The sequence below is a fragment of the Sphingobacterium sp. xlx-130 genome, assembly GCF_011007405.1.
Classification (GTDB): Bacteria; Bacteroidota; Bacteroidia; order Sphingobacteriales; family Sphingobacteriaceae; genus Sphingobacterium; species Sphingobacterium luzhongxinii.
Genome location: NZ_WFKN01000009.1, coordinates 57,672 through 115,342 on the forward strand (window position 1 = coordinate 57,672; position 57,671 = coordinate 115,342).

46 protein-coding genes and 1 tRNA gene (2 of these 47 cut by a window edge) are annotated in these 57,671 nt (G+C 38.5%); 18 read left to right on the forward strand and 29 right to left on the reverse strand.

The features are described from left to right. The 15 genes from G7B18_RS15445 to G7B18_RS15515 form a co-directional block, all read right to left on the reverse strand. Positions 1 to 570, reverse strand: partial view of an endonuclease/exonuclease/phosphatase family protein gene (locus tag G7B18_RS15445; protein WP_164108495.1) — the 5' portion only. It extends 327 nt beyond the left edge of the window; the window shows 570 of its 897 coding nt (coding positions 1-570); the start codon lies at positions 568 to 570; the stop codon falls past the left edge of the window. Positions 571 to 583: 13 nt separating this feature from the next. After that, the gene (locus G7B18_RS15450) at positions 584 to 2,062 is read right to left on the reverse strand and encodes a RagB/SusD family nutrient uptake outer membrane protein (RefSeq protein WP_164108494.1); all 1,479 of its coding nucleotides are present in this window, start codon (positions 2,060 to 2,062) and stop codon (positions 584 to 586) included. A 17-nt stretch (positions 2,063 to 2,079) separates the two neighbouring features. After that, on the reverse strand, positions 2,080 to 5,424 hold the full coding sequence (locus tag G7B18_RS15455) for a SusC/RagA family TonB-linked outer membrane protein (RefSeq protein WP_164123382.1): 3,345 nt from the start codon (positions 5,422 to 5,424) through the stop codon (positions 2,080 to 2,082). Positions 5,425 to 5,611: 187 nt separating this feature from the next. After that, entirely contained in the window at positions 5,612 to 6,805 is a 1,194-nt protein-coding gene (locus G7B18_RS15460) for a FecR family protein (RefSeq protein ID WP_164108492.1), read from the reverse strand. 86 nt (positions 6,806 to 6,891) lie between these two features. Continuing rightward, positions 6,892 to 7,449: an RNA polymerase sigma factor gene (locus G7B18_RS15465; RefSeq protein ID WP_164108491.1), complete on the reverse strand. Its 558-nt coding sequence runs from the start codon at positions 7,447 to 7,449 to the stop codon at positions 6,892 to 6,894. Positions 7,450 to 7,551: 102 nt separating this feature from the next. Beyond that, complete coding sequence (locus G7B18_RS15470) at positions 7,552 to 8,562, reverse strand: hypothetical protein (RefSeq protein ID WP_164108490.1); 1,011 nt, start codon at positions 8,560 to 8,562, stop codon at positions 7,552 to 7,554. 307 nt (positions 8,563 to 8,869) lie between these two features. After that, positions 8,870 to 9,358 carry a hypothetical protein gene (locus G7B18_RS15475; RefSeq protein WP_164123384.1) on the reverse strand — a complete coding sequence of 163 codons (489 nt, stop codon included), beginning with the start codon at positions 9,356 to 9,358 and terminating at the stop codon, positions 8,870 to 8,872. A 747-nt stretch (positions 9,359 to 10,105) separates the two neighbouring features. Then, positions 10,106 to 10,555, reverse strand: a complete 450-nt coding sequence (locus G7B18_RS15480) for an efflux RND transporter permease subunit (RefSeq protein WP_410528455.1) — start codon at positions 10,553 to 10,555, stop codon at positions 10,106 to 10,108. Between the two features lie 30 nt (positions 10,556 to 10,585). Further along, positions 10,586 to 10,789 (reverse strand): hypothetical protein, encoded by a 204-nt coding sequence (locus G7B18_RS15485; RefSeq protein WP_164108488.1) that lies wholly within the window; start codon positions 10,787 to 10,789, stop codon positions 10,586 to 10,588. Between the two features lie 466 nt (positions 10,790 to 11,255). Then, a complete protein-coding gene (locus G7B18_RS15490; protein WP_164108487.1) occupies positions 11,256 to 11,612 on the reverse strand; it encodes a hypothetical protein in 357 nt (118 codons plus the stop codon). Between the two features lie 117 nt (positions 11,613 to 11,729). Then, on the reverse strand, positions 11,730 to 12,395 hold the full coding sequence (locus G7B18_RS15495; RefSeq protein ID WP_164108486.1) for a response regulator: 666 nt from the start codon (positions 12,393 to 12,395) through the stop codon (positions 11,730 to 11,732). Between the two features lie 11 nt (positions 12,396 to 12,406). Then, positions 12,407 to 14,104, reverse strand: a complete 1,698-nt coding sequence (locus tag G7B18_RS15500; protein ID WP_164123386.1) for a tetratricopeptide repeat-containing sensor histidine kinase — start codon at positions 14,102 to 14,104, stop codon at positions 12,407 to 12,409. An 88-nt stretch (positions 14,105 to 14,192) separates the two neighbouring features. After that, positions 14,193 to 14,837 (reverse strand): hypothetical protein, encoded by a 645-nt coding sequence (locus tag G7B18_RS15505; RefSeq protein WP_164123388.1) that lies wholly within the window; start codon positions 14,835 to 14,837, stop codon positions 14,193 to 14,195. Between the two features lie 129 nt (positions 14,838 to 14,966). Further along, positions 14,967 to 16,208, reverse strand: coding sequence for an ornithine--oxo-acid transaminase (gene rocD / locus G7B18_RS15510; RefSeq protein ID WP_164108483.1), 1,242 nt, complete (start codon positions 16,206 to 16,208; stop codon positions 14,967 to 14,969). Positions 16,209 to 16,391: 183 nt separating this feature from the next. Continuing rightward, complete coding sequence (locus G7B18_RS15515; RefSeq protein ID WP_164108482.1) at positions 16,392 to 16,700, reverse strand: hypothetical protein; 309 nt, start codon at positions 16,698 to 16,700, stop codon at positions 16,392 to 16,394. Between the two features lie 536 nt (positions 16,701 to 17,236). Between G7B18_RS15515 and mazG the strand changes: the two genes are divergently transcribed. From mazG to G7B18_RS15545, 6 genes are all read left to right on the forward strand, one after another. Then, on the forward strand, positions 17,237 to 18,046 hold the full coding sequence (gene mazG / locus G7B18_RS15520; protein ID WP_164108481.1) for a nucleoside triphosphate pyrophosphohydrolase: 810 nt from the start codon (positions 17,237 to 17,239) through the stop codon (positions 18,044 to 18,046). 61 nt (positions 18,047 to 18,107) lie between these two features. Further along, complete coding sequence (gene trpS, locus G7B18_RS15525; protein ID WP_164108480.1) at positions 18,108 to 19,106, forward strand: tryptophan--tRNA ligase; 999 nt, start codon at positions 18,108 to 18,110, stop codon at positions 19,104 to 19,106. 60 nt (positions 19,107 to 19,166) lie between these two features. Beyond that, on the forward strand, positions 19,167 to 19,781 hold the full coding sequence (locus G7B18_RS15530; protein WP_079642474.1) for a deoxynucleoside kinase: 615 nt from the start codon (positions 19,167 to 19,169) through the stop codon (positions 19,779 to 19,781). 328 nt (positions 19,782 to 20,109) lie between these two features. Further along, on the forward strand, positions 20,110 to 21,699 hold the full coding sequence (locus G7B18_RS15535) for an ATP-binding cassette domain-containing protein (RefSeq protein ID WP_164123389.1): 1,590 nt from the start codon (positions 20,110 to 20,112) through the stop codon (positions 21,697 to 21,699). A 104-nt stretch (positions 21,700 to 21,803) separates the two neighbouring features. After that, the gene (gene smc, locus G7B18_RS15540; RefSeq protein WP_164108478.1) at positions 21,804 to 25,346 is read left to right on the forward strand and encodes a chromosome segregation protein SMC; all 3,543 of its coding nucleotides are present in this window, start codon (positions 21,804 to 21,806) and stop codon (positions 25,344 to 25,346) included. Positions 25,347 to 25,466: 120 nt separating this feature from the next. Beyond that, entirely contained in the window at positions 25,467 to 25,760 is a 294-nt protein-coding gene (locus tag G7B18_RS15545; RefSeq protein ID WP_164108477.1) for a hypothetical protein, read from the forward strand. Between the two features lie 50 nt (positions 25,761 to 25,810). Here the strand turns inward: G7B18_RS15545 and G7B18_RS15550 are convergent, their stop codons facing one another. After that, positions 25,811 to 27,814 carry a M13 family metallopeptidase gene (locus G7B18_RS15550; RefSeq protein ID WP_164108476.1) on the reverse strand — a complete coding sequence of 668 codons (2,004 nt, stop codon included), beginning with the start codon at positions 27,812 to 27,814 and terminating at the stop codon, positions 25,811 to 25,813. A gap of 195 nt (positions 27,815 to 28,009) precedes the next feature. On the opposite strand from G7B18_RS15550, the gene G7B18_RS15555 reads away from it, so the two are divergent. After that, complete coding sequence (locus G7B18_RS15555) at positions 28,010 to 28,654, forward strand: hypothetical protein (protein ID WP_164123391.1); 645 nt, start codon at positions 28,010 to 28,012, stop codon at positions 28,652 to 28,654. A 47-nt stretch (positions 28,655 to 28,701) separates the two neighbouring features. Here the strand turns inward: G7B18_RS15555 and G7B18_RS15560 are convergent, their stop codons facing one another. After that, positions 28,702 to 31,569, reverse strand: coding sequence for a M16 family metallopeptidase (locus G7B18_RS15560; RefSeq protein WP_164123393.1), 2,868 nt, complete (start codon positions 31,567 to 31,569; stop codon positions 28,702 to 28,704). Positions 31,570 to 31,663: 94 nt separating this feature from the next. Here G7B18_RS15560 and xerD point away from each other — a divergent pair, with 94 nt between their 5' ends. From xerD to G7B18_RS15575, 3 genes are all read left to right on the forward strand, one after another. Next, positions 31,664 to 32,557, forward strand: coding sequence for a site-specific tyrosine recombinase XerD (gene xerD, locus G7B18_RS15565; RefSeq protein WP_164123395.1), 894 nt, complete (start codon positions 31,664 to 31,666; stop codon positions 32,555 to 32,557). A gap of 535 nt (positions 32,558 to 33,092) precedes the next feature. Next, positions 33,093 to 35,360: a TonB-dependent receptor gene (locus G7B18_RS15570; RefSeq protein ID WP_164123396.1), complete on the forward strand. Its 2,268-nt coding sequence runs from the start codon at positions 33,093 to 33,095 to the stop codon at positions 35,358 to 35,360. Between the two features lie 141 nt (positions 35,361 to 35,501). Then, entirely contained in the window at positions 35,502 to 36,125 is a 624-nt protein-coding gene (locus tag G7B18_RS15575) for a hypothetical protein (RefSeq protein ID WP_164108471.1), read from the forward strand. A 50-nt stretch (positions 36,126 to 36,175) separates the two neighbouring features. Here the strand turns inward: G7B18_RS15575 and G7B18_RS15580 are convergent. Further along, positions 36,176 to 36,247: transfer RNA gene (locus G7B18_RS15580), tRNA-Arg, on the reverse strand. A 529-nt stretch (positions 36,248 to 36,776) separates the two neighbouring features. Here G7B18_RS15580 and G7B18_RS15585 point away from each other — a divergent pair. Further along, the gene (locus G7B18_RS15585) at positions 36,777 to 37,367 is read left to right on the forward strand and encodes a riboflavin synthase (RefSeq protein ID WP_164108470.1); all 591 of its coding nucleotides are present in this window, start codon (positions 36,777 to 36,779) and stop codon (positions 37,365 to 37,367) included. A gap of 208 nt (positions 37,368 to 37,575) precedes the next feature. On the opposite strand, the gene G7B18_RS15590 is transcribed toward G7B18_RS15585, so the two are convergent. Next, entirely contained in the window at positions 37,576 to 39,366 is a 1,791-nt protein-coding gene (locus G7B18_RS15590) for a chloride channel protein (RefSeq protein ID WP_164108469.1), read from the reverse strand. 9 nt (positions 39,367 to 39,375) lie between these two features. Next, entirely contained in the window at positions 39,376 to 40,317 is a 942-nt protein-coding gene (locus tag G7B18_RS15595; RefSeq protein WP_164108468.1) for a hydrogen peroxide-inducible genes activator, read from the reverse strand. Between the two features lie 332 nt (positions 40,318 to 40,649). Between G7B18_RS15595 and G7B18_RS15600 the strand changes: the two genes are divergently transcribed. From G7B18_RS15600 to G7B18_RS15615, 4 genes are all read left to right on the forward strand, one after another. Beyond that, positions 40,650 to 42,815: a S46 family peptidase gene (locus G7B18_RS15600; protein WP_164108467.1), complete on the forward strand. Its 2,166-nt coding sequence runs from the start codon at positions 40,650 to 40,652 to the stop codon at positions 42,813 to 42,815. Positions 42,816 to 42,879: 64 nt separating this feature from the next. Further along, positions 42,880 to 43,572, forward strand: a complete 693-nt coding sequence (gene trxA, locus G7B18_RS15605; protein WP_164108466.1) for a thioredoxin — start codon at positions 42,880 to 42,882, stop codon at positions 43,570 to 43,572. A 1-nt stretch (position 43,573) separates the two neighbouring features. Continuing rightward, a complete protein-coding gene (locus G7B18_RS15610) occupies positions 43,574 to 43,951 on the forward strand; it encodes a DUF423 domain-containing protein (protein ID WP_164108465.1) in 378 nt (125 codons plus the stop codon). Between the two features lie 6 nt (positions 43,952 to 43,957). Next, the gene (locus G7B18_RS15615) at positions 43,958 to 45,196 is read left to right on the forward strand and encodes a chloride channel protein (RefSeq protein ID WP_164123398.1); all 1,239 of its coding nucleotides are present in this window, start codon (positions 43,958 to 43,960) and stop codon (positions 45,194 to 45,196) included. Positions 45,197 to 45,249: 53 nt separating this feature from the next. Here G7B18_RS15615 and G7B18_RS15620 read toward each other — a convergent pair whose 3' ends face one another. The 7 genes from G7B18_RS15620 to G7B18_RS15650 all read right to left on the reverse strand — a co-directional run bounded on the left by G7B18_RS15620 (position 45,250) and on the right by G7B18_RS15650 (position 51,977). After that, on the reverse strand, positions 45,250 to 45,507 hold the full coding sequence (locus tag G7B18_RS15620) for a hypothetical protein (RefSeq protein WP_164108463.1): 258 nt from the start codon (positions 45,505 to 45,507) through the stop codon (positions 45,250 to 45,252). Then, positions 45,507 to 46,739: a M64 family metallopeptidase gene (locus G7B18_RS15625; RefSeq protein ID WP_164123400.1), complete on the reverse strand. Its 1,233-nt coding sequence runs from the start codon at positions 46,737 to 46,739 to the stop codon at positions 45,507 to 45,509. The genes G7B18_RS15620 and G7B18_RS15625 overlap by 1 nt, the downstream gene beginning before the upstream one ends. Beyond that, complete coding sequence (locus tag G7B18_RS15630) at positions 46,730 to 47,020, reverse strand: hypothetical protein (RefSeq protein WP_164123401.1); 291 nt, start codon at positions 47,018 to 47,020, stop codon at positions 46,730 to 46,732. Before G7B18_RS15630 ends, G7B18_RS15625 begins: the two co-directional genes overlap by 10 nt. Before the next feature lie 11 nt (positions 47,021 to 47,031). Further along, on the reverse strand, positions 47,032 to 47,235 hold the full coding sequence (locus tag G7B18_RS15635; protein ID WP_164123402.1) for a M64 family metallopeptidase: 204 nt from the start codon (positions 47,233 to 47,235) through the stop codon (positions 47,032 to 47,034). 8 nt (positions 47,236 to 47,243) lie between these two features. Then, positions 47,244 to 48,506: an NADP-dependent isocitrate dehydrogenase gene (gene icd / locus G7B18_RS15640; protein WP_164123404.1), complete on the reverse strand. Its 1,263-nt coding sequence runs from the start codon at positions 48,504 to 48,506 to the stop codon at positions 47,244 to 47,246. 14 nt (positions 48,507 to 48,520) lie between these two features. Continuing rightward, positions 48,521 to 50,650: a cation:proton antiporter gene (locus G7B18_RS15645; protein ID WP_164108459.1), complete on the reverse strand. Its 2,130-nt coding sequence runs from the start codon at positions 50,648 to 50,650 to the stop codon at positions 48,521 to 48,523. Positions 50,651 to 50,759: 109 nt separating this feature from the next. Continuing rightward, entirely contained in the window at positions 50,760 to 51,977 is a 1,218-nt protein-coding gene (locus tag G7B18_RS15650; RefSeq protein WP_164123406.1) for an ABC transporter permease, read from the reverse strand. A gap of 95 nt (positions 51,978 to 52,072) precedes the next feature. On the opposite strand from G7B18_RS15650, the gene fmt reads away from it, so the two are divergent. Continuing rightward, positions 52,073 to 52,990 carry a methionyl-tRNA formyltransferase gene (gene fmt, locus G7B18_RS15655; RefSeq protein ID WP_164123408.1) on the forward strand — a complete coding sequence of 306 codons (918 nt, stop codon included), beginning with the start codon at positions 52,073 to 52,075 and terminating at the stop codon, positions 52,988 to 52,990. Here the strand turns inward: fmt and G7B18_RS15660 are convergent. After that, on the reverse strand, positions 52,987 to 53,214 hold the full coding sequence (locus G7B18_RS15660; protein ID WP_164108456.1) for a helix-turn-helix domain-containing protein: 228 nt from the start codon (positions 53,212 to 53,214) through the stop codon (positions 52,987 to 52,989). The two genes, fmt and G7B18_RS15660, sit on opposite strands and share 4 nt — an antisense overlap. A 251-nt stretch (positions 53,215 to 53,465) precedes the next feature. Between G7B18_RS15660 and G7B18_RS15665 the strand changes: the two genes are divergently transcribed. Further along, the gene (locus G7B18_RS15665; RefSeq protein WP_079642450.1) at positions 53,466 to 54,326 is read left to right on the forward strand and encodes an RNA polymerase sigma factor RpoD/SigA; all 861 of its coding nucleotides are present in this window, start codon (positions 53,466 to 53,468) and stop codon (positions 54,324 to 54,326) included. Between the two features lie 73 nt (positions 54,327 to 54,399). On the opposite strand, the gene G7B18_RS15670 is transcribed toward G7B18_RS15665, so the two are convergent. Continuing rightward, complete coding sequence (locus G7B18_RS15670) at positions 54,400 to 55,131, reverse strand: SIMPL domain-containing protein (RefSeq protein WP_164108455.1); 732 nt, start codon at positions 55,129 to 55,131, stop codon at positions 54,400 to 54,402. Between the two features lie 231 nt (positions 55,132 to 55,362). Here G7B18_RS15670 and G7B18_RS15675 point away from each other — a divergent pair, with 231 nt between their 5' ends. After that, a protein-coding gene (locus G7B18_RS15675) for a prolyl oligopeptidase family serine peptidase (RefSeq protein ID WP_240452877.1) crosses the window boundary here: on the forward strand, positions 55,363 to 57,671 show its 5' portion. It continues 472 nt past the right edge of the window; the window shows 2,309 of its 2,781 coding nt (coding positions 1-2,309); it begins with the start codon at positions 55,363 to 55,365; its stop codon lies off the right edge, out of view.

Sequence of the window (57,671 nt, forward strand, 5' to 3'; positions counted from 1 at the left end):
CCGAATCGTACTGTCCAACACAATCTTAGCTTCCTGCAAACGATAATCATTTCCCAGATTATCACCGACGGTCTTCCAATAAGCCTGCGGCCAAAAATGGGTAACGACAATATTTAAGTCTGTATTTTTAAGTCTTGCAAAAATAGCCCCGTGCGACACATTCATGGTGATTCGACGCCTCGATTCGATCGGATACTTCGACGTTAAAGCTACTGGGTAATTATCTGTAGATTTAGGATTCGTAATCACATAATTATGTCCATATCTCTTAGCTAATTTTTCCAGCTCCTTCTGATTGAAACCATTGACCTCTTGTAAAGCTAACACGTCGGGAGCTTGGGACTTGATCCATTCCACGAACTTATTATAATTGTTTGCTTTATCATTTTTCATTCCCTCCAGAATATTGTAACTGATTACTTTTAGCGTATCAGGCAAATTCAATTCTTCGGGGCCAGGCACCTCAATTATAGGCTCAACCTCTTCCTTATCTTTACAGGAGACCATCACTAGTAACAGGACCGAGAAGAAAAGTATCCCTAGAAAAGTGGGTAACCTAAACCTCTTCATCTTTATATGTATATTAACCTTTTCCATAAAATTCATAAGCTTTGTTATCCAAATTGTTTCCTGATTTCACGACTTCAATGTCAGGGATAGGATAGTATTCATGACAAGGCAACATATTATTTTTCAACGCAGCATAATCGGTGTAGTCATACGTAGCTTGATACCATATCCCCCATCGTACCAAATCATACTTGCGTTGATACTCACCAAGCAATTCCCGACCTCTCTCCTTTTGAATCTCTTCTCTCAACAGATCCCAGTTCTTAAATTCGTAGTTTGCTAGTCCAGCCCTATTACGCACCATATTTAGGTATTTGATAGCGTCTGTTTGATTTCTAAGCTCCATATAATTTTCGGCCTGCATCAATAATGCATCGGCATATCGAAATACACGCTGATTATTTCCGTCAGCAACATTATACATGTTATATGTCCAGAATTTAGTTCCTAACCAAGGTCTTGTAGCCGTGCTCTTAAATGCTACCCCTTTGTATTCCCAAGCCATATTAAGATTTGTTCTCAAATCCTCACCGCCCCGGCGCATCACACTTTGAAAAAAGAAATTATTGGGCCGAAGAGGTGACCAGGTTGTAGAAGTAGAACCGAGTTCAGGTATCTCTACACCATCATAAATAGCTCCCGTACTGCGTGTAGGCATACATATAGCTCCTGAGTTTGTCGTCACCTGTAACCCTGTTTCAGAATAAGTAAATTGCACCTCAAAAATGGACTCCAGAATATTCTTGTTTTTCAGGGCAATATCCGCCAACGGGTATTTGTTGAAGTCCCCATAAATAGCTTCGACCTTATCCATGGCATCTCGCGCCACATCCCATTTCTTATTCCATTGAGCGAGCTTGCCGATCAGCATCCATCCCATGGCAGCTCCAGAGCGATTCCCCGGTACATCATTGGTGCGTACCTGTGCAAGGTGCGGAACATATTCCTCTAGTTCGGCAATCAAATAATCTCGTGTCGCTACTGCCGGCATTCTGCCCATTTTGGAGATCCTATCCAACACCTCAGCATTTGCTACATCTTCCGTATAAAAAGGTACATCGCCAAATGTTGAGGTCAGGAACCAATAATAATAAGCACGCATCACCATCCCTTCGGCCAACAATCTATTTTTGGTCTCTTCGGGTAACGGCGAACGTTTAATCCCCGCTATAATCGAATTACAGTACATTACACCCTGATAACCTAGATTCCACATATTTTGTCCAAAACGAGGCAAAGCAGGCGATATATCCAATTGCGCATCGAGCGTACCCGATGCGATATACATCAGATCTGTGACACCTTCCGTCGCAATTAGATAAGTATATGAATAAATCGTTTTTAGAGGAATATAGGTAGAGTTGAGACCAGAAATACACTGTGCTTCTGTTAAGTAATAATTATCTGTATTCACAAAAGACGTAGGCTCCTCGTCTATAGAACACCCTGTCCAGAGTAAACTGCTAATAAAAAATATAAATAGACGTTTCATTTATAAACTTTTTTGATTTAATACCTTATTTGAATACTGCCCACGATAGTTCTGGGCTTCGGATAAGCTCCAATATCAACCCTTCTTAAAGTCGATGTATTGCTCGAGGATGAGACGTCCGGATCGAATCCATTGTATTTTTTCCAAACAAATAGATTCTCTCCTGCAAGCCCAAACTGTACATCTCTTAATTTGTTGTTGGTCAGTTTACCCAAATCCCATGTATACCCTATCGATACACTTTTAAGTCTCAAAAAACTAGCATCATAAACCATACGGCTTGAAGCTATATTATCGACCGAACCAGCCCGAGGTAAGTCAGAATTTGGGTTACGAACAGGGTGCCAGCTATCTAACATATAGGTATACTGGTTGGCAAAATTGCTTCCATTTCCCATCCATTGCTCGGAGATATTATAGATCTTGCCTCCCAACGAGTAATTTAGAAAGACTCCAAGCGTCCACTTATCGTACCTAAAGTTGTTTTGTAAACCTCCATGAACCAATGGATCGGCATTGCCGAGATAGATCAGGTCATTTTCGTTAAATACACCATCGTGATTAGAATCGATATAACGAGCTGAACCTAAGCGGTACTGCTGAGCTGAAGCCGAGACATAAGATTTTGTTATTTTATTTCTATCGATTTCTTCCTGCGACTTCCATGTACCTGCGTACTGGAATCCCCACAAGGCGTTCAATGGATAATCTTTCACATAACCATACATCATATAACTGTTATTACCGGATGCAGAATATGCACTTACATAACCATAGTGACCGATATCATCTACCTTCTGCTTATTATGCGAGATAGAAAATGTACTCGACCATGAGAACTTATCTTTTTGCATATTTCGTGTCTCTATACTAAACTCGAGTCCTCTATTAGAGGTTCTTCCGATATTTGCAAACCGAGTAGCGTATCCGGTGTGTCTCGGTGTCTGAACATCAAGCAATAGGTCTTTTGTATAAGACAGATACGCCTCGAACGTCATATTCACTCTATTGTTGAATAGCACAATATCTGTAGCCACGTTGTACATATCGGTTTTTTCCCAAGACAACTCTTCCGATGCTAGACGGGATGGGTAAAACGCAACAGGCTGGGAACCATTAAAAAGGTAACCACTAGTTGACGAGGAAAGGGCCGCCAAAGACCGATAAGAAGAGATACCATCATTCCCTGTACGTCCAGCACTCGCTCGTATTGAAAAGTCTTTGATCCATTCTGAATCTTTTAAAAAATCCTCATTGCTTACTGTCCATTTTAATGCTGCTGAAGGAAAGAACGCCCATTTTTCATTCTTTGCGAAGTTGGAAGCTCCATCTCTACGTCCTGTTACCGTGAGGTAGTATTTGCTCTTATAATTGTAGTTAGCCCGTGCTAAATAGGACATTGAAGTCTTACTTGTGTTCCCCGACCCACCGACATAATTTTCCTTATCTGGAATCGCATTCATATTGTTCCAAAGAATGGCATCGGATTGATATCCCTCTCCACGTAGCGTGAGGTTATCATCCGTAATCTTCTGACCCACAAAACCGGCTGTAAAATCAAAATGGTGAATATCATCCCATTTTTTCAGGTAGTTCAAAGTCGTCTGACTCATCAGATTGCTCTGTGTATACTCGCCTCTATACGCCATACCTCCCTCATTATCTGCCTTAGCCGGTAAGCTTCCTGGTTCATATTGAAAGCTGTGACGTCCATAGGAATAATAAGTCAACTGCGAATTCAATTTTAAGTTCTTTACAGGTTCTATTTCAATATATCCTGTATTGGTAATGCCATCATGCTTGATATTATTTATCACATCTGAATCAAGGATAGATCGGGGTGAATTGAACTTTTGTCCAGAATACCACAGATCATTAAAATTATCATAAACCTTGATCATCGGATTCAAATAAATTGCACCACTCCACCAATTCGTCCCCCCTATAGTTACCAGATTTTTATTTTCATCTCGCTTCGTATAACTATACTTCAATCCCACTTTCATCCATGGAAAAAGCTGATAATCGAGATTCAATCGTCCTGTAAAACGCCCCAAGCCACTCTCTTGGATAATACCTTGTGTATTATCATAAGCAATAGAAGCGTAGTAACTACTTTTATCCCTTCCACCAGATAGAGAAAGATTGTGGGTGTGATAGGGAGCAATACGTGTTATTTCGTCCACCCAATCCGTACCTTTCCCTAGTGAATAAGGGTCAGGATAAGGATAGGCCGACATAGGAGAATTGATCGTAATATCGCCGTAAGGATCAGCCGATGTAAACAAAGCATAGTCATTACGATACTGCGCATATTGCGAGGCATTCATAATATCTAACTTTCTGGGCAGCTGAGACAAGCCGACAGTACTTCGCAAGGTGATATTGTCCTTTCCAGACTTCCCTTGTTTTGTCGTGACAATAATAACGCCATTACTACCACGCGTACCATATATTGCCGTAGCAGACGCATCCTTTAACACAGATATGGATTCAATATCGGAGGTATTAATATCCGTCAGGCTGCTCACCGCATCCATTACACCATCGACAACAATAAGAGGCTCATTACTAGCTGTTATAGACCGGGTACCGCGTATACGGATTGATGTCGTTGCACCTGGTTCCCCTGTAGTTGCCGTAAATTCGGCCCCAGGTACACGCCCCTGTAACGCCAGATCGACAGAAAGTACAGGTGCATCTTTAACATCTTCCATTTTAATATTTACAACTGAGCCTGTTAAATCCTTTTTCTTAACTTGTCCATAACCAATGACGACAGCTTCTTCCATATCCGTGACTTTTTCCGTCAATACCACTTGAAGTGCCGCGATACTACTTACGTTGACCTCTTTTTTATCAAAGCCCAAAAGAGAAAACTCCAATACCGTGGGAAGGGTCACTTCTAGACTAAATGCTCCTGATTCATCAGTACGGGTTATTTTACCGGTAGATTTATCGCGTACAGTGACATTGGCCAATACCGCTCCTATACCCATTTTGGTGACACCTTTTAGAATCTGTCGTTGAATAATTGCCCCACTCGCGTTTACAATCTCTTTTTCATCCTGCTTTGGCAATAGCACTATACTCCGTTCTTTGCGCTTAAAATCCAACTCATAAGGTCCCAGTAATTGCCGTAGTAATTCTAGCGCTTCCATATCCACCAATTCAACATTGGCAATCGTACGATTAGGTAGGATTCCCTGCGCATAGAATACAGTGTACCCGCTACGTTTTTCAAAATCTTTCAATAGAGTGGCCAAGCGAACATTCTTCCCTTTTAGCGTAATTTTTTGCCCAAAGGTACTCGCACTAAGGTGCATGGAGGCTACTAAAATCAGAATCCATGTCAATTTCATATACAATGGAATTTTCAATTTAGGTAAGTTAAAGGCATAGCATGCCCCTAACCTTTTTTTTTCATACATTTGTTAATAGGTTGAGAGTAATAATACATTCAGTTTCAATCCAAAAATGCCTTTTGGCATATCTTGCAGGGACGGCTCCAACGTTCCTGCTTTTTTATATGCTAAGGCTTGCGTAGCATTATTTCATGACAGTTATCCTCCTTCCATGCACTTTAAATGTTACTAGGTCGGTCCACTCTATTAATTGTAACAATTGTTCAAATTTTTCAAATCTTGATATACTCCCCGAGTATCGAACTTGAGACATATCGCCTTCAAAATCCACCTCTACGTCATACCATCTCGCGATCTCATCCATCACTTCATAGATAGATACGTTGTCGAAAGCAAACTTTCCCGAACGCCAAGCAATGCTGTAATTAGGATCTACCACCTGCACGGTATTTGCACCCGTAGCTACCGAATGAAGAGCCTGTTGGGAAGGAGTAAGAATCTTCGCTTTGGCAATACCCGTATAATGCATAGCTATACGGCCTTCTATCAGTGTAGTTTTATAGGTAGAGCCGTATGTATTGACATTAAACTGGGTACCTAAAACCTCTATTTTCTGCGTGCCACTCGATACATAGAAAGGCACAGCAGTATGCTCACTTTTTTGCTTAGCCACTTCAAAGTAGGCCTCTCCTTCTAGCTCCACGGTCCTACTGTCTTTTGCAAATTTCAGCGGATACTTAAGTTTGGTGGCGGCATTTAACCAAACTTTAGAGCCATCTGGAAGCGTCAGGCTATATTCTCCACCTCTAGGAGTTACAATCGTATTATACAGTTCTTTCTGAGTGGCACCGTTGTCATCATAGGCATAGCTTACGCTTCCATCCGCACGCTTGAAGATATGTAATCCTTTATCCGCCAAAACGGTATCGGTGGTAATTTGGTCTAACTCTATAAAGCTACCGTCTTCAAATTGAATCCGCGCTTTGTTACTCCCTGGTAGAATTGTATCAGTAGGCTGTATAGATAGACGGTTTTCCATTTCGGTATCGTTTGTATACCACCAAAGCGCCCCTACCACGCCAAACAGGAGAAATGCTGCTGCCACAGCTATCTTATACCAGCTATTTCTAAAAAAGGATTTATGCGGGTAAAGTATCGGCTTAATACGTTGGTCATCTGTTATATTTTGAAAAACACGAGATTGAATAAAGTCATCCTCTACATAATGTGGCGGTTCAAATTTATCATCCCATGTTTCAGACAACATACAACGTCCTTCTTCTGTATCCAGGAAGTGACGTAATCGGGAGAGATTCTCCATATCGAGCGTTCCAGCACGATACTGCTTTAATAACGCATATAATTCTTTCTTATCCAATCGTTGTCAATTTATACTTATAAACGAAAGTCAAAAAGAAATGTACTAGTCCTAAATGTGTTTTTTTTAAAGAAAACTTATAATACCTAAAATAAGAAAAAATAGATTTTCTGTAGCTTGAGGCGTACTAGCTTTGTTGCAACCTGCAAATGGTTTTTGACTGTATGCCGTGAGATCCCCATACTTTCAGCGATATCTTGCTGGGGCTCGTCTTCCAACTTAAACCGGCGGTATATTTCCTGTTGCTGGGGTGGCAACGTCGCAATAATTTGTTGGAGAATACAATTTAGTTCCACAAAATTAATTTTCTGCTCTAAATGCAGAGAAATCGAAGACCATTCAAAAGATGCTTCCTGAACAGTCTTCGCTCCGCTTATTTTTTTTCTAAAAAAGGATATACACAGTCTCTTGGTAATAATGTATAAATAAGGATAAAGGTCGTTCGAAGTCCGAACTTTATCACGGTGCAGAAACAAAAGGGTAAATGCTTCCTGAGCAATATCTTCAGCATCCTCCTTTTCCGTCCCTTTGCTTAAGGCATAACGGAAGATAATCGGAAAATAGAAGTCAAAAGCTTTTTGAAAGGCCTTAGCATCTCCTAATATAAACTGCTCAAATTCAACACCTTCTAAAATACCGTTCATTACTTACATTATAATGTACCATCCGATGCCCTAATGGCTGCACAAACTAAATGATTTTGTATATCCTTCAAGTTATTTAATGATTAACAAATTGTTTCGTTATTACTTCTTGATCGTTTTATATTGGTCAGTAGTATATAAGTTGATGTTATCAATAAAAACTCTATTGGCAGCATCCTCTTGATGATCTCCTGTCTGAAACTGTAACTGTATTGTCGATGCTGCTGGCATAAGGCTCGGTTTTTTTACTACGAATGAAAACCGTCCGATTTCCCACATATTGCTCAATAGAAGTGCAGATTCGTAATCGTAATGGGCCAAAGTGACCATCTTGCTGGTTTTACCATCTTCAAACTCGGCTCCATTCAACTTTACCGTAAGCTTAGTTCTGTCCTTAACACCTTCTTTAGAAACGTATCCAACAGCGTCAAAGGTCAGTAATAACAGGCTGTCTTTCTCTAAGCCCGGAAATATCGGTGAATATAAACTACTACCTTGGTCGGCCGTACCCAACAGCAGATAACCGTTCATCCCTAAAGTAGATGTTGTATTTGAACTCGTCCAACCGACCTGCTTCTGTGCTGTACTCCATAGTGCCATAGGAACAGCTTTACTCAAATCTAGCGGTGAGCCTGAACCAAATTTCAACCAGGCAAAGCTTTCCTCAATACGCGTATTATACCCTTGGTTCAACCGAATAAATACCCCAGAATAAGCATCTCTGTTATTTATATTGAGTACACCGACACGTCTTTTATAGCTTTTTTCCATAGGCAACACGCCCAAGATAACACGAGATTTGTTTGTACCTGCGATAGCTTCCACCTTTTCCACCTTTAACCAGTTATTGGTCTCATTGGTTTCAAAAGAAAGTTGCAAAGCGCTGTTGCTCGCTACATATAAAGTGTCAAATCCTCCTTCGGCCTTCCAAATCAACTGTCCGGCTTTCTCTTCGAAGGTCTCTGTTTCGGACACCATTATTCCATCTATCAGCATTCCCTTTCCATCTTCCTTATTGCAGGACGAAAATGCGCATGTCATACCGATAAGAAAACACAATGGCGCAAAGCCTATATGTTTTACTTCAGGTTTTTTTAAAGTAATTAATTTCATATTTTTCGCTAATTTTCTGTCGAGTGGACCGCCCCAGTAGTCAGAAATTAGTAAAAACACAAAATTATCCTTTTTAATTGGATCACATGTTAAGTTAATATGAAGTTTTAAACTCCCTATAACTATCGTATTAAAACGTTGCTAAAAAAAGGTTTTGTCTAATTGCTTAATGTTCATCATGAACTAAATTAACATTAAATATCAAATCAAGCAAATTTTATACGCCCAAATCTGATATTGCTCCTGTTTATTAACTTTGTCGATTGTTCGAGATAATCGAAGTTAAGCAAAAAAAGGTTGATTATGCCTAGGGGCATACACTAATATTAAATCGAAGCTGAGCACACAATTCCAAGACCTGTTGCCTCATTCTTTGCCGCTTCTCCATACCGGATAGCACCAATTCCAAAAAACTATCGCATTCATACACCACATTTCGCAGCTGTTCATAATTGGATTTCCCTTCCAAAATATCTTCAAGACTAAACTTCTCATTCCCCTTGAATACCAATCCAGCAAAATGAGAAGAACTTGGAAATAACTTGCGTAATGTCATGTACAGGCCCAATAATAAATCCGAAGAATTGTCTAAGACTTGGTAACAACCATGTTCTTGTTGACTCAAATAAATCGATCGCTCTAGGTCACCGAAGCTTTCAGATTGTTGAGTCAACAGGTTGCATATTCCTTTCATCTTTATGATGGAATTGGTAATAGATCCTTCTCTCAAAAGGAATGTAATGTTTGAATCAAAGAATATGCTCATGGCCATCTGCTGTGTTTGTGTGTAAATCATGTCCAAATCATGCATCTACATGCTATACCATATTTTACGATTACAAAGGTAAGAACTCCCAAAGACTGCGTTTACGGGAACCCGTAAAGCAGACGCTTTTCTTTAAAATTTATTATTTCCACCCTCCTCCTACCGCTTTGTACACTTTGATGGGGCCAAAAACTGTGATTTTTTCAATTCAAACAAATTCAATTTAGATTCCAAAATGTCGCGCTGAGTAGTCAACACTTTAAGATATTCCGCTCTATTTCTAATAAAGAGCTCTTTGGAGACCACAATGGCATCGTTCAATATCTCCGCACCTGCTTTTCTTATTTTTCAACCTCCACCTGTAAGTTGGATATACCCGACATTTGATTGGCTACCTCTAAATAAGCATTAAGTACTACCTGCTCGTAATTGATACAAGGCTTGCAACTGACGAGCACGGGCCGTACCCCCAAGCAAATATTAATGGAATCAATCCTGCAATAAAAGCGAAGGATGTCATCAAAATAGGTTTCGATACTGAAAAGTAAAACAATCAAAAAGGTCAAGTACCCTTATTGACAATCTTTGCTAGAACAGATTGATAGAGCCGCAGCTGTTCCTCAAAAAAAATGATTGAATGCCAGGATAAAACGATCCAAGGGGGACATTTTTCGCTCTTTGCTGTGATTATTTATCAAAAGAAAGCACAGAGCACGGGGGTAATGTCAATGCTACAATACCGGATAGGATAATGGAAGTCGCCGCTGTTATCGAAAACTAGCGGTAAAATACGCCTACAGAGCACGACATAAACGCGACGAGAATAAATACCGAAACCATGAAGAAGGTAATGGCGATAATTGCTCCCGCAATTTCGCGAATCGCCTTTTTGGTGGTTTTGAGCAGAGATAAGTGTTCGGCCTCCATCTTCGCATGCACAGCTTCAACAACGACGATAGCATCATCAACAACAAAACCTATTGCCAGCACCAAAGCAAACAAAGTAATTAAGTTGATGGTGATGCCGAATACTTGCATCAGCACAAATGTACCGATCAATGATACAGGTACTGCTAGGGTTAGCGGAACTTTCATTTGTATTTTTCCGGTTTGTCCATTTTTCAGTATTCCTTCCGGATTAGGAAAGCGCGCACCAAAAGCAAAGCTTCCCCTTTCGTTATCAAATTCACTCTCGATCAACTCAATATTTCCTCTATAAGGGAACATTATTGGCTTGACTATTATCGGAAAGATTGGTTAACACAACAGCCCTTCGTCAATTAGGCTTCCTAGACGCAATTGAATACGATCTATTGTACCACTAAAAGGTGTATGAATCTCCGTAAATGAAGGATGTGCCCTTGCAATTGACAGTTCTGCCTTCGCCATTTTAACCTCATTATTGGCTAAGATATTCTTCGCCAATAGGGCTTCTGCATTTTGAAATTCGATCGCGGCCATATCAGCCTATGCTTTAGCCTTTTCAAACTCCGCTTAATACAAGGTTGGCACAATCTTAAAAAGTAATTGCCCTTGACTTACAAATTGTCCCTCATCCATATAAATTTGCTACAGAGCCCCCTTCTCTTGTGCTCATATCTCAATATTCTTTAGTGAACAGATCTGATATACATATTCTCGCACAAGAACCCCATAAGATCGCGCCTATTACAATAAACGCATTGATTTTCATCGTAATTTAATTTTTATTTTTTTTAAAAATAATCCGTCTTATTTTCGTCAAGTTCCACCTCGCACCCCACCCTCACGATATAGACTATTTGATTACCAGAAAAATACCTGTATATAAATCAGCCATAGCCCAACACATACCAGAGAATAGGGGGTGAACTTTTGAAAAATATCTTTAGGGGATAAAAAAACCGAAAGATACCAAGAGCGGCATTCTTCTCAGCGAAGGGGGATTCTAAATTAGTAATACAGGCTGTATTAGGTATCGATCTTGAGCTTGGACAGCCAAATGGTAAAACAATGGTAACATTCTTTTGAAGAAAAAGAAAAATTGAATCAACAGTCCGCCGTAAACAAGCAAGAAGAAAACGTGCAGTGAAGACAAATATTTCTTTACTACAGAAAATAAACCAACTTCACTTGTACCTTCAATAATAGATTGCTGCGTAAAGGGAGATTCTGTCTGTTGCTCGGCCTGTAACCTTTTAAAAGGTTTAAAGTGCGATGTCGTAACATGTACCGTTGGAGATGACTGAGCTATTGGACTGGAAAGTAGTAATAAAAGTGGACAGCAAACTATCCAAATTATCATAAGGCATCGAATTTACAGCTAGAAGGCAAATTCTAAATGCATTTAACATTTTTTTAACCAATTGAATTTCTATGGCATGAACAAGACTTTTAAGATCAATTCTTGCCCCCAGAAATGTTATATTACCCCGATGTCTTTACAGTAGGCAACGAGTTGTTCATTCTTAGAGAACCCGAGTAAATCCTTCATCATACCGAGTCGCTTCTCTACACTGCTTAAACCTGATGGCTTGATCCCCTTTTCCTGTAAATATTGGGGAATATTCTTCTGCAGTATTCCCTGAGACAAAAGAGAAACAACCTCGATATCAAGCACACTAAATTCATGCGTCTTTCGATCACGCATAACTTGCTTCACATCAGGAGATTGATATTTTCGATTATTAAAAATGCTTTGTAAAGCATCTCGCAAATGCTGTGCATCCCTTCTTGCTTTACGCACATAGGCATCAATATCGTAATTTTTAAAGAGTTCATCAATTACACTACTTCGATTTTCAGCAGAAAAAACCAAAACTTTAATCTGAGGTTGTACCAGCTTTACGGCTTTAATAAGATCGACCCCATTTGAAAGATGCTGGGCATTATAATCGTCTTCAAATGATAAATCGGTAATTAACAAATCATACGGTTCTCCATCACGGATCGCATTACGAATCCAAGTCAATGCATCATCACAATAATACACATATTTAGCTTCGGCAATTCCCAGTTCCTGTAGTGTCTTCTGTACCGAAATATTAGCTATTTCATGATCCTCGGCAATAAGTACCTTTTTAAACATACAATAGATATTTAAAGGACAGGAATCGAAATATGAACTTTCATTCCTCCCCCTTTCTCATTAACAAATGTGATTTTTCCGTCTATACTTTTCACACGATTGACGATACTATTTAATCCATTCCCCCACACAATATTTGAAGACAGACCAATGCCATTATCCGTATAATAGATATGAAGAAGATCTGTCGTTTGTTCAAAACGAACAACAACCCGGTCAGCTTCGCTGTGTTTGCGCATATTTACCATAAGCTCTTGAAGCACCTGATCAATCTCATTTTTAACATTAACCGACACAGCAGCCCATAGTTCCAAATCAATTCCAGCTAAAACGACCCTACGATTTTCGGTAGCAAAAGAACGCAACATATTCCCCAATGATTCACGATACAACTGCACGTCTGAACCGTCCGAAAGATAACCTTCGTAAGAGATGTCTCTCGACTTTTCATACATTCCTTCCAACCGATCCAATATACTTTCCCGATCTATATCATCGCGGTTTTCAATCTCAGCCATAACGCGATACAATCCGTTGGCAACCACATCATGAACCTTTCTAGAGGTCTTCAATTGATGTTCTTTAACACGATTATTATTTTCCAATAAAAGTCTTTGTTTGCGTCTATTGTACCATATATAACCAAATCCCCCCAAGATAGCAAATATTACGCCTCCCCCTATAGTCAATAGTCTTTGCATATTTATACGGTACAGTTTGTCATTAATATCCTTTTCAAGTTTAAGATTTGCGGACTTATCCTGCTCCACTTCGTAACGGATTAATGCAAACTGATTTTTTGACTTTGACCGTACCCTTTGCAAACTATCTCCTAGCTTTTTGTACCGATCAAAAAGTGACTTCGCATCGTCATCGGAACTAACAGCTATCAACTGATACAACGCTTTTAGCCGCTCATCAGGATTTTTGAGTCTGGTAGCTATGTCGCATCGCATTTTTGCATAGTGAAGCGCTGAATCTGGACTTTTATCTTCATAATACAAAGTAAGATGATTAAAACTAGAATTTATCCCCCACTGATCGTTCCTAGCCAAACGAATCCGTAATGCCCTATGAAGATCCGCTAAAGGATCGTACTTTTTATCCAACTTTCCACGTTCGACAGCATAGTTTGTTAATGATCGTGCATATTCATTATTATTCTTGTTTTTATTCTTCAATATTTGCTCATATATCTTCAACGCTTCGCGCCCTCTGCCCACATCTGACAATGTCTTTGCCTTATTATTAAAAAACACTTTGGTATCCAATGAATCGGTAGAATATTGAATAGCTTTATCATAAAAATTGAGTGCACTTTCTACGTCACCTAAAGCACTTGTTGCTCTAGCTAGGTTATTATAATTGGAACTTAAATAAGTTGCGTGGCTGAAGTCTGTACTATCCAGGTAGACATTTGCTTCTAAAGAAGATTCTTGCGAAGCATAATGATCTCCGACATCTCGAAGGATAAAAGCCATCTGAATTATAGATTTGGCTATATTGAAGCTGTCTTTTGCAGCTACCGATATACTTTTGATTTTTTCAAACGCTACAAAAGCACTGTCGGATCGTCCTCTTTCTAGATAGTCAAAAGCATCCCGATAATGCTTAGAAAGATCCAATGAAACCACAGGCTCCTGTTTAATCTCCCTATCCGAACAAGAACAAAGAATAAAAATAACCCAAAGTAGATACTTTTTTTTCAAGACCTCAAATTTTGTTTGAATCTACAAAAAAGAAGAGATCGGACAATATACGTGGTTCTTTATTTTACATAAAAAAAGTATTTGCCCACTACCTGTAAAAGTAATCATCAAGTAGATCATTAAATACCGACTCTTCACTTTTATATCTTCGAAGAATCCTTTCCCAGGAATTCTTCCCAAACTGAATCTCATTTCCAAAACTATCTTTGTAAATCCATCGATCAAAGATATCTTTTGATAAAGAAGCTTTCTCGCTTCCATCCGTGTATTCTAGACCACCGCTTAGATTCCGCGTAAATGAAGTTCTCGTATTCCCATACTCCTCCACAACATTTTCGTTACCAAAAATATCAGTTCCGCGCTCCAATTTATATCCCTTATTGTCTTCGATTTTTAGATTATCAAATATATCAATACTGAATTTTGCAGAATACGATGACTGACGCCTGTTCTCCCGTATCAAGCGAGCAAGCAGATCAGATTGTCGTTTCTTATCAGATAAAATGCCAGGGAACTCCCTTTCTAAGTATTTTTTTTCAAAATGGAGCTTGTTATTTTTGCTATCTGTAAACACCAGATCATCAAAAATATTACGTACAAGCTTGGCATTGTAGGATCTATCATTGGAAATAGACTCCAAATTACCAAAGATGTCCTCGCGGATTTGACGATGTTGAGCATCTACTGTATAGAATACAAAGAAAACAAAAAGCAAAGTAGGAAAAGCCTTCATAAGCTATTAAATTTAATCCTTTGACCGAATTGAGACCTATTGGTTTATTGTGTATCGCGTAAATAGTTATTATGCAAACAAAAAAGGTGATCCAAGATGACCACCTTTTAAAAGAATACCGATTTGCTATTAAATTGACTGCAAAACAGCTAGGCTTGTCGCAATGATACGAATCGCTTTTTGTAGTTCCTCCTCTGATATTACCAAAGGTGGGGCAAATCGAATTTTGTCACCATGAGTCGGCTTAGCTAACAAGCCGTTCTTTAACAACTCTACACAAAAATACTGCGCTGCATCAGGGTTACTATGTTCAATCACAATAGCATTTAATAATCCCTTTCCACGAACTTCTTTAACGTATTCATTGTTTAAGCTTCTTAACTCATTTCTAAATATCTTGCCCAACTTTTCGGAGCGTTCGGCAAGATTCTCTTCCTTAAGCACCTCCAACGCAGCAATAGCAACAGCACAAGCTAGAGGATTACCTCCATAAGTAGATCCGTGCTCACCTGCTTTAATACAAAGCATCACCTCATCATCAGCAAGTACCGCGGAGATAGGCAATACGCCTCCACTCAACGCCTTTCCTAAAATTAAGACATCAGGTCTCACACCTTCATGATCGCAGGCCAACATCTTTCCGGTACGGGACAGGCCCGTCTGTATCTCATCTGCTATAAACAACACATTATTAGCTTTACATGCCTTGTAGCAAGATGCCAAGTATCCTGAGTCTGGCACATATACACCAGCTTCGCCTTGTATAGGTTCTACTAAAAACGCTACCACATTAGGGTCTTGAACCGCCTTTTCTAATGCCTCAATATCATTGTAAGGAATCGTTACATATCCGCTTACAAATGGCCCGAAACCACCTTTTGCCGTTTCATCAGTACTGAAAGAAATGACATTTATCGTACGACCGTGAAAGTTTCCTTCCACTGTGATTATTTTAGCCTGCCCCTGATCAACACCTTTCACCTCATAACCCCATTTACGCGCTAGTTTTAACGCCGTCTCTACGGCTTCAACCCCTGTGTTCATGGGCAGTACTTTATCATAACCAAAATACCCTGTTATGTACTGGGTATACCCAGCCATCTTGTCACTATGAAATGCACGCGATGTAAGTGTCAATTCCTGAGCTTGATCTGTTAACGCTTTAATAATATGAGGATGACAATGACCTTGATTTACGGCAGAATAACCAGACAAAAAATCAAAATATGCTTTGCCTTCTACATCCCAAACTTTAGCACCGGCCCCCTTTGCTAATACAACAGGTAGCGGATGATAGTTATGCGCACCACATTTTTCTTCTATATCGATATAAGACGAAGACTTTTCTGGAATCTGATAATTGTAATACATAAGTTTATTCTTGTTTTAATTTGTGATTCTGCTCCAATAGGGACGAAATACAATTTAGAAATTTTATATTTTCTCAAAGCTAGAAAAATAATAACATACCCCGAAGACAATTTCCAAAATCAATAAAACCAAGATAAAATATAGAACCTTACAAAATTTTATTCGACTATATGTGGCAAAGATTTACTTCCCCCTATTTTTTGAACGCAGCTCCAAGTTCAAAATTATCTCTCTCTTCTTACTTTCTACCAGTGACAAATCACCCACTACAAAGACACCTTTATTATTATTAACGATATTTCTGATTCCATACACAGTAGATTCGTCACTAGGATCAGTAGCACCTTCATAGCGATAGAGATAATCAATTGTATACTCTTCGGCTGCTTTGAACAACTCTTCAAAAAGCACATTATAGTCAATAGTATATCCAAGATCTGTCAACTTCTCCAGTGCCACACTTGCAGACTCATAGTTAAAGATTGTTTCCATCAAAACCTCCTAATTTTTAAAATGATATTGTTTCTATTTAAAAAACAACTAATTCTGGAATCTGTTTAGTTTTTTTTGAAATGAAGGACAATACATATTAACTCCAAATTAACCTTCTAAAAAATCCACACCAACACAAAACATACTTACCTTAAAAAAGATATTGGAGTAGAATGCTTTAAAATGGCCCTATTGAGAGGCGTGTTTTTCAGGTGCTAAGAAGCACCTAATTCTACAAAACTTAACGAAGTCTTTTTTTTAAATGTACAGGTAGAGTTTACAAAAAGTCACCGAAAATTAGTAAAACATCAAAATATATTCGACCTAATATCCTCTAACAAGAAAAATCAAAAGCACTGATAAATATTTTTTCCACCATTGATTTTGCTTTGGCCAATAACAACGGTATATTTCTTCCTTCAATCACAATAAACTTTTATGAGTCCCTAACTGCGGCTCATAAAAGTTCTTGATGTCCTTAAAGAACAAACGCTTTCAGAAAAAATAGTACCTTTGAGCAACAAAATTTTGACAGTATGGCATATCTTATCCCTCCTTTAGCTAAAAATCCAGCTGATGCATTTTCTAGACTATTGACTGTAATGAATACCTTACGTGTAGACTGTCCTTGGGATAGAAAACAGACGATGGAAAGTCTGCGGCACCTCACGATCGAAGAGATGTATGAGCTTGCTGATGCCATATTGGATCAAGACCTTAATGAAGTTAAAAAGGAACTTGGAGACCTTATGATGCATCTGGTATTTTACGCTAAAATTGCAGAAGAACAACAGATTTTCGACATCACGGATGTACTAAATAATGTCTGTGACAAATTGATACATAGACACCCACATATTTATGGAGATACCAAGGTGTCAAATGATGAAGATGTAAAGAATAATTGGGAGCAGATCAAATTGAATGAAGGAAATCGCTCTGTATTATCTGGCGTACCGAAAACTCTCCCTGCTTTAGTAAAAGCCTATCGCATACAAGACAAGGTGCGTGGTGTAGGTTTCGATTGGGAAGATAAAGCGGAGGTATGGAATAAGGTGGAAGAGGAACTACAAGAATTTAAGCAAGAGTTTGATCTGCAGGTTAAAGAAAGTATTGATCAAGAAAAAGCAGAGGAAGAATTTGGTGATCTTCTATTTTCTTTGATTAACTATGCGCGACATATGGGAATAAATCCAGAAAATGCATTGGAGAAAACCAACAAAAAATTTATTCGCCGGTTTACCCATCTTGAAAATCGAGCAAATGAAAATGGTCTTCGACTTAGCGACATGCGCCTTGATGAAATGGATATCTATTGGAATGAAGCAAAGTCTTTGGGGCTGTAGCCTCCAAAATATAGGCTAGGTAAAACGAAATATTAGGAATAATTCCTTAGTTTTGCAGCATATGGAAACTGTCGTTAGCGGTATAAGAAGTACCGGAAAATTACACTTAGGAAACTACTACGGAGCATTGAGCAATTTTGTGAAAATGCAAAATGACTACAATTGCTTCTTTTTTATAGCTGATTTGCACTCACTTACGACTCATCCAGCTCCGCAAGATTTACAGTCTACAGTCCGCAATGTGGTCATCGAATACCTAGCAGCTGGGATTGATCCAGAAAAATCGACTATTTACGTACAATCTGATGTACCAGAAGTAGCCGAGCTCTATCTTTATATGAATATGAACGCCTATCTTGGAGAACTTGAAAGGTCTACTTCTTTTAAGGATAAAGTTCGTTCTAATCCAGACAATGTAAATGCGGGCCTATTGACATACCCTGTGTTGATGGCATGTGATATATTGCTTCATCACGCGACCAAAGTACCTGTAGGAAAAGACCAGGAACAACACTTGGAAATGACGAGAACATTTGGAAATCGCTTTAATCATCTTTATAAAGTAGATTACTTTAAAGAAGCTTTCGCTTTCTCTTATGCTCAAAAACTAGTAAAAGTACCTGGTTTAAGTGGACAGGGTAAAATGGGAAAATCAAACGGTGACGCAGATTGTATCTATCTATCTGATGCGCCTGAAGTGATCCGTAAAAAAATTATGCGTGCCGTTTCAGACTCTGGTCCGACTGAGCCTAATCAGGCAAAACCAGAATCCGTACAGAATCTTTTTGATTTAATGAAAGTGGTCTCTTCAGCAGATACATTATCTCATTTTGATGATTTATACAACAAATGTGAGATCCGTTATGGAGACTTTAAAAAGCAACTAGCCGAAGATATGGTAATCGCTACTGAACCTGTGCGTTCTCGGATCGAGGAAATATACAAGGATGAAGAGTACATTCAGAAAGCACTGAAGTTAGGTGCCGAGAAAGCCTCTGCCAGTGCACAAAAAACCCTTCGCGAAGTACGTGAAATTATTGGTATCAAGAAGCTCTTTTAAGAAGTTGCGACTAGGGGAAATACGTTTTTAAATTTTGACTTTTTAATTTTTATTTGAGCTATGCATATTGCAATTGTAGGAAATATCGGAGCCGGAAAAACGACATTAACAAAGCTATTGGCTCATCATCTCAACTTTGAGCCTCAGTTTGAGACTGTAGACGATAATCCTTATCTCGAAGATTTCTATAGTGATATGAAGCGTTGGGCTTTTAACTTACAGATTTTCTTCTTGAATAGTCGCTTTCGTCACATTGTAGAATTACAAAGCAAAAGCATAAATATGATTCAAGATCGCACGATTTATGAAGATGCGTACATTTTTGCGGAGAATCTCTATGATATGGGCTTGATGAGTGCACGTGATTTTGAAAATTACAGCAACATATTTCAGAGTATCATCCATTATATCAAACCACCGGATCTGTTGATCTACCTAAAAGCTTCTGTTCCGACGTTGGTCAATAACATCCAGACACGCGGTAGAGATTATGAATCGGGTATTCGTTTAGATTACTTGTCCAAATTGAATGACAAATATGAAAAATGGATTAACAACTACACGGAAGGCAAGCTATTGGTATTAGACAAAGACAACTTAGACTTTGCAAATAAACCGGAAGATCTAGGAAGTATCATACAAAAGATTGAAGCCGAGCTATACGGGTTGTTCTAAAAAACAGGAAAACCATAAAAAATATTTTTCACTTATTTGACCGTTTTGTCGTCATTTCGACCTTAGCGGAGAACCCCGAAGGGCTCAATGTAGTTATATCTAATGATATATATTTTTCTATAGATAGTTACATAGACCTCTCTACAAGGTCGAGGTGACGTAGGGGGACTTTCATAATCCGGCAGCTCCTGGATTATGAAAGTTTTTTTACCTTTGTATCAAGAAACATCAAAATACATATATGTAAAATTAATTTCTTCTCTTTTCAAAAACAACTTATCCGCTAACCGGATCTGTTATTCCATTTATCCTTTTAAAAGAAGAAATTATGCTTATTTTACAAAATGTATCCTATACATTTTCCAATAAAACTATTGCGTTCGAAAATATAAATTTTCGATTGGCCCCTCAGGAAAAAGCAGCTTTAATCGGTAATAATGGTGTTGGAAAATCAACATTATTGGACCTCATTAGCGGAACGACGCTCTCCTCTGCAGGCCAAATACAAATAAACGATAATACTTATTTTGTTCCTCAAATGTTTGGGCAATACAATCATCTCACGGTGTCCGAAGCTTTAGGTGTTCGAGACAAGTTAACTGCTTTGGACAATATATTGAAAGGAAGCGTTAAAGACCAGGATTACAGCATATTAAATAATGATTGGAATATTGAGGAGCGTTGCCAGCAAGCGCTAGACTATTGGCATTTACCCAACATCAACTTAAGGTCAACAATGAGCGATCTAAGCGGTGGCCAAAAGACCAAAGTACTCCTTGCAGGAATTGATATTCACCAACCGCAATTGTTGTTGATGGATGAACCCTCCAATCATCTGGATAGTTCCAGTCGCGCAAAACTATACCGTTATATACACGAAAGTAATCAGACAATGCTTATTGTAAGTCATGACCGTCAGTTATTAAAACTACTGAATATCACTTTTGAGATGACTCCAGATGGCATGCAGCGCTATGGAGGCAACTATGATTTCTATCTTACACAAAAACATCTACAAATGACCGCGTTGGCCGAAGATATCGTTTGGAAAGAAAAAGAATTACGGAAGGCCACAATTAAAGAAAGAGAGACCGCCGAACGACAAAATAAACAAGATGCCCGAGGTCACCGTAAACAAGAACAAGCGGGAGTAGCCCGTATCATGATGAATACGCTTAAAAACAAAGCTGAAAAGAGCACTTCAAAGCTTAAGGCTGTTCATCAATCAAAGATCAGCGACCTGACCAAAGATCTGAACTCGCTGAAATCGACCGTTCCAGATCTGGATAAAATGAAATTTGGCTTTAAAAATATCAATATGCATGAAGGGAAGACCTTATTTGAAGGTACAAATATCCAGATCATCAAGAAGAATGGACAGAAGCTATGGTCAAATCCATTACATATTTTAATCAGAAGTGGACAACGAATGGCTATACAAGGAGATAATGGAACAGGAAAATCCAGTCTGTTAAAAGTCATTCAAAAGCAAATCGTACCCACCGAAGGACAATGTATCTTCAACCATGAACATACGGTATATGTAGATCAGGAATACGCACTCTTACAGAATGAACTTAGCATGTTTGAACAAGCTCAACAATTTAATAATTCGGGCTTACAGCCCGCAGAAATAAATACAAGATTGAAACGCTTTTTGTTTCAACCGGATGACTGGAAAAAGTCGGTATCTATGTTGAGTGGTGGTGAACGATTACGCTTGACATTATGCTGCCTTACGCTATCGTCAAGGGTTCCCGACATGATTATTCTGGACGAACCAACGAACAATTTGGATTTACAAAATGTACAGATTTTAACACATGCGATAAACTCTTATCAGGGTACTTTGGTCGTCGTATCGCACGATTCGAAGTTTTTAGAAGATATACAGATCAAGGATTTCTACCGGTTATAAATAATGAATCTGCAGGATGTGGAAATCTATTAAAATGTGTAAAAACTAGATTCCCATTCTCTTTTTTATTGCTTATTTTCGTGGGAACTAATACAACAAGATGAATGGAGCTAACGAAGCTTGAAATCAAAGGTTTTAAAAGTTTTGGTGATAAAATCACGATAAATTTTAACGAAGGGGTCACCGCAATCGTTGGTCCGAATGGCTGTGGTAAGTCTAATGTTGTTGATGCTATCCGATGGGTACTAGGAGAGCAGAGTACAAAGACGTTACGTTCTGAAAAGATGGAAAATATTATCTTCAATGGGACAAAAACGCGTAAGCCTGCCAATCTAGCTGAAGTATCCTTAACTTTTAACAATAACAAGAGTGTTTTACCTACTGAGTTTACAACGGTAACGATCACCCGTAAACTGTATAGAACAGGCGAAAGTGAATACCGTTTGAATGATGTCAAGTGCCGACTCAAAGATATCACAGACCTCTTTTTGGATACTGGTATCGGAGCAGATACCTATTCCATTATAGAGTTGAAAATGATTGACGAGATTATTGCGAATAAAGACAATTCAAGAAGAAATCTATTTGAGGAAGCCTCTGGTATATCTAAATATAAGGTTAGGAAAAAACAAACACTTAACAAATTAAAAGAGACTGAAGCCGACCTGTCCCGAGTAGATGATCTGTTGTACGAAATCACGAAAAATCTAAAATCTTTAGAAAATCAGGCTAAAAAAGCAGATAAGTACTTCTTATTGAAAGAAGAATATAAACAGGCTAGTGTAGGATTAGCCTATTATCGGCTGGATAGTTTCAGCTCGGACCTGACCTCTTTAAGTGAAAAAGAAAAAGATCTTCAACAAGCGCTGCAAAATACCCTCGAACAGATTGATGGTAAAGAAAAGGAATTGCGTGTAGGTCGTGAAGAAATTTTAATCAAAGAGAAGAGCCTATCTACACAACAAAAGACTACACATGAATTCCAAAATAAAATTCGTACCTATGAGTCTGAACGTAAAATAAAAAACGAGCGTCTACATCATCTACAAGAACGAGATGCACGCATACAGACCGAGCAAAACCTTGACAAACAACAGTTGAGTCATGTGGATTACACCTTGAAAAGACTCAATGAAGAGCTATATGAAGAGCAGGCTAAGCTTGATGTATACCAAGATGATATACAGAAAAACAAAACGGAAGTTGAGGAATTAAGAGGTCAACAACAGACTGCTAAAAATAAATTGGACCGTTTTGCGGCGGACAATAATGAACTGCAGAATAAAATATACAAAGTAGAAAAAGATATTGCTGTTTTTAATATTCAAAAAGAGTCTCTCGAACAGGAATCACTTCGCAACATTACTGACGCGAGCAGTAAAGCCGAAGAATTGAATCAATTCAACCTATCGGTTAATGAATTGCAACTGAAAGTTGATGCTCAGCAAGCGCACTATGAACAAGTACTCGAACAAGAAAACGACCTGAGCAGTAAAATCCAGACAGCAGAAGATAAACTGGCTAAAGCAAAGGATGAATTAAGCAAAGAGTCTCGCTTGGTAGATGCTAAGCAAAACGAATATAATTTGACAAAATCTTTGGTTGACAACTTAGAAGGCTTTCCGGAGTCAATCAAATTTTTACGTAAAAATGCAGGTTGGAGCAAATCTTATCCCCTATTTTCGGACATTCTATTCTGTAAGGAGGAGTATCGTGTAGCTATTGAAAACTACCTAGAGTCGGTCATGAACCACTACGTAGTAGATACACCGCAGGATGCCATTCAGGCCATCAACCTATTGAGTGACGCGGCGAGAGGTCGCGCAAACTTCTTTGTGTTGGATGCTGTACTTCCTATTGAAACCACTCCTGCGGTGATTGTTCCTGACAACATGATCCCTGCTATGCAGGTTATCAAGGTAGACAAAAAATACGAAAAGCTATGCTTAGAATTATTAAAAAATGTCTATCTGTTACATGCTGATGATTCCAAATCTATCGAAGTTGAATTACCTTCAACAGATAGTATATTACTACACCATGAAGGTAAATTTAATAAACATAAATTAGGTTTGAGTGGTGGATCAGTAGGACTTTTTGAAGGAAAGAGAATTGGTCGTGCTAAGAATCTAGAGAATTTGGCCAAGGAAATAAAATCGCTAAATGAACATATCGGCAATTTGCAGCAAGTCGAGCAGGAACAGATTCAACTTATTGCTTCATTAAAACTGCAATCGCAAAAGGAGCTAATTGATGAGCTACGTATACAACTAGCCCGTCTTCAAAATGAATGGACATCTGTAAAGACGAAACAAGAGCAATACCAAGCCTTTTTAGCTAATTCACAGAACCGTAAAGCTGATATTGAGGCTCGCCTGACTCAGATATCCGAAGATCTTAATAAAGCAGAACCAGAGTTAAAGATTTTGCATGTGGAAAGTGAAGAGCGTCAAAAGCAGGCACAAGACCTTCAAAATGCATTTCAGGAGTTGAACGAAGTATTGACGGAAAAATCTACAGCTTACAACCAAGAGAATATCCGTCTGCACCAACAACAAAATAAGGTATCGGGTATTCAAAAAGACTTGGAATATAGAGAAAGCCAAAAAGAAGCTTTAGAATCCCGTATCAATAAAAACACGGCCGATCAAGAGCAGATTAAGCTCGACATGAAAGATGCGTTGACGTTTACAGATAGCAACGATGATGACCTCAAAGAGCTTTACGAACAAAAAGAATCGTTGGAAAAGGCTCTGCATGAGATGGAAGAAGTTTTTTATGCATTTCGTAAGCATCTCAATGATTTAGAAGAAGAGCTGACTGCACTTAGGAAATCCAAAGATCAGTATGATTTCTTGGTGACAGAGATTAAAGACAAGAAAACTACGCTTCAGATCGACCTTAACAGCCTGAAAGAAAGGCTTGCGGTGGAATTTAATATTGATATAAAAGAGTTGCTTGAGGGCGAAATGCCTGAGCTTACTCAATCTCAGGAGGAATTAGGTTCAGCCTGTACACGATTGAAGAAGCAGCTTGATGAATACGGCACCATCAATCCAATGGCTAAAGAGGCTTACGATGAAATCACGGAACGTTTCAATTTTATCACTAAAGAAAAAAATGATTTGGTAGAAGCTAAAGACTCCCTGCTATCGACCATTCAAGAGATCGACGAAAGTGCCAATGATAAGTTTATGGCTGCCTTTACTTCTGTTAGAGAGAATTTCATTCGGGTATTCCGTTCATTGTTCAACGAAGAAGATAGCTGTGATTTGATATTGAGTGATCCTAAAAATCCATTGGAGTCGGATATTGATATTGTTGCTCGTCCTAAAGGAAAGCGTCCTTTGTCAATCAATCAACTTTCCGGTGGAGAGAAGACACTTACTTCTACTGCTTTACTGTTTTCATTATACTTACTAAAACCGGCTCCTTTTTGTATATTCGATGAGGTAGATGCACCTTTGGATGATACCAATATTGATAAATTTAACAAGATCATACGTGAATTTTCTAACCAATCTCAGTTCATCGTTGTGTCTCATAACAAACGTACGATAGCGAGTACCGACATTATATACGGCGTCACCATGGTCGAACAAGGTATATCTCGTGTAGTTCCTGTCGACCTACGCGATGTCGCTTAAGACTTTTATATTGAACATACACCTAGAGATCCCGATTCCTCACTAAAGTTATCGGGATTTTTTTTGAACAAACTTTTTTTATTTCCAACCGTTCTATACACGTAACAACTGATAGATAAAATGGATAAATTAAAGAAATTTGAGTTGATGGAAAAAATCACACGCGAGCTAGAAGATGTTCGTAACAGCCAACAAGCAGTATTGGAAAAGATAGGAAAAATCGAGGTGGACAATATTGAGCTGGGAGATAATTTAATCGAGTCCAAGATGCCCGACATCTATCAACGTACAGCAGAAAACTCGGACGCTATACGTGAAATTCTAGACGCATTTCAGCAAAAAACAGAAGAGTTTGGGGACAAAAACAATGTAGACAAACTAAAAGAGCAAGATGTGATAAACAAATTAAAATAATAAAAGAAATCGGAGCTGAGTAGACGGCTCCGATTTTTTATTATTTCAGTTTACCATATAACGATACGCTTGTCTTTTGGTACATATAGCTTGTCACCGGCTTTGGTATCCCAAGCTTCATGAAATCCATCAAGATTGATTATAGGCCCAAAAGCACGATATTGGGCTGGTGAGTGTGGGTCTGTCTTTACTTGATTCACTACAAATTCGTCGGTTGTTTTTGTACGCCAGATAGTCGCCCATGAAAGGAAAAAACGTTGTTGTGGAGTAAATCCATCGATTTTACCTGGGTCTCCTTTGTCTTTAAGATACATCTTCATCGCATCAAAAGCCACCGAAGATCCACCAAGATCACCGATATTTTCGCCTAATGTAAACCGTCCATTGACAAATACCCCCGGTACAGGCTCGTACGACTCGAACTGCGCCACCAATGCATTTGCTGCTGCGTCAAACTTTGCCTTATCCTCTTTTGTCCACCAATTGTTCAAATTTCCATTTCCATCGTACTGCGAGCCAGAGTCATCAAATCCATGTGATAATTCATGACCAATGACAGCACCAATACCGCCAAAATTAACCGCAGCATCCGCCTTGTAATCGTAGAAAGGGGGCTGTAGAATTGCAGCAGGGAATACAATTTCATTGTACAGCGGACTGTAATACGCATTAACAGTTTGCGGACTCATCCCCCACTCGGCTTTATCGACAGGTTTACCTTGTTTTGCCAGATTTTGCTCAAAAGTCCAAATATGTATATTACGAATATTGTCTGCCAAAGAATTGCTGACAGCTAACTTGGAGTAATCCTTCCATTTGTCTGGATAACCGATCTTCACATTAAATTTAGATAATTTTTCTAAAGCCTTCACTTTTGTAACCGGAGACATCCAGGTTAAGTCATTGATATGTTGTCCAAAAGATTTTACCAGATAACTAACGAGCTCCTCACAAGCAATCTTAGCATCTTGTGGGAAATTGTCTTTAACATAAAGCTTGCCTAATAGTTCACCTGCGTTTTCATTAACAAACTCCAGCCCTCTCTTGTCCAATGCCCTTTGCTCCTTTTGCCCTTTTAACTTTTGTCCAAAGAAGGTAAAAGCTAACTCATCCAATTCCTGCGTTAAATAAGATGTGCCATCATTCATCACATGAAACTTTAGATATTCCTTAATAACAGGCATATTCTTTTCGTTAACAATCTTATCTAAATTCTTGAAATAGTTAAGTTCTCCTATGATGACAGTGTCTGCTTTGAAGCCCATACTGGTTAGATACTGTGCCACATCTACATTCTTTATTAATTTACCGAGATCTTTCACGGCTACTGGATTGTATCTTTTCTGAGCATCGCGAGACTCTTCAATGGTTTTCAAGTAAGAAGCAATAGACTTTTCAAACGCAACAACTTTGGGACCTTTCAGATCACGTGTACGCTGACCTACTTTTGCATATAATGTAGAAATATAGTTGGCATAGTCGTCTAGTATTTTGGTGTTGTTCTTATCAACCTTTTGGTAATATGAACGTCCTAAGCCAAGACCTCCACCTCCAAGATAGACCGCATTCATATTTGAGTTCTTCATGTGAGCTCCCACATATCCACCATAAAAAGGATTTCCCCCTTCGCGACCATAAGATACAAAATAGGCAGTCAGATCGTTTAAGTTTTTTATAGCGTCGATTTTGTTCAATTGCTCTTTGATCGGTTGTACACCAAGTTTATTTCTTGTATCAAAGTCGATAAACGATTTGTAAAGATCTGCAATCTTTTGTCCGTCAGAACCTATCGTAAAGTTAGTTTGTAATGATGATTTTAAAATCTTCAATACCGCTATATCTGTATTCTCGCGTAACTCATCAAAAGAACCCCATCTGGCTTTGTCTGAAGGAATTTCGACAGACTTCATCCAATTACCATTTACATAATTATAAAAATCATCTTGTGGACGTATTGCTTGATCCATCAGAGACAGATTAATAGCTTGGTGCTGCTGCGCAAAAGCTAACGCAGCACTTGTTAAAGCGGCTGTAAGTACAATTACTTTTTTCATCGATTTTATATTTATTAATGTTGTTGAAACTATGACAGACTTTAGGATTATACTAATTTTCAGAAATTATCTATTAAACACAATAAACAATATCAAATTCTGTTCACTACATTTGTAAATACATATTCTTGTCATGGTTTCATACACCTACAAACATAGCAAATCATCACTAAATTATAAGGTAACGATTTTATAATGTACATAGAAGTTGAAGGTAAAACCTACTACATCAGCATAAGTGAAAACGAAAGAGGGGTTTCATTGATAAGACAAGAAAAAGATGTCATACATATCGCGGTAGCGGCACGCCTATCGCAAGATGAATTGATAGCTTACCTCAAAAGTCAAGATCTGAATAAATGGATTGCAATGGGGAAATCTGTATCAGACACAATCTCATCAATCCAATTGTTTGACAGCTCTTTTACATTAATAGTCCATCAGGGATTAACGCATCCTTATATTAAGAATAAAACAATATATACATCAAAAAAACCAACTACACAACCAGCTCTTGACAGGCTTCTTGAATCTATTTTGCTGCAGGAAATCAAGCAGCATATCGGCTTTTGGGAGGAGTTATTAGATAGTTTGATTAATGTGATTCACCTTCGAAAACTAAAGATAAGTTATTACATAGCAAATCCTGCAAGTAAGAGGCTAACTTTTGAAAAAAAACTAGTTCATAAATCCAAAGAGTTCATTGCCTACCTGTGTTCAATAGCTGTCTTTGAATGTTTGGGAATTGAATATTCACGGAGAGAACAATTGGGAGCAAAACATGTTAAAGATTGGAAACACCAACAGCGGGTTTTCAAACATGAACAAACAGGGCTTTAAAGCTTCTTAAAAATAAAAGAGGGACACATGTGCCCCTCTTTTATTTCCTATTTTGATTGCTCTTCAGGCAATAAAATAAACTTGAAGAGGCGATCGGATTTTAGGTACTTCTCTGCTACTTCTTTAACAGATTGAACTGAAACCTTATTCAATTCATCCAGATAACGAAGGATGTAAGTAGGATCTTCGTTATTTTGGTAAGCGCTAGAAATCTGCCCCAACCAAAAACCATTTTCCTTTAACTGTAATTCTAACTGACGCTTTTGCTCAATTACAAATTTATCCAAATCAGTTTGTTTTGGACCATTTGCTTTAATCTTGTTCACTTCATCAATAGCGGAATTGATCAAAGACTCGTATTTATCTACACTCGTACCAAAGCCGATACTAAAGCTATAGCGCCCTTTTGGATATTTAGATGAAGATCCTCTAGCTCCTGTACCATACACCCCACTTTCGTCTTCGCGAAGGCGCTCCAATAAAGTAATGGATAAAATACTCTCCAATGCATCAAAATTCATATTCTCTTTCTCAGCGTACGCATAGTCTCCATAGTAGGACATTTGCACTTGCGCTTTGGCTTCTTTTCCTTTACGCACAACTTTCTCCACACCTTTAGCTGGTTCTACTATCCCCAAGTCTTTGGCGGATTCTTTTCTTCCCAGATTTGGTAGTGCTGCTAGATACTGTTCCAAGTAAGGTTTGATCTCCTCTTCGGTAAACGAACCTACAATCGTGAACGTAAAGTCTGATGCATCGGCAAAGCGCTCTTTGAAAATCTCCAAAGCACGTTTTTGATTTATTGTTTTGATTTGCTCTGGCGAAGGAATAGTTCTACGGACATTATCCGAGTACAACGTTCTTGACATGGCATCAGAGAAAACAAAATTAGGATCATCTTCTCTATTCTCCATTGAAGAAAGCGTACGTGCGATTCCGCTTTGGAACACATCATCGTCTAATCTTGGTTCGGTAAAGTAACCATAAATCATTTCAAATGCGGTCTTTAATCCTTCTTTATCAGATGATCCAGACAGCCCTTCGGAACGCTCTCCGAGATAAGGAGATACATTTACATTCTTGCCCGTCAAATATTTTCTAAGCTCAATTGCATTTAATTGTCCAACTCCCGAACCATTTACGAAAGCAGCTGCGTTGGAAGCTGTCAGGTATTCTGAATCGGAATATAGTGAGGTCCCACCTGGACTAAATGCTGAAATTAAAATCTGATCATTTTTGAACGTTGTTGGCTTCAATAATACTTTGACTCCATTGCTCAAAACAAGCTCTTTCGTTTGAATCCCAGCAATTTCGTTTGTCGACTTCACACTTCCTTTTACCGGTTGTTTGGCTAGTAACGGAAGCTCTGATACTTTATCTTCGTAAGCTGTCAAGTTCTCTTTATCGACCTCGGCTAGCCAAGCAATTACCTGTGCTTCTTGAGGAAGATTAGCTTTATCTTTCTCTGGTCCAAGAATGATAATATCCCGATTATTATCTACATAAAAACGTTTTCCAATGGCTTCGACTTCTTTTAACGTTAAGGTTGGTAATAATTGCTTAGTGATCTGATATCGATCCTCATTACCCAAAGCAGGTGCATCATTCAGGAAGTGCTGCAAATAAGTACCCACATATCCATCAGATTTCTTCTTGTCCCTTTCCTTATATACTGTCTCATTACTTTTTGCAAAAGCAGCTACAGTTCTTTTAAATTCAGACTCTGTAAATCCGAATTTCTGGAAACGATCCAATTCACGAACTGTCGCTTTAAGACCTTCCTCAAACTTTCCTGGCTTTGCCACGAAGGAAATAGAAAGATTATCTAATCCTCCAAAAAGTGAACTAATATTTATACCAGACTGAATAAATGGTGGATTCGGCTGCTGACTGATTTCACGCAAGCGCGAACTGATCATTTGATTAAAAATATTTTTCATCAACGACACCCTGTAATCACCGACCGTATTGACTTTTTCCTCGGGATGTTTAATAATTATCTGCCCCACTGTAGAAGGCATTTCCGCATCTGTTACCACTAAGAACTGATTTTTGTTCAGGAGCTTAACGGAATGTTCCGTACGTTTTTCAGGGTTCTTTGGTGTCTTCATGTCCGAAAAAAGTCGAATAACTTCTTTCTCCATCTGATCCACATCAATATCACCTACAATGATGATAGATTGCAAATCCGGTCTATACCATTTAGCATGAAAATCACGGATCAAGTCCGGTTTGAAACCCGTTACAACTTCTTCTGTCCCAATCGGCAAGCGATTGGCATATAATGACCCGTTTAGTAATACGGGAAGAAACTTATCCTGCATACGCTGTGAAGCACCTCTACTTCCGCGCATTTCTTCCATGATAATACCACGCTCTTTATCGATTTCCTCAGTAACTAACAAAGCATCCTGTGCCCAGTCACGCATCACCTGTAATCCATTTTTTAGTAGTTCAGGGTCGTCTGAAGGTATCGGTAACTGATACACAGTTTCTTCAAAGCTAGTGTATGCATTTAAATCCGATCCAAAACGAACGCCGGCCTTTTGTAAATAGTTAACGAGATCATTTTTTGGAAAATGCTTTAAACCATTGAAGTTCATATGCTCTAAAAAGTGAGCCAATCCACGCTCTTCTTCAGTCTCTAATATAGACCCTACTTTTAACCCTAGATACATAGTAACACGCTTTTCGGGCTCTACATTTTTACGGATATAATACTTAAATCCATTTTTCAACCGACCAACAGTAACTTCCTTGTCAAAAGGCAATTTATTTTGCCAATTTAAAGTATCTTGCGCTAAGATATGCTTAGCATCCTTTGCTAATAGTGAAATATGTGACGGTGATGCATCAACAGATGCAAAAGTAGCAGGCAATAAAAATGCTACAGCTAAAGGTTTTAAGAATCTCATTAATTTAAATTTGTTTTAATTTAATGCTAAATTAAAATTAAAAATTTAGTAAACATATTAAACAGTAATAATTTTACAATATTTAATTTTGTATATGGATTGGTTTACTACATTTAAAGATTTTAAGAGATACTTGGAGTTCGAAAGAAATCTCTCTGAAAATTCCATATCTGCATACTTGAATGATGTTCAAAAGTTGAGCGTATACTGTGAAGATCAACAACTCGATCTGTATTCGCTCTCGCCACGAGATATTCAAGAATTTCTAACATGGATGAATACTTTCGCCATATCAACTTTTACCCAAGCAAGGCTTCTTTCAGGACTTAAAGCGTACTTCAACTTCCTAGAGCTAGAGCATGATTTAGAAAACAACCCCGTGGAGTTGATTGAAGCTCCTCGCCTAGTCCGAAAAATCCCTGACGTGTTAAATCTTGAAGAAATCGATGCTTTAATGGCTGCGATAGATTTATCGACTCCAGAAGGCGCCAGAAACAAAGCGATCCTCGAAGTACTCTACGGTTGTGGCCTTCGTGTTTCCGAATTGATCGGATTAAAGATCTCAAATCTTTTCCTGGATATCGAATTCATTAAAATAGAAGGAAAAGGCAACAAAGAACGCTTAGTTCCTATTGGTAATCAAGCTATTAAACACTTAAAAATCTATCTAAAAGAAATACGAAGCAAACAAAATATAAAATCGGGACATGAAGATTTTGTGTTTCTAAACCGTCGGGGCGCGGCACTCTCTAGAGTAATGATATTTATCATCATAAAAGATCTTGCGGCTCAAATCGGCTTAAAAAAACAAATCAGTCCACACACATTTCGTCATAGCTTCGCCTCACACCTGGTCGAAGGAGGTGCTGATCTACGTGCGGTACAAGACATGCTGGGACATGAAAGCATCACTACAACAGAGATTTACGCGCACATAGACAAGGAATATCTACAGTCTGTCATAACACAGTTTCATCCGAGATCATAAGTTGATGCAACAATGTGTATTTTAATTTGCAACTTTGATGCAATTGAAATATCTTTGTAACACATGCAACTCCTCGTAAAAACAACTTCATTATTACTTACCATAATCCACCTGTGGGTTTCGGGGAGTTTGCTTTTACATAAACATACGGAATGCGACGGCAAAGATGCTGAAAACTGCCATCATCACGACGGGCTAAATAACCAAGATGAATGTGCTATCTGTTATTACATCCATCTCCCAAATACCACCTCCCATAGTTCTGATTTCCAACTGAGCTATATGCCGTCGTTTTTCTACATACCCTATAATATTTCTATCGATTCCATATTAGTAGATATTATTCGTCTTTTAATCTCAAATAAAGGCCCCCCGCTCCAATAATCTCTGTTTGCCTGTCATTTATTGTCCGCATAACTTTTTAAAACGAATTACCATCAAGCAAGGCTATAGCTATGTCCTCAAGGATGCTTTTTATCGAAAAATATTATCTATGAGAGGTGTTATACTTCTACTTCTACAAGGAGTTTTATATTTGAATACTCTTGTTTACGCCCAAGATTGTCCGTTGACTATCCACATTCAATTAATCGATGCGGAGACTGGGCATAACATTTCGGACGCCCAAGTACTTCTGAATGATCAATCTGCCAAGGTCGAAGGGCGGGGTAAATATATATTTAAAAAAGTCTGTGAAGGCAATTCCTCCATTTCCTTCTATCATAGGTCATATACAGAACACGAGATGTTTCTTAAATTAAGTCAAGACACAACAATCAGGATAGCATTAAATCGAATTGTAAAGCAGCTTGAGGAAGTAACTGTAACTGCTAACACCACTGATGCGAATTCCAGAAGCTCGACCATGCTGAATAAACAACAGCGAACAGAAAGCCAAGGAAAAAACCTAGCAGATGTCCTTCGTGACATTGCCGGTGTGAGTGTACTCAAAACCGGAGCTAACAATGGAAAACCTGTAATTAATGGATTATATGGAAATAGACTCCTATTATTAAATCAGGGCGTACGACACGAAAGTCAGCAGTGGGGTACGGATCATGCTCCAGAAATTGATCCTTTTTCAGCAGAAGAAATCAGCATTATTAAAAGTGCCGACGCTGTGCGTTATGGTCCCGATGCGCTAGGAGGAATTGTGAAATTATCGGCTGCGCCTATCCATCCAGACAGGTACGCGCTAAGTAACAGCTCCATTATCCTAAACAGTAACGGTAGAGGAATGACGGTAAATAGTAAACTAGAGGGGACACTAAACAAATTATCTTACCGCGCGGGTTTGACAACCAACAATCATGGCAACATGAAATCTGCATCCTATTACCTTGGTAACACGGGCAATAAAGAAATCAATGGAAATATGTATGCTGCCTATACATTAGGGAAGAATGTGATCAACATGTATTTCAGCCATGTTGGCAACACACTAGGGGTATTTCAAGGCGCCCATATTGGTTCAAAAGAAGATATCTTAGCACGGATCGCTAATGGCAGACCATTTGAAGAATATAGTTTTACCAATAAGATAGAAGCACCAAAACAACGCGTGACGCATCAACTTGGTAAAGTAGGATACAAACACTATATAAGTGATAATAGCCATATCGAGGCTCAATACAGCATACAACGTAATCATAGAAGAGAATTTGATCTGCGCCGTGTAGCCGAAAATGACTTACCGATGGCTGACATTGTCTTAAACACGCAGCAAATCGAGATCGTCTATAGTCGACCACTAATTACGACTGGTATATCAGGTAGTATGCAATTAAACAATAATGTACCTGGCACGGGCTCTACTCCCATTATCCCTAACTTCGAAAATCATGGTTTTGGTTCATTCTTTAGCTTAAAAATACCGGTAAAGAGCTGTTTGATAGAAACCGGTATACGATACGACTACAAGTATTTTGATGCAGCTGGCTATCGCTATAACTACGAGGAGATTAATCCCGACGGATCGATCCCTCAATATTTAATGACGGACCGTAAGGAGTTTCACAACATATCCGGTATAGCAGGCATTAGTCATCGCTTGAATTCTGTATTTACATGGAAAAGTAATGTTGGTCTAGCTTGGCGTGCACCTTCGGCAAATGAACTATACAGTGATGGGATACATCATGGTACAGGCACGTATGAAGTCGGAAATAAAAGCCTAGAGAGCGAAAAGGGATTAAAATGGGTAAACTCCCTCTTGGTTCACAAAGGAGCCATAAACGGTAATATCGATGTTTTTGCACAGGTCATTGACAACTATATCTATAGTCAACCCGTACCTGACTCGACAAGACAGACAATCCGAGGCACCTTCCCTCTATTTCAACACCAACAAGATCGTGCTTTGTTTTATGGTGCCGATCTGGCTCTAACTATGGAGATGCGTCAAAACTTACATTATAGTCTGAACCTATCTGTCGTAAAAGCTCGAAATATAACAAAAGAGCAATTCTTACCGAATATTCCAGCAACAAGGCTACAACATGCGTTGGCTTACCATATCAACGCAAAAGGGATACCCAGTTACATTAAGGTCAAGCATCATTTTCAGGCAAAACAGACTCGATACGAACCCAATTCCGATTTTGCCCCGCCTCCACCTTCATATCATCTCTTTGATGCTATTATAGCTTCTTCCATCAGTATGGAAAAGCACAGAAAAATGGAAGTACAAATAGGCGCAGAAAACATATTCAATAAGGCGTATAAAGACTATATGGATAGATTTAGATATTATGCCCATGCCTTAGGGCGCAACATTTCGGTAAAAATCAACTTTACATTTTAAAAAACACGATAGTGAAATATCCATATAATATATAGACTGCTCGAACTCGAATGGCCGCGGAGTAGTATATACACCATTCGTCACAAAACGTGCATAACGATAAGTTGGATAATCGCTATAAAAACTTAAAAATAAATCCACATGAAAAAATACATAACACTATTATTGATTTCAATTTTCACTTTTTCATCTTGCAAGAAAGATGAGCCTACTGCGGAAGTGGATCAAGAAGAAGTTGGTTCCGCAGAGATCTCTTTTACTGAAGTAGAAGGAGAAGCTCATGGCGACCATTACCATTATACAGAGATCGAAAATCCTGAAGTAGAAACGATAAAATTCTCAGGTAGCCCTATGCTTCCTCCAGTTGAAGAACATATACATCTGGTGGTTGGAAAGTCATATCGCTTTAATGTTAAAATAAAAGATTTTGCTGGACGAGAAACGCAACAGTCTTTTGTAGAAAAAGACAATCAGCATTTTGCTTTTATACTAGGTATCCCAACGGTGAGTTCCTTTGTAACCTATAGTGACGAAAAGAGCGATGATACAAAAGTAAAAGTCGGCGTACAAGGATACATTACAGTACTCAAAGAAGCCTCTACCTTCACTACAAGATATATCATGCGTCATCTTAACCCGGGAGTAAAAGAGAAAATAAACCCAAAAACAGATTGGAACAATGACAGCTTCACATCATTTACCGGAGCAAACGACCTAGATCTTAAGTTCCAGCTTCACTTTACTACCGGAGAAAACAGCCACTAAATACAATAAAAAAGCCGCTTCAGCAATTGAAGCGGCTTTTTTATTGTAAGTGTCTTCGGCGGGGGTCGAACCCACATCTTCAGAACCGGAATCTGAAATTCTATCCATTGAACTACGAAGACAGTCCCGCAAAAATATAACTTTTATGTGAAACTAAAACTTTTTTTGCAAAACAATATCGAAACTTCCACCAAAGTGCTGAAATGCAAAATATTAGAATTTGAACTGCGAATTTAACTAATTAACAGGTTGGACTAATTTCTTAAAATTGAAAAAGCCTGAGAGAATCAGGCGATTTCTCAGGCTTTAAATATTAACCTCTAGACGAGGCAATCAACCTAAACCTAAGCAAAGGTAACATATATTTCTTTACCACTCCAAACCTTTTGAATCAGAAAATCCAAAAAAAACAACAACCCACTGAAAATCAGCGAAATAATTTAAAAAAACACTACATTAGAAAAACAAACTAATTACACTCAGCTTTTATATTTTCTAAAAACGTAAAGATAGTGTATCACATACACATATCAAAATGGATTTCTCCTATTTATTTTTCGGGCTGTACAACTACAACCTATCTAGCGGGTCGGAAAGATTGGATATGCATACAAAATTGACTATTTTTGTCAAAACATCATTATTAGCACTATGTTCACAGGTATTATCGAAACATTAGGAACTGTTACAAAAATTGAACAGGAACAGACAAATATGCATATATACATCAAGTCTAGTTTATCTTCCGAGTTGAAAATCGATCAAAGTGTTTCTCATAATGGTGTATGTCTCACAGTTGTAGGAATCGATGCAGAGACTTATAAAGTAACAGCGATTGAAGAGACACTGCAAAAGACAAATTTGAGTGATCTGAAAGAGGGGGATCTTGTCAATATCGAACGCTGTACTTTGATGAACGGCAGGTTTGATGGACATATCGTCCAAGGCCACGTAGATCAAACAGCAAGCTGTGTTTCAAAAGAAGATCATAACGGCAGTTGGTTATTTACTTTTCAGTATGATCCACACCTCAATAATATCACGGTGGAGAAAGGCTCAATATCGGTAAACGGTATCAGTCTAACGGTAGTAAACTCCCTCGTAGATCGCTTTTCTGTAGCGATCATACCTTATACAATAGAACATACCAATCTAAAATATGTCGAGGTAGGGACACGGGTCAATTTGGAATTTGATATTGTCGGAAAGTATATTGCAAAAATAATGGCCCTTAAAAATTAAGAGCCATTATTTTTTTCTGAAAGAGTCTGTTTTATTGATTCGTTTTAACTCTTTATGGCATCAATGAGGTTACTTCGTTCGGTTCAAAGGCCATTAAGAACTTTTTTCATAATGCTTTCATGTGCATTGGTATTCAAGAGCTCTCGCGATAACATCGGGATCGTTTCGCGGCAGTCGGTGATCCGCCAGTTGGCGAATCATGAAAGTTTTATTCTAAATAGGTTCCTTGCCTCATCAACAGTGCTCTATATTTATTAAATACTGCTGCCTTAGAAATAAAACCTAAATATCGATTATCATTATCGACTACCGGCAGTATCCAAACATCTTCTTTATTCATCTTTTGCATTACCCGTTCCATATCCTCATCTTCTTTGATAATATCGGTAGGCTTTTGCGCTAAAGAAGAAAATGATCGACCAGCTCCCTCCTCTTCACCTAATAATATGGAAAAGAGTTTCTCACTGTACAAAATCCCCAATAGCTTCTTTTCCTTATCAACAACCGGAAAAATATTTCTTTTGGAATGAATGATATCAATCTTTCTATCTAAAGGTGTCTCATCAGGGCTTAATTGCACGAAATTCCGTTCGGTGACATACCTTAGTTTCATCATACTCAATACCGTCCTGTCTTTGTCTTCATAGGATATCAAATCGCCCGACTCGGCAAGTACTTTGGTGTAGATCGAGTGCTTCATTAATGTTCTGTTGATTAAATACGAAATAGAAGCGACAATCATCAAAGGAACCATTAATGCATAGCCTCCTGTAATCTCAGCAATAAGAAATATACCGGTCAATGGCGCATGCATAATCCCACTCAATGCTCCTGCCATTCCTGCCATCACAAAATTAGGTACATTCAATTCAATAATACCAGTCAGGTTAACCCCATAAGCAAATGCAAATCCTAAGAGGCCGCCCATAACTAAGCTGGGGCCAAAAACACCACCATTACCTCCTCCACTAATGGTAAAGAGGGAGGCTAAGGATTTTGCAAATAAAGTAAGGACGGTATAGCAAACAACTACCCAACCCAAATCCCTATAATCGGAAAACAAACTATTCTTGACGATGGCATCAAACTGACCATCTAGAATCTGCTGCATTGTTAGATAACCTTCGCCATACAAGGCCGGAAAAATCAAAATCAATATACCCAATGCAACACCACTGCTCCAGACCTTATTGTAAGGGTTCTGTATCTTGGCAAACCAACCTTTGACCGACTGGCTTAACTTCGAAAAATAGACAGTGAACAGGCCTATTAATATCGCCAACAAAAAATAGAAAAATAACGCTCCAACCTCCCAGTCGGTAAGTGCCGTGTGAAAAAGGGGCTCGCTATATAAAAGCCTCGAAACCACAGCCGCTAATGCGGAAGAAATTAATAGAGGTATAAAAGCGGGAATGGAGAACTCGGGAAGTAATATCTCAATGGCAAAAATCATTCCTGCAATGGGGCTGTTAAAAGCTCCTGAAATACCTGCTGCCGCTCCACAAGCTAATAACATGGTAACTTCACGATAACTGAGACCAAAGAATCGGCCAATGTTAGAACCAATAGCCGAACCGCTATAGGCGATCGGTGCCTCCAGACCACAAGAGCCCCCAAACCCAACAGTTATAGCACTGGTTACAATTTGTGAGTATACATTATGCACTTCAATACGGCTCGACTTTCGGGATATGGAGTAAATAATGGGGGTGATTCCATGTTCAAACTTCTTCCCTTTCAGAAATTTACGCACATATAAGACACTCAATAATATGCCAATCAACGGAAAAACGAGATAAACGGAATACTTTATGTGCCATTCTACGTCGTCTTGTAAAGCTGAAGCAATAAAATGTGTCATACCTTTAAGTAGTGCCGCAGCTAAGCCCCCAATCAAGCCGACTAAAAAAGCAAGCAAAACCAGAAAGTTTCGATTTGAAACTCGCTGCATCCGCCACTTATTGATCTTATCTAATCTTTCCAGGAATTTACTTTTCATTGTGTTATTTTAGATGTTAAAACCGATTACATCTTTCTTCTTATTCGATTTAAACCGTTCGGGGATTGCATTTAAAATTTCATCCCGCAGAATATTCACCGCTAGCTTCTTTACATAATTATTCGTGGTCACAATACTTATTTCCCGGACCGGCTCTGGTGATTTGAAATAACGGACATGGTTTAATTGATCTTCATCATAGCCCAATATACTCAACTCCGGTAGAATGGTCAAGCCATCGTTAATTTCTACCATGCGCTTTAAAGTGTCTACACTTCCGGTGTTGTATTCAAATGTACCTTCGCCTCCCTGATTGTGTCTGTAATTACAAATATTAAGGACTTGCCCCCGCATACAATGTCCTTCGTTTAATAACCAAAGCTTCTCTTGAGAAAGGTCTTCGTAACCTAAAATTTTTTTTTCGAACAACTTACTCTTCTCAGACACATAGGCGACAAAAGTCTCGTAGAAAAGCGGAATCTCCAAAATAGCGTTATCCAATAAAGGTGTAGACAGCACGCCACAATCTAACGTTCCTATCTTCAATTCTTGAATTATACGTTCTGTCGTGTATTCCCAAACCTGTAACTGTACTTTAGGATATTTTTTCAAAAATGAAGTAATAATCATCGGCATCAAATATGGGGCTACAGTTGGAATAACGCCTATTTTAAATTCACCTTCCAACTCTCCTTTTGTTTCCTGTAGGATTTCATTAATCTTCTTACTTTCCATTAGGACAATACGAGCCTGTTTGATTAACTTACTCCCGATTTCGGTAGGAATTACAGGTTGTCTACTACGATCAAAAATCTTTACGCCGAGCGATTCTTCCAACTTTTGAATCTGCATACTCAAGGTAGGTTGCGTAACAAAACATTTCTCGGCAGCAGCAACAAAACTACGATAAGTATCTACTGCAATAACATATTCCAATTGGACTAGGGTCATTTTATAAGTTTTAACTATACAAAGATAGGAAATGAGGTATATAAAGTTAGGAATTTAGTATTTTTGAAAAAAACGTAAAACTATTAAAAAATGATTTTATGAAATACTCCTAATTTAGCGAAGCTAAAATATCCATGAGTCCGTCAACTGACGGATGACAGGTAAAAATAAAACACAAACATATATAAAATATCCGTGTAGCGGAACTGCAAAAATATCAATGAAAAGAACCGTGCTTGTGAGCCCTTCGAAAATATAATCTGGATATTCCATAGACCATTAAATGACAAACCGGTCCGCCGGTTGACGGATCATGAAATAATTATTTACATATGAAATATAACTTTAAATCATCATTTTTATTAGCTGCTCTACTGGGATTAGGAACGTTTAACTTTTCCGCATCGATCCCCGATGAAGGAATGTTTCCATTAAGTGAACTAAATAGAGCGGGGCTAAAAAAAGCTGGACTCAAAATTAGTGAAAAGGATATTTATAACCCTGGACAGATAGGCCTTGTCGATGCATTAGTACAAGTGTCTGGATGCTCTGGTTCGTTCGTCTCGCCTAATGGTCTCATTGTCACCAACCATCACTGTGCTTTCAGTGCCGTACAGCTGGCATCGAGTCCTCAACACAATTATCTGGAAAAAGGCTTTGTTGCTAACTCTCAGGAGCAAGAAATTGAAGCGAGGGGTCTTACTATACGAATTACGGAATCCTATGAAGACGTATCATCGCAGATATTAAACGCTGTCTCACAGATTAATGATCCTATAGAGCGTATCAACATAATCAATAAAAAGCGTGCTGAAATAGCGCAGGAAGCTGAAAATAAAGATCCCTCTATAAAGGCAGAGGTTTCTGAAATGTTTATCGGAAAAAGCTATGTCCTCTTTCGCTACCGTACCATCGAAGACGTGCGACTGGTTTATATACCCCGTCAGGATATCGGAGAATTTGGCGGCGAAACAGACAATTGGGTATGGCCTAGACACACCGGCGACTTCTCCTTTTTACGAGCATATGTCGCGCCAGATGGTAAATCAGCCAAGTACTCAAAAAATAATGTACCCTACAAACCTAAAAAGCACTTAAAAGTAAACCCTAAAGGTGTTGAAGAAAATGATTTCGTATTTATTTTGGGCTATCCAGGCAGAACTTTCAGACATAGACCAGCGCAATATATAGAATACCAACAACGGTTTTTACTGCCTTACACTTCTGAATTATATGATTTTCAAAATCAACAGATGTTGTTGGCTGGAAAAAATGATAAAGCAACAGAACTGGCGTTAGCTACTCGAATAAAACGTAACGCAAACGTATTAAAAAACTATAGAGGTAAATTAAAGGGTTTACGTAATATAGACCTGATACAAAGCAAAAAGCAGGAAGATTTAGCCCTAAGTCATTTCATCACTTCTAAACCCGAGTTAAAAGCAAAATATGCGAGTTTAATGACGGATATTGATCACCACTATCAACTGGTATTTAGCGACGCTGAACGTGAGCTATGGTTCAATAACCTCTACACTGGTATACGCTCGCTTCAGATCGCTTCCTTATTAAACGACTTTAAAGACATGTTGGCTGTACAAGTTGGCACTTCCAGCAAGCAACAGTTTTTTGACAATAATATCGCTCGGTTTAAGCAACAATTGGATGGTATCTATGAAAGCTACAATAAGAATGCGGATCAAAATATAGCAGGACATATGTTTGAACAAGCCTATCTCTTAAAGGATAAGAATACTATCGTAGCTGTTGCTGGTAAAAATTTTCCTAGTCAAGGACAAGCTAGCCAATATATCAAAGATGCTATCGTACAGTCAAAAATAAACGATAAAGAGACACTCTACGCTCAGGTGTTGAAAGACATGAGCAGTCTTTCCGCTTATAAAGATGAATTGCTCCTGTTCCAACAGAAAATTGAAAAGGAGATGGAGCCATTCCGTCAAGAGCAAAAGCGTCGTGAAGGTGTATTGAACAGACTCATGGGAGATTATGTCGCTGTAAAAGAGGTTTATCAATCTAAGAACTTCATCCCTGATGCAAACTCGACCTTACGCTTGACTTATGGCAATATAAAAGGTTACAGTCCTGCAGATGCAACATATATGAAACCATTTACAACCGTACGGGGTCTAATAGAAAAAGGGAACTCTGGAGATGTTGAATTCCGCTACCCTCAGGCAATAAAACAAGCTTGGTTGAATAAGAATTTTGGCGCTTATGTCAAATCAGATCTGAATGATGTTCCTGTAAATATTCTTTACAATATGGATACGACTGGCGGTAATTCCGGTTCGCCTATTATGAATGCTTATGGCGAATTGATCGGCGTAAACTTTGACCGCTCGTATGATGCTACGATCAATGATTTTGCCTGGAACGAAAGCTATAGTAGATCTATCGGTGTAGATATCCGTTATGTACTATGGATAGCTGATAAGATTGACAATGCACAATTTATATTAAAGGAAATGGGAATCTAATATAAGTAATGGGGAACTTTATTGATTAAAGTTCCTCGTCATATACTTTAAAGAAGCACTAAACATGAAAACTTTTATTTCACTACTTCTGGTGGGACTACTTTATACTACCGGGTTGGCACAAAGCAAAATATCGGTATCGGAAGCGGCCCAAATATTTGAAAAGAAAAAAAAGACACAACTCCTCGATGTACGTACCAAAAAAGAGTATTTAGATAAACACATCGCTAATTCTATAAATTTAGACTGGAATAAAAAAGCTGAATTTGAAGAAGGTATTACGTCTAAACTTAACAAGAAATCTCCCGTATATGTGTATTGTCTATCAGGAGGACGTAGCGCACAAGCCGCCAAGACTTTAGCCGACAGAGGTTTTACGGTATATGAGATTGATGGTGGCCTACTAAAATGGGAAGCCGCGAATCTACCATTGGAAAAAGAGCAATCTTCTACCCCTAAGGGACTGACATTAAAGCAATTCAAAACGATTACAAACGATAAGCAAATGGTTCTTGTTGACTTTTACGCGAGCTGGTGCGGACCTTGTAAGGAAATGGAACCTTTCATCCAGGAAATAGCTAAAAAATACGCAGAAAAAGTGAAAGTGGTAAAGATAGATGTTGATGAAAATAACACACTGACCAAACAATTGGGCATAACGAGTATCCCGGTTCTATTTCTATACAAAGACGGAAAGAGAATTTGGAAAAACATCGGGTTTGCAGACAAAAAAACTATAGAAAAACAACTTAACTAATATGCAGACAACAACACTTGTACTTGGAGCTAGCTTCGGAATACTAGCCATTACACTAGGTGCATTCGGAGCCCATGCCTTTAAAAAGCTTATAAGCGCCGAAAGACTAGCTTCATTTGAAGTCGGAGTGCGCTATCAAATGTATAGTGCATTAACCTTGTTGATAATCGGATTTTCTTCTGATTTCAGCCTATACACTCATCGCTTGGCGGTATATGGTATTGCGACTGGTACGGTTCTTTTCTCTTTCAGTATATTTTTCTTATCGTTTAGTGAATATTGGAAGTCGAATCTGCGCTTTTTGGGACCAATAACACCATTAGGTGGATTATTAATGATTGTCGGCTGGGGTGCATTGTTGGCTTCTTTCTTGTCGTAGAATTGTATGTACGCGAAAAGAAGTCTACAATTAAAAGGTCTCCTCTGGTACAACTGGCTGAAAATATGCATGGCGATAGCGTTGGTTACCGGATGTACCTCTGCGGCTTTTTTATATGCCCTCAGTGCCGTCACTGATCTTCGGGAACTTCACAGGGAGTTCCTTTGGGGGCTGCCTTTTGCAGGAATAGTGATCGTATTTCTGTATAAGTACTACGGCGGTAACGCAAGTAAGGGTAATAACCTACTCTTTGAAGAATACTACAACCCTAAAGGAAACATCCCTTTGACTATGGCTCCCTTGGTAGTCATAGCTACCTTATTAACCCATTTATTCGGCGGCTCTGCAGGACGTGAAGGTACTGCTGTACAATACGGTGGTACATATGCGGACCAAATCGCTAAGAAATTAAATCTTGATAAAACACAGCGCAGAATCGCTCTGATATGTGGCGTAGCTGCTGGGTTTGCCTCCTTATTTGGTACACCTCTCGCAGGAACTGCATTTGCGGTAGAGATGTTTCGGTGCGGAAAACTGAGATATCAAGCACTCATTCCGGCATTGTTTACAGCTTATCTGGCGCATGGAATCAGCTTATTATTAAAAGCTCCTCACACCCACTATCCCCTCATCCAGTTGGAGTTTGGGGATATTAAACATCTATTATGGGTTCTCCTTTTTGGCGTCCTGTCGGGACTCGTAGCCCGGCTATTTATTTATACAGGGGAAACTTTTAGCTTAGTCTTCAAAAAAATAAACAATCCTTATTGGCGCGTCTTAATCGGTGCTATAATCATCCTATCTATCGTAGTGATCATTGGTGATACCCGCCACATCGGTCTAGGGCTACCAACTATACTGGAATCTTTTAAAGAACCACAATCCGGGCTTGATTTTCTTCTCAAGATACTGCTGACATGCCTAACACTGAGTGTTGGTTTTAAGGGAGGAGAAGTAACTCCTCTATTTTTTATTGGTGCGACTTTAGCTAGTTTCATGTCTGTTTATATTCCCATCCCCTTACTTTTGATTACGGGACTAGGATTTGTTTCTGTATTCTCTGGATGTACTAAAACACCTTTTGCCTGCGCTGTCATGGCCGCGGAATTATTTGGCTTTCATATCCTCCCATTTGCACTAATCTGTACGTTGATCGCAGCATTTACCGCTGGCGGTAAGGGAATCTATCAAAGTCAAAAGCACAGAAAATTTAAGTCTAAAAAGACAAAGGTCAACTCTTTATAAAAACAGACATTCCGCCCCCCATGAAGATTTCATAGATTTTTAACTTTTTAATTTTACAGCAACAACACCTTCCAAGCCATAAAGATATCCCCTACACTTAAATACTCACGTGCTTTTAGCTGTAAATGGATGGTACGCGAGCTTTCGTCTCCTATAAAAGTATTTGTGAGTTCTAACACATCAGGTAAATTTCGTAAAAGGTCAACCTCTTGTTCGGACGGCAATGTATTAATGGACGATAACATATTCTTTTCTTCCATACTTAAGACAACAGACTCTTTTACAAAGAATGGTAAATCGTTGTAATTCATTATCTGGAATGTATTTTCAAATTGATAGCGTAATTATCACCTGTACAGGTCGTAGACCTATTCGCTTTTTGGACAAAAATACCTTTCTCTAAAATAGTCTTATCGACGACTACCATATGGCTATTTTCCTCCACCGAAACATACCTAGACTTTATGGCATCCCATGTATATAATGGATTACCATTCGATTCTGTCCACTTATACCTTTCTGTGCTATCTAGTACATCGTTGACTAAAGAGACAATATACTTTTGGGATTTGTTATTCCATTTTATTTTTACGCCGGGGGGTACTTGAAGTGCTGAAAAGCATAATATATTGACCGACGTGCGTTGTGATACTTTGCCATCAAGCTCCATATCGACATAATACCTGCTATTCTCAAAAATCCTAGGCGTGTGAAAAGTTGGACCTTCACTCAAAGGCTCTCCCCCTTCTTCCTTATCGTACCAACGGTACACACCATTGGCTGAAACATATTCAATATTTATTACCTGCGATGTACCATAACAAGTCTGCAACGAATCCGTGCAAGTAACTTTTGGAGCAACGATTTGTAAAACTGTATCCGCTACTATATTCCAGCTTTCAACATACACAGCATTGCTGTTATAGGTCGGATTCCGAACCAAAGATGTAGTATCCTCAACTATAATTTCAAGAACATTTTTGCCTGCTCCTAAATGCCCGGGATCTATACATACAGAAGGTATTTTAGAGTTAATAAAACCTGCGTTTAACAACCATTGTACTTTCAGTGTATTGGGAAATGGCAAAGCTAATTCTACTTTATACTGTTGTACTTTCCAACTTTGGTTTACCGTATCATAAGCGGGCTCTCTACGCAAAATAGGTGAAGTCAACTCATGGATTTTTCGAACGAACTGCTCTTGGCACACGCTACAAAACGGTGCTTTCAACGTCTGCATTTTACAAGACTCATGGGGTCGATACCAGTTTGATTTTGAATCTTTATTACCATAGGAATACACCTTAACTCCGTTAATACCTAACCAATGCGACCAAGCTACGTTATTCGCATCAGAAATTTGGCTGCTATTGGGACTTTCATAGGCATACTGATTGCCAGCCCAATACTTGTCTCCTAGCTTTGCAAAAAAATGGCCGATCTCATGGATAGCGATCTCGTTACTGGCCATATTAACTGTCGAAGTAGCATACGTTCCTCCTGAACCGCCGTAAAAAGGTGAATTTACGAGTATCAAGACCATGTCGTACTGCGGGTATGTGTCTTCAAAATTTCGGATATTAAGCTCTGGTTTTGAGGGACTACCAAACGATGGATATTACCGTTATCAAAACTACTTCCAAAAATTGTCTTTGGACGGCTCATAGGTACCTTCGCATTTCGCGGAAACTGGTTACTTTCTTTAACAGCAGTTGTGTGATGATCCTCAGGACAATCTATGGCTGTGCAAGCGTGTATAGCTCCAGATTCTTCAGAAATAGTTTTGATAGCATAAATATTAAAAAAAGACTCATAACTACGCATCGGATCTGTCTTCAAAAAAAACGAACGAAAATTTCGGCTTCTTTACTAAATTTATCCTGTTCTGCTTTTGTATATCCATCTCCGAGAATGACGAATGTCACCATCTTTTCATCCGGCCCTTGGTGTATCAACGTATCTATTTGGTATTTTTCTTGAGCAAAAATAAAATTAACCGCAGAAAAAACCCAAATTAAGAGAAAAGAAAATCTATTCATTTAGTCTCTTATAACTTCTCGATAATCCTGTCCGCAAACTCGCTCGTTTTTACCAATGTTGCATCCTGCATTAAGTTATAGAAATCTATTGTCACGGTCTTATCTTGAATAACTTCGCTCAATGCACGCTTAATTGTGTCAGCGGCCTCATTCCATCCCATATACTCCAACATCATGACGCCACTCAAAATAACAGAAGATGGATTCATGGAATCTGTTCCCGCAAATCTAGGTGCTGTCCCATGAGTCGCTTCAAAAATCGCATGGCCTGTTTTGTAATTTATATTGGCTCCTGGTGCTATACCTATCCCTCCAACCATAGCAGCGAGGGCGTCCGAAATATAATCTCCATTTAGGTTTAGTGTAGCTACAACGGCATAATCCTTTGGCGCTAACAAGATCTGCTGAAGAAAATTATCAGCAATAACATCCTTAATAATTATCTTTCCTGTTTGCTCCGCTTCCTTCTGCTCCGCATTCGCAGCTTCTTGCCCTCGGTCAGCTTTTGTACGTTCCCATTGCCCCCACGTATAAGTCTGCTCCCCAAATTCCTTCTCAGCAACCTCGAAGCCCCAAAGTTTAAAGGCCCCCTCTGTGTACTTCATAATGTTGCCCTTATGCACCAATGCTACAGAAGGTAATTTGTGTTCTAGTGCATAACTTATTGCGGCCCTGATTAACCTTTTCGATCCTTCTTCGGATACAAGTTTTATCCCCACACCGGTCGTGTTTGAAAAATTATATTGTACGCCCAAATGCTGCTTTAAATATTCCTGAAGCTCATTCGACTCTTTACTACCTGCCGCAAACTCTATCCCAGCATAAATGTCTTCCGTGTTTTCTCTAAAAACAACCATATTCACATCTTGCGGACGCTTCACTGGCGAAGGCACACCAGGATACCATGATGTAGGCCGCAGACATACGTATAAATCTAATTCCTTACGAAGTGCTACATTCAATGAACGGATACCTCCTCCTATAGGAGTTGTCAAGGGGCCTTTGATTCCAACTAAATATTCTTTAAAGATCGATAATGTTTCTTCAGGCAACCATTCACCTGTCAAATTAAATGACTTCTCTCCTGCCAACACTTCTTTCCAAACAATCCTCCGCTTTCCTTCATAACTCTGTTTAACGGCCTCATCAAATACTCGAACCGAGGCGTTCCAAATATCTGGACCGATTCCATCTCCGATAATAAAAGGTATAATGGGCTCATCGGGTACCACTAAACCTCTACTTGTATTCATTGTTATCTTCGCTTCCATAACTACGATATTGATTATTTCTCCTTGTTAAACATATTTCCTATTTCACGACTTATCTTTCTGAAAATCGGTGCTGTCTGAATATCTTCATACTCATCAATATGCAAATCTGCCTGACGACTTGGGAACAGAAGTATTAGATTTTGATTTTTATAATAACGGCCTACCCTCCGCGCTAAACCATCTAATGCGTCCCTGTAAGAGACCTCACCACTTCTAGAGGATACAAATACCAATAATGAATCAACATTGCTAAATGTCGCCAGACCGTAAATATTATCCCAATCTTCGTAATTGCCATAATGCAACGGTACGCTTGATTTGAGAAGTTTCTGAACCTCTTCTGTAGCCCCTTGTGTACGTCCATTACAAATAAAATTAACAGGTAAAGAGAGTTCTTGTGCCAATTTTAGAATCTTCTCCAACCAATACTCAAAACCAACCTCCGACTCTGCTAATGGAGGAACGAACACTGTGATAGATTTGTGTGAAATCAGCGGCTTTTCCAATCGGCACATGAACAAGGTTGTATCTGTAGAATTCACGATACTTTCTGTCTTTTCACCAACAATTTTCTCAACGAAAGAAACTGCACTAGGCCATCCCATAATGATACAGTCTACCAGTGAATGTCTAGACATTCTGGCAATCCCTGCAGCAATATTATAATCAATCGTTGTCAATAATTCCACTTCAGTTTCCGATCCTGATGCGTACTGCGCCATATTGTCCAGATTTCTGCGGGCTTCGATCAAATTTCGCTCAGCTCGTTCATTATCTGGAACTACGCTAAGTATACTCAACGGGTAATGTGACTTTTTCGATTTGATCATGGTAGCGAAGTCTAAGATGGGTTCCATATTGTTCAAATTCGCAATCGGAATCATTATCTGCTCTTCTCCCTCTTCCACATGCTCGACATGCGCATCGTCTTGATGACCTTCCATTACAACTTTTTTCGAAGCGCTTTCGGTTACCATAGATGCTATGATACAGGTTACAAGGATGAGAACTATAGTTCCATTTAACACGTTCTCATCTATAATATTATTGCTATACCCCACCATAATTACAGCAAGAGTTGCCGCTGCATGGGCGTTACTCAATCCAAAGATCAAGTTTCTTTGATTTCCAGTGTACTTAAAAACTAACTGAGTAGCGGTGGCTGCCAGATATTTACCTGACACAGCAACTACGGTCAATGTGCCAGCTACAATTAGCGCCATAGGTCCTTTTGCCAATACGCTGACGTCAACGATCATCCCCACCGAGATCAGAAAAAAAGGAATAAAGATTGCATTTCCAATAAATTCTATCCGATTCATTAATGCCGAAGAATGAGGTATGAGCTTGTTTAAGGCTAATCCCGCAACGAATGCCCCTATGATCGGCTCTAGACCAGCCATCTCTGCCAAAAAAGCTGCAAAAAAAACAACCGTTAGTACAAAAATATAATGCCCTGTCTTCTCGGATTGAATTTTTTCAAAAAACCATTTCGCAATTTTCGGAATAATACCGAACATAATAAATAAGAATACCGCAAAGGAAATGCCTAGAGTAACCCAAAACTCCTGATTTATACTCCCTTGGGAGGCTCCCGTAATAACCGCCAAGATAATTAAAACTGCAGTATCGGTCAATATCGTACCTCCTATTGTAATAGCTACAGCCTCGTGCTTGGAAATACCATATCGATTGACAATAGGATATGACACCAAAGTATGGGTAGCAAACATGCTAGCTATCAGAATACTCGCTAATGTTCCATAACCCAATAGGTAATAGCAAACAGGAAAACCGATAGCAATAGGTATAGCAAATGTGAAAAGACCGAACATAATGCTTTTATGTTTAGTCTTTTTGAACTCATTCATATCTAACTCAAGCCCTGCAATAAACATGATATACAATAGACCAATGGTAGAAAAAAGATTTACAGCTGAACTTTTTTCTAACCAATTGAGTCCATGCGGACCTATAACAACTCCTGATAATATCAAACCAATAATACCGGGCACACGAATAGGCCGAAGTAAAATAGGGGCTAGAAGTATAATAAAAAGTACTAAAGAAAAAACAAGTACCGGATTGGTTAGTGGTGCTTCAAATGCTTCGGATAAATGTTCAAAAATCTTACTGCCCATATATAAATTGAAAGTTCATTTAATTTATGACAATCCAAAACAAAGGATTGTAAACGTACGTAAAGTACAAAAAAAAGTAGACCTATTAAAGAAAGAAGATTTTTAAAGTCTATTTAAACTGTATAGTCTTGATTGGAGAAATCCGAGAAATAAGCATTGAAGGAATGAATAAAGTCAACAAAGCTATCAAAACAATACTGAAGTTCAGTAGAAGAACTGTCCCAAAATCTATAAACATCGGAACGTACTCGATATAATAAATCGCTGGATCTAATTTAAAAAAATGAGTTTGATTTTGTAAAAAATAGATAAACAAGGCCAGAGCATTCCCTATCATTAAGCCGTAGCCAATTAAATACAAAGAATTTAACAAAAAAATCTTTCGTATTTCACGATTGACCATCCCCATAGCCTTGAGCATGCCGATTAAGAATGTCCGCTCTAAAATAGTAATTAGTAATGAAGAAATCATATTGATAACTGCCACAATAACCATAAGTACGAATATGATATCATCGTTCATATCTAGCATCTTCAACCAATTGAAAATATCAGCAAGGTGCTCGACTACATTTGTCGATTTCATCTCCAAAGGCAAAACATCATCAACTTCGTCTGTAGTTTGCTGCAACTGCTCAAAATCCTTAATCCTAATTTCGTATGCTCCTGCTTCTGTATCCCCCAGATTGTTCAATCGGCGTATTAGCTCTAATGAGCCTATTACATAATTATTATCAAGCTCTTCTGAGTTTGTGCGGAATATCCCCTTAACTACAAACTTTCGCTTACGCGTTCTGTTATCCTGAACAAAAGACATCACGAAACTATCGTTTAGTTCGAGATGCAAACGTTCCGACAAATAAGAAGATATCAAAAGTTGACTATCCGCTGTCTCTTCTTTGAAATCTAATGTATCACCTCTAACCAAGGTCTTAGCAAGAAATGATTGATCGTATGTAGACTCTACCCCCTTCAACATTACTCCTTCTACTTCTCTATTTACATTCATAATGCCAACCTTTGTTGCAAAAGGGGAAATAGAAACAACATTCGGAATACCACGAATCTCTTCGATTTTAGCAGCAGATAAAGAGATGGGCGCATTTTCAGCTTGATTTAAATCCTGTTTAGTGATAATTATATCACTAAAAAAACCACGCTGCTTATCGGTAATCTCATCCTTAAATCCCCTTAAAATTGCTACGGAAAGAAGAATTGCAATAACTGCCAATGCAAGCGCTCCAATCGTGACACGTACAATGAGCTTTGAAAAGGTTCTTTGCCCTTTGAAAATTATTCGCTTTGCAATAAATAATGGAAAATTCAAGCTGAAATATAATTTTGTAACTTCGCAAAGTTAACAATTTTTGCAACTTGACAAATGAGACACTCAAAGTGTTTCGAAAATAAAAAAAAGTATTTATGCGTATCATATTCATGGGAACTCCCGACTTTGCCGTAGCTTCCTTAAAAGCCCTTCTTGATGCAGGAGAAAACGTTGTTGCTGTAATAACAAGTCCTGACAAACCTGCTGGTCGTGGTCAGAAATTACATCAGTCTGCTGTCAAGCAGTTCGCTCTGCAACATAACCTACCTATATTGCAGCCTGAAAAGCTCAAAGATGCTTTATTTTTAGAAACTTTAAAATCTTTTAAAGCTGATCTGCAGGTTGTGGTTGCTTTTCGTATGCTTCCTCAGGCTGTCTGGGACATGCCATCGATGGGAACCATCAATGTGCACGCCTCCTTACTACCGCAATATCGCGGTGCAGCCCCGATCAATCATGCTATCATCAACGGCGAGAAGGAGACTGGAGTAAGCACCTTCCTCTTACAACATGAAATTGATACGGGCAATATTTTACTTAGTAAAAAAGTTAAGATAGAAGACAATGACACCGCTGGCTTGGTGCATGACAAACTGATGTATGCAGGAGCTGAAATTCTTATTGATACAATCCAAGGCTTAAAAAATAACAGTATCACACCAATACCTCAGAAAGATATCGCATCAACAGAGATTAAACATGCACCTAAGATTTTCAAGGATGACTGCCTTATTGACTGGAACAAAAACACTCAAGATGTCTATAATAAAATAAGAGGATTGAGCCCCTACCCTGCCGCCTACACCTTACTAGACAATAAAGTACTTAAAATATACGAAGTTACGACAGAAGTAGTTTTTACTGGAACCCCCCCTGGAGATTTTTATACGGATAGCAAGAGCTTCTTGAAATTTTGTACACAAGATGGGTATATCAACTTGTTATCTCTACAAATTGAAGGAAAGAAGAGAATGTCTATTGAAGAATTCCTGAGAGGATATCGGTTCGATTAAACCTCACTATCGGACAAGTCATCCTCTTTGTACGCTATTATATCACCCGGCTGGCAGTCAAGTGCACGACAAATGGCTGCCAATGTGCTCAATCGAATTGCCTTTGCTTTTTGGTTTTTTAAGATAGAGAGATTTGAAAGTGTAATTCCTACACGATCACTAAGCTCGTTTAGGGACACTTTTCTTTTTGCCATCACTTCATCTAAACGTATTATTATACCCATAATGTTATTTATTTAATTTTCATTGTTTATAAAACATTTTTCAAAAAAAAAGGTTTTAACCTTAGAATAATATTTTACAAATGACAATATGTAACAATCAATAATTTTGGAACGATTTTTGATATTAATGATAGGTTTTAATACTTCCTATAACTACCTCAAAATGAGTATATAAATTACATTTTTGTTACACAATACGAAGATTTTTTTTTGTATTTTTGCAACATTCCAGAAGAAAGGTATAAATTTTAATGAGACAGCTCAAAATTACACAATCGATCACGAATCGTGAATCACAATCTCTAGACAAGTACTTACATGAAATTGGTAAAGTTGACTTGATTACCGCTGAAGAAGAAGTAATCTTAGCGCAACGGATTCGCGAGGGAGATCAGGTAGCATTAGAAAAGTTAACAAAAACCAATTTACGTTTCGTCGTATCTGTAGCCAAACAATATCAAAATCAAGGACTCACATTGGGAGACTTGATTAATGAGGGAAATTTAGGCCTTATAAAAGCAGCTAAGCGATTTGATGAAACTAAGGGATTTAAGTTTATTTCTTATGCAGTGTGGTGGATTCGTCAATCTATTTTGCAGGCTATCGCTGAACAATCGCGTATCGTACGTCTCCCTCTAAACCAAGTAGGGTCACTAAGTAAGATCAGCAAAGCTTTTTCAAAATTAGAGCAGGAATACGAAAGAGAGCCTTCTCCTGAAGAATTAGCTGACATCTTAGAAACTACCGTAGACAAGGTATCTGACACATTAAGTAATTCGGGTCGACACGTATCCATGGACGCTCCTTTCGTACAAGGAGAGGAAAATACCCTACTAGATGTATTAGAAAACTCTGATCCAGATACGGATAGTTCTCTTATCGATGAGTCACTGTCAGAAGAAATCAAAAGATCTTTATCGACATTGACAGAGCGTGAACGAGAAATTATCGTTCTATTTTTCGGGTTAGGATCCAATCACCCACTTTCACTTGAAGAGATCGGTGAAAAATTCAATTTAACGAGAGAGCGCGTACGTCAGATCAAAGACAAAGCTTTACAACGACTACGTCACACTTCTCGCAGCAAAATTTTAAAATCTTATTTAGGTTAATACAAAGACCGATAAATGGAAAAGCGCAAGAGATAATCTTGCGCTTTATTTTTTTCACTTTTCAACCATCTCCTTATTGACCATAACTTGCTTTTATTGTAATATTAGCAGTTTTTAAACGTGCCGTTGTATTAAATACACCGCCGTAGGAAAAGTCTTCATTATCGTTCTGCCCCGTTATCTGGAATATTCCCAAATCTGCCCTGAGAAGCTTTCCTAGACTGGAACCGGATTCCTTAGCAATATTTTCGGCCCTTGCCTTAGCGTTTAGTGACGCTTCAGCGATTAAAGAAAGCTTTAAATCCTCCAATTTTGAATAATAATAATTAGGCGAATTGGAACTCAACTCAACGCCTTGCGAGATAAGTGTAGAAATTTCTCGCGACGCATTATCGACTTTATTTAAGTCTTTCGACTCTATGCTCACCATCTGCGTAAGACTATAACCTGAAAACGTATTATAGCTATTACCTCGCTCATCCGTATGATAAGAAAAGTCTTTCATGATATTTACGGCATTAAACAAGATCTCGCTTTCTTCGATACCCTGTTGTATTAAAAAGCTCTTCACTAAATCCCGGTCTCTCTTTAATTGTTCAGATGCCTCACTAAGATCCATAGATTTGCGACTATAAGAAGCAGTCCATTTAACAATATCTGACTCAAAATCCTTTTTTGCATTTCCTGTAACATTAATTGTATTATTAACGCTATACTTATACTTATAAGCGCTAGCTAACACAAAAGCTGAAGCAAGCAACCCGATAGCGGCCACTACACTAATTACAATACCTGTTGATTTCATATTTCCATTATTTTGATTTAACAACTACGCTTGATTTCCTATTCGAATATACATAGTAATAGTAATTAACGTGCCAAAATAAGCAATACCCTATTTATATGTAATTTTTATATTCGGTATTCGCTAATATGCTTCATTTTTTCTATGTTTGACCGGACTGAACAATCTCATTATTCAATGAACAAAAGCTTATTAACATCGATTATCTGCAGTTTAACCCTGCCTGCTCTAATGGCACAAAAAAAGCCTATAGACCATTCAACATATGATATCTGGAAAAATATAACCTCAACAGATATCAGCAAATCGGGAAGTTATGTTTTCTATACCGTATCGCCACAGGAAGGCGACGGATACCTTGAACTAAAAGACAAAAACAACAAATTAATACAACGCATTGACCGCGCATCCGGACCAAAAATTACAGAGGGAGAGAAATTTCTGGTCAGCACGATAAAGCCACCTTTCAAGGACATCCGGGAGGCTAAAATTAAAAAGAAAAAAGCGGAGGACTTTCCAAAAGATTCGTTGATAGTTTTTAACATCGAGCAACGGCAACAAATTAAGCTTGGACCTATTAAAAATTTTAAAGTAGCACAAAATACGCTTAATTATATTGCGTATACGCAAGTTTTAAATATTCCTTCTGTCGCTGACAGCTCAAAAGGTCGAGTAGATAGCACAAGTACTGAATTACTCAAAAAAGGCACCAAGGGAACAAAAGCGAAAAAAGAAAATGTGTTAGTCTTACAACAACTCTCATCGGGTGACACGATTCAATTCTGGAAAGCAGATATTTATCTTTTTAGCAACAATGAGAAATACCTGGTATTCAACAAAAAAACAGAGGAAAAAGACAGCTCAGGTGTTGACGGCCTCTATCTCTATGATCTTTCAAAAAAAGCACTGCAAAAAATCAGTAACGGAAAAGCTGTTTATAAAAGCATAACATTTGACGACCAAAGTAATCAGATTTCTTTTCTAGCTGACAAAAGTCCGTCGAAAGCCCAAATAAAAGACTTCAAACTATACCTATATAAGATAGGACAAGATTCAGCGAGAATGCTCATTGACAAGAACACACAGGGAGTACCGAAAGATTGGTATGTGTCTGGCGATGGTCAACTATCATTCGACGCACACGGCAAAAAGCTTTTCTTTGGTCTAGTACCCATCCCTGCTGTAAAAGATACGACATTGATTGAATTCGAAAATGCAAAAGTCGATATATGGCATTGGAAAGACGATTATTTGATGACACAGCAACTTGTCAATTTAAAAAGAGATTTAGCCAAAAACTATGATGCTGTATACAACCTAAATACAAACCAGTTAATATCTTTGATCGACGATACGTTTGACAAAACATCTTACACAGATGCCGCTACTGAAGAATGGATAATGGCCACAACTACTTTTGGCAACAGGGTTGCATATCAATGGCAAGCTTATCAACTACAAAAAATCTATGCGATATCTACTCGTACGGGTGAGCGAAAATTAATAAAGTCAAACTGGAATGGACAAGGATATCTATCTCCTGACGCCGAATATATCGTACTATTTAACGAACAAGATGGAAATTGGTACAGTCATCACATTGCTACAGGCACAGAGCACCAGCTAAATAAAGGTCTATCGGTATCATTTGCTGACGAAGAAAATGATATGCCAACGACAGCTTCGTCTTATGGAATAGCAGCGTGGGCAGATAATAACACAGGTATATATATCAATGACCGATATGACGTTTGGTATTTTTCTTTGGATGGAAAAACAAAAAAATGTATTACCAATCAATTCGGCAGAAACAATAAGCTGGTATTTAGGTTAATAAATGCACGAAACAACAACGATCCCAGAAAAAGGACATTTAAAATAAATGAAAAAACACCGCTATTTTTAACTAGTTTCAATGAAACAAACAAAGAGAATGGTGTATTTAGTGTAGACCCATCAAAAACTAAAAATCCTTTAGAAATTATCCAAGATAAATTCACATTTAAGAATTTTTCAACTGATCAACAGTCTAAAACCTACATTTACACAAAAGAAAACTATAACAAAAGTCCTGACCTCTATGTTTCTACGCAGTTTAAAGGCGAACAAAGACTCACGGATATCAATCCGCAACAAAACGAATACAACTGGGGCACAGCGGAACTCGTAAAGTGGGTAACACCAAACGGTCACCCGGCTGAAGGAATTTTATATAAGCCTGAAAACTTCGACCCGACAAAAAAATATCCAATAATAGCTTATTTCTATGAAAAGCTATCTCAAGGTCTTTATACCTACCACCCCCCAGCCCCTACACCTTCAAGGCTCAATATACCATACTTTGTGAGCAACGAATATTTAGTCTTTGCGCCAGACATTTCATATAAAACCGGCCAGCCTGGCAAATCCGCAGAAGAATACATCAACTCAGGAATGCGACACTTGGCACAAAATGCTTGGGTAGACTCCACAAAAATGGCGATTCAAGGTCAGAGCTGGGGCGGTTATCAAGTGGCACACTTAATAACCCGTACCAATAT

Bases quoted from the DNA above. Each gene is read 5' to 3' on its own strand.
- G7B18_RS15620 (WP_164108463.1), bottom strand. From the start codon at position 45,507: ATGAATTACAACGATTTACCATTCTTTGTAAAAGAGTCTGTTGTCTTA.
- G7B18_RS15560 (WP_164123393.1), bottom strand. From the start codon at position 31,569: ATGAGATTCTTAAAACCTTTAGCTGTAGCATTTTTATTGCCTGCTACT.
- G7B18_RS15630 (WP_164123401.1), bottom strand. From the start codon at position 47,020: ATGCGTAGTTATGAGTCTTTTTTTAATATTTATGCTATCAAAACTATT.
- trpS (WP_164108480.1), top strand. From the start codon at position 18,108: ATGGAAACTGTCGTTAGCGGTATAAGAAGTACCGGAAAATTACACTTA.
- G7B18_RS15610 (WP_164108465.1), top strand. From the start codon at position 43,574: ATGCAGACAACAACACTTGTACTTGGAGCTAGCTTCGGAATACTAGCC.
- G7B18_RS15505 (WP_164123388.1), bottom strand. From the start codon at position 14,837: ATGAAGGCTTTTCCTACTTTGCTTTTTGTTTTCTTTGTATTCTATACA.
- G7B18_RS15545 (WP_164108477.1), top strand. From the start codon at position 25,467: ATGGATAAATTAAAGAAATTTGAGTTGATGGAAAAAATCACACGCGAG.
- G7B18_RS15490 (WP_164108487.1), bottom strand. From the start codon at position 11,612: ATGATAATTTGGATAGTTTGCTGTCCACTTTTATTACTACTTTCCAGT.
- G7B18_RS15515 (WP_164108482.1), bottom strand. From the start codon at position 16,700: ATGGAAACAATCTTTAACTATGAGTCTGCAAGTGTGGCACTGGAGAAG.
- mazG (WP_164108481.1), top strand. From the start codon at position 17,237: ATGGCATATCTTATCCCTCCTTTAGCTAAAAATCCAGCTGATGCATTT.
- G7B18_RS15550 (WP_164108476.1), bottom strand. From the start codon at position 27,814: ATGAAAAAAGTAATTGTACTTACAGCCGCTTTAACAAGTGCTGCGTTA.
- trxA (WP_164108466.1), top strand. From the start codon at position 42,880: ATGAAAACTTTTATTTCACTACTTCTGGTGGGACTACTTTATACTACC.
- G7B18_RS15670 (WP_164108455.1), bottom strand. From the start codon at position 55,131: ATGAAATCAACAGGTATTGTAATTAGTGTAGTGGCCGCTATCGGGTTG.
- G7B18_RS15465 (WP_164108491.1), bottom strand. From the start codon at position 7,449: ATGAACGGTATTTTAGAAGGTGTTGAATTTGAGCAGTTTATATTAGGA.
- G7B18_RS15480 (WP_410528455.1), bottom strand. From the start codon at position 10,555: ATGTTCCCTTATAGAGGAAATATTGAGTTGATCGAGAGTGAATTTGAT.
- smc (WP_164108478.1), top strand. From the start codon at position 21,804: ATGGAGCTAACGAAGCTTGAAATCAAAGGTTTTAAAAGTTTTGGTGAT.
- rocD (WP_164108483.1), bottom strand. From the start codon at position 16,208: ATGTATTACAATTATCAGATTCCAGAAAAGTCTTCGTCTTATATCGAT.
- G7B18_RS15660 (WP_164108456.1), bottom strand. From the start codon at position 53,214: ATGGGTATAATAATACGTTTAGATGAAGTGATGGCAAAAAGAAAAGTG.
- G7B18_RS15535 (WP_164123389.1), top strand. From the start codon at position 20,110: ATGCTTATTTTACAAAATGTATCCTATACATTTTCCAATAAAACTATT.
- xerD (WP_164123395.1), top strand. From the start codon at position 31,664: ATGGATTGGTTTACTACATTTAAAGATTTTAAGAGATACTTGGAGTTC.
- G7B18_RS15585 (WP_164108470.1), top strand. From the start codon at position 36,777: ATGTTCACAGGTATTATCGAAACATTAGGAACTGTTACAAAAATTGAA.
- G7B18_RS15475 (WP_164123384.1), bottom strand. From the start codon at position 9,358: ATGATTTACACACAAACACAGCAGATGGCCATGAGCATATTCTTTGAT.
- G7B18_RS15575 (WP_164108471.1), top strand. From the start codon at position 35,502: ATGAAAAAATACATAACACTATTATTGATTTCAATTTTCACTTTTTCA.
- G7B18_RS15485 (WP_164108488.1), bottom strand. From the start codon at position 10,789: ATGGCCGCGATCGAATTTCAAAATGCAGAAGCCCTATTGGCGAAGAAT.
- G7B18_RS15625 (WP_164123400.1), bottom strand. From the start codon at position 46,739: ATGGTCTTGATACTCGTAAATTCACCTTTTTACGGCGGTTCAGGAGGA.
- G7B18_RS15665 (WP_079642450.1), top strand. From the start codon at position 53,466: ATGAGACAGCTCAAAATTACACAATCGATCACGAATCGTGAATCACAA.
- G7B18_RS15470 (WP_164108490.1), bottom strand. From the start codon at position 8,562: ATGAAATTAATTACTTTAAAAAAACCTGAAGTAAAACATATAGGCTTT.
- G7B18_RS15555 (WP_164123391.1), top strand. From the start codon at position 28,010: ATGTACATAGAAGTTGAAGGTAAAACCTACTACATCAGCATAAGTGAA.
- fmt (WP_164123408.1), top strand. From the start codon at position 52,073: ATGCGTATCATATTCATGGGAACTCCCGACTTTGCCGTAGCTTCCTTA.
- G7B18_RS15635 (WP_164123402.1), bottom strand. From the start codon at position 47,235: ATGAATAGATTTTCTTTTCTCTTAATTTGGGTTTTTTCTGCGGTTAAT.
- G7B18_RS15450 (WP_164108494.1), bottom strand. From the start codon at position 2,062: ATGAAACGTCTATTTATATTTTTTATTAGCAGTTTACTCTGGACAGGG.
- icd (WP_164123404.1), bottom strand. From the start codon at position 48,506: ATGGAAGCGAAGATAACAATGAATACAAGTAGAGGTTTAGTGGTACCC.
- G7B18_RS15645 (WP_164108459.1), bottom strand. From the start codon at position 50,650: ATGGGCAGTAAGATTTTTGAACATTTATCCGAAGCATTTGAAGCACCA.
- G7B18_RS15615 (WP_164123398.1), top strand. From the start codon at position 43,958: ATGTACGCGAAAAGAAGTCTACAATTAAAAGGTCTCCTCTGGTACAAC.
- G7B18_RS15600 (WP_164108467.1), top strand. From the start codon at position 40,650: ATGAAATATAACTTTAAATCATCATTTTTATTAGCTGCTCTACTGGGA.
- G7B18_RS15495 (WP_164108486.1), bottom strand. From the start codon at position 12,395: ATGTTTAAAAAGGTACTTATTGCCGAGGATCATGAAATAGCTAATATT.
- G7B18_RS15455 (WP_164123382.1), bottom strand. From the start codon at position 5,424: ATGAAATTGACATGGATTCTGATTTTAGTAGCCTCCATGCACCTTAGT.
- G7B18_RS15595 (WP_164108468.1), bottom strand. From the start codon at position 40,317: ATGACCCTAGTCCAATTGGAATATGTTATTGCAGTAGATACTTATCGT.
- G7B18_RS15530 (WP_079642474.1), top strand. From the start codon at position 19,167: ATGCATATTGCAATTGTAGGAAATATCGGAGCCGGAAAAACGACATTA.
- G7B18_RS15590 (WP_164108469.1), bottom strand. From the start codon at position 39,366: ATGAAAAGTAAATTCCTGGAAAGATTAGATAAGATCAATAAGTGGCGG.